Here is a 57,671-nt window from a genome sequence, read left to right on the forward strand (position 1 = left end):
CGGGCGGACTCCTTGTTGCCGCCGACCGCGAAGATCCAGTTGCCGTACTTGGTGCGCAGCAGCACCCAGGTGGCGATGGCCGCGAACACCAGCCACCACACGATGGTGATCTTCACTTCGACGCCGCCGATGTGGAAGGAGGACGCGAAGACGCTCTTGACCTGGTCGAAGCCGTCCATGTTGCTGATGTCGTCGGTGGCGACGTTGCCGGTGACCAGCTTGGTGACCGCGAGGTTGACGCCCTGGAGGATCAGGAAGGTGCCCAGGGTGACCAGGAAGCTGGGCAGCCCGGTCCTGACCACCATCCACCCGTTGAAGGCACCGATGGCGAGCGACACGATCAGGGCGACGATCACGCCCACCCACACGTTGAGCGTCAGCTGGTAGCTGAGCATGCTCGCGGTGAGCGCCGAACTGACCACCGCGACACCGGCCGAGAGGTCGAACTCGCCGCCGATCATCAGCAGCGCCACCGGCAGCGCCATGATCCCGATCGTGGACGACTGGTACAGGATGTTCGCCATCGAGCTGGCTTCGCGCACCGGCGGAGCCGCGATCAGGAAGAACACGTACACCGCGACGGCGCCGAGGAAGACGCCGACGTCCGGACGGGCCAGCACCCGGAGCGCCAGCGGGCGCTGTGCGGTGCGGCCGTCCCTCTCCTTGGGGCCGGGGGCCGGCGGTGTGGACACCGCCGGCTGTGCCTGCTGGCTCATACGATCACCGGGTGCCCTTCGCGGCGAAGGCGGCGACCTTGTCGACGTTGGACTTGTCGACGAAAGCCGGCCCGGTCAGCACCGGCTGCTCACCGCCGCCCATGTAGTTGCCGTTGTTCTTGTAGAGCCACAGCGAGTCGACCGCCAGGTAACCCTGCAGGTAGGGCTGCTGGTCCACGGCGAACTCGATGGTCCCCTTGCTGATGGCGCCGGTCAGGTCCTTGTTGAGGTCGAAGGTCGCGATCTGCGCCTTGCTGCCCGCGTCCGACACCGACTGCACGGCGATCAGCGCGATGGGGGCGCCGAGCGTGACCACGTGGTCGATGGCGCCGTCCGTCTTGAGCTTGGCGGTGATCGTGGACTTGACCGAGGTCGGGGACGTGCCGTCGACGTACAGGGTCTCCGTCGTCCCGGAGAACGTCTTCTTCACGCCGTCGCACCGCTGGGTGAGGCCGATGTTGCCCTGCTCCTGGATGACACAGACGACCTTCTTGGCGCCTTCCGTGTTCAGCCGGTTGCCGAGCGCCTCGCCCGCCACCGTCTCGTCCTGGCCGAAGAACTCCATCAGGCCGAGCTTCTTCCAGTCGCTCACACCGGAGTTGAGCCCGACGACGGGGATGTTCGCCGAGGTCGCCTTGCCGATGACGGTCTTGAGGGCGTCCGGCTTGGCGAGGGTGACGGCGATCCCGTCGACCTTCTGGTCGATCGCGTTCTGCACCAGGTTGGCCTGGTTACCGGCGTTCGGGTCGGCGGAGTAGATGAGCTTGACGTTGTCCTTGGCGGCGGCCGCCTGGGCACCCTTGCGGACGATGTCCCAGAAGGTGTCGCCGGGCGCCTGGTGGGTGACCAGCGCGACCGTCATGCGGGGGGTGCTCGCCTTGCCGGCGGAGGCGGCCGCGCCGCCCTCCTCCGACTTCTTTCCTCCGGAGCTGCTGGAGCAGCCGGCGAGGGTCAGGGTGGCCGCCACGGCCACGGCCACGAAGGGGGCCAGTCTCCGCGGACGGTTACGGGATGAGCGGTCCATCTTGCCTGCACCTCACTGTGCGACGGGAAAGAAAAGGGATCCGCGAGGATCCTGGACCCGGTCCGGAAAGCGCCGGTCCGGGTCGGTGCTGTGCGTTGGGACGGGATACAAGTCCCTGCGCGGCCCGCTGTCAATACTTTGTTAAGACATCATTTCACACTCAGGTCCGAATGTAAGTACAAACCATTGACAGCTCGACCTGCCCCGATCTACACCTGAGAGGCATCCCGCCCCACTCGGGGAGCCTCGCGATCCCTACCCGCTCCCGCCCGGCGTACCCCTGCACACCACACCGCCCGAATGAGGTCCCCATGAGCCAGCCGACCACCCGCCTGACCGTCGCCCAGGCACTGGTGCGGTTCCTGTCCGCCCAGTACACCGAGCGCGACGGCGTCCGGCACCGGCTGATCGCCGGCACCTGGGGCATCTTCGGCCACGGCAATGTGGCGGGTATCGGCCAGGCGCTCCTCGAGTACGGCGACGTCATGCCGTACCACCAGGGCCGCAACGAGCAGGCGATGGTGCACGCCGCCGTCGGCCACGCCCGCCAGCTGGACCGGCTCTCCGCGCAGGCGGTCACCACGTCCATCGGGCCGGGCGCCACCAACCTGGTGACCGGCGCCGCCCTCGCCACCGTCAACCGGCTGCCGGTGCTGCTGCTCCCCGGCGACTACTTCGCCAGCCACGCCCCCGACCCGCTGCTGCAACAGCTGGAGCACCCGGTCGAGTTCGACGTCTCCGTCAACGACACGCTGCGCCCGGTCTCCCGCTACTTCGACCGGATCACCCGCCCCGAGGCGCTGATCCCGTCCGCCCTGAACGCCATGCGGGTGCTCGCCGACCCGGCCGAGACCGGCGCGGTCACCCTCGCCCTCCCCCAGGACGTCCAGGCAGAGGCGTACGACTGGCCCGAGGAGTTCTTCGCCGAGCGCGTCTGGCGGGTCCGCCGGCCCGCTCCCGACCCGGTGGAGCTGGCGGACGCCGTGAGCGCCGTACGGGCCGCTCAGCGGCCGCTGATCGTGGCGGGCGGCGGAGTCCACCACAGCCGCGCCGAGGACGCCCTGAGGGCCCTTGTGGAGGCCACCGGCATCCCCGTGGCCTCGACCCAGGCGGGCAAGGGCTCGCTGCGCCACGATCACCCCGCCGACCTGGGCGGTATCGGCCACACCGGCACCGCCGTCGCCGACGACCTGGCCCGCACCGCCGACCTGGTGATCGGTGTCGGTACCCGGTACACGGACTTCACCACGGCCTCCGGCACGCTCTTCCGGAACCCGGATGTCCGCTTCGTCAACCTGAACATCACCGGCTTCGACGCCCACAAGCTGGCCGCCCGCACCCTCGTCTGCGACGCGCTGGCGGGGCTGAGCGCCCTCACGGAGGCCCTCGCCGGGCATCGGGTGGCCGCGGACTACGAGGCCGGGTACCGGGCCGGCAAGGAGCGTTGGGAGGCCGTCGTCGAGGCCGCCTACCGCGCGGACGACGAGGACGCCGTACCGACCCAGACGCAGGTGCTCGGCGCCCTGGACGCGGTGGTGGGCGATGACGACGTTGTCATCAACGCGGCCGGCTCGCTCCCGGGCGACCTCCACAAGCTCTGGCGGGCCCGCTCGCCGCGCCAGTACCACCTGGAGTACGGCTACTCGTGCATGGGCTATGAGATCCCGGCCGGCATCGGCGTCCAGCAGGCGGCCCCGGACACCGTGGTCTGGTCGCTGGTCGGCGACGGCACCTATCTGATGAATCCGACCGAGATCGTCACCGCCGTCCAGGAGGGCCTGCCCGTCAACCTGGTGCTGATCCAGAACCACGGCTACGCCTCCATCGGCGGCCTCTCCGAGTCGGTGGGCGGCGAGCGGTTCGGCACCGCCTACCGCTACCGCCTGGCCGACCGCACCTTCGGCGGCGCCCCGCTGCCGGTCGACCTCGCCGCCAACGCGGCCAGCCTCGGCATGGAGGTGCTGCGCGCCAAGACCGTGCGCGAGCTGCGCGAGGCCCTGGCGGCGGCCCGGGCGAGCGACCGGCCGACCTGCGTGTACATCGAGACGGACCCGGCGCCCACCGCTCCCCCGGCCGAGGCATGGTGGGACGTACCGGTCGCCGAGACCGCCGCCCGCGAGGCCGCCGTACGGGCCCGCGAGGACTACGACCGGCAGGTCGCCGCCCGCCGCCGGCACCTGTGAATCCCCCACCCCGTTCCGGAAGGAGGTGTCCCGGTGGCCCGAACCGCTGATTCCGCCCGTGCCGCGACCGTCTCGGCACTCGACTCCATGGACTTCGCCCTGGACCGCGGCAGCCCGGTGCCGCTCTACTACCAGCTCGCCCAGCAGCTGGAGGAGGGCATAGAGCACGGCGTACTCGCCCCGGGGAACCTCCTGGGCAACGAGATCGACCTGTCGGTGCGGCTCGGCCTGTCCCGGCCCACGGTCCGCCAGGCCATCCAGTCCCTCGTCGACAAGGGGCTGTTGGTGCGCCGCCGGGGCGTGGGCACCCAGGTGGTGCACAGCCAGGTCAAGCGGCCGCTGGAGCTGAGCAGCCTCTACGACGACCTGGAGTCGGCCGGGCAGGGCCCGACCACCCGGGTGCTGCGCAACGAGCGGATCCCGGCGACCGGCGAGGTGGCCGCCGCGCTCGGCATCGCGGAGGGCGCGGAGGTGGTCGTGCTGGAGCGGCTGCGCTGCACGCACGGCCAGCCGGTGGCGTTCCTCTGCAACTACCTGCCCGCCGACCTTCTCGAACTCGACAGGGAACGCTTGGAATCGACCGGCCTGTACCGGATGATGCGCGCGGCGGGCATCACCCTGCACAGCGCCCGGCAGACCGTGGGCGCCCGCAGCGCCACCGCCGAGGAGGCCGCCCGCCTCGACGAGAAGGAGGGCGCCGCCCTGCTCACCATGCGGCGCACGGCCTACGACGACACCGGACGGCCGGTGGAGTACGGCAGCCACGTCTACCGGGCGTCCCGGTACGCCTTCGACTTCCAGCTGCTCGTCCGGCCGTAGCACCTCCGGTGCTGGTCCGGCCGCGGGAAACGAACAGGCCCGCACACGAGCCCCCACGGAGTTTGTCCCGTGGGGGCTCTGTCGTACCGCTTTGTTCAACAAACCGCGAGGCGACCATGACGATTACGTTTCGGGCAAGAGACGGGCGAGAGAGCCGCAGGCTATTGACGCATGAGCGGACAAGCGGCTGTTATTGCGCCCACGATGTTCGGCCGAGTTGGTTTCTGATCGGTTTCGGGACCTTTCGGAGATCGACTCTTCCCCTTGCCGAACCCTGTTCCTCAGGAGCCGCCATGCGCATCTCCCCGTCCGGTCTTCACGTGCCGGGTCCGAGCCGCCGTAACGTTCTGCGTGGCGCCGGTTCGGCCGCCCTCCTCGCGGGTGCCGGCATACCCCTGCTGTCCGCCTGCGGCGGCAGTGGATCCTCCTCGGACCCGAAGACGGTCAGCCTCGGCTCCAACCAGTCCGACGCCGTGCCGAAGAAGGCCTACGGAGCCCTGTACACGGCCTTCACCAAGCAGTCCGGCATCACCGTCAAGGTGAACACCAAGGACCACAACACCTTCCAGGAGCAGATCAACTCGTATCTGCAGGGCACGCCGGACGACGTGTTCAACTGGTTCGCGGGCTACCGCATGCAGTTCTTCGCGCAGAAGGGCCTGGCCTCCCCGGTCGACGACGTGTGGGAGAAGATCGGGGCCAACTTCCCCGACGCGATGAAGAAGCTCAGCAAGGGCGCGGACGGCAAGTACTACTTCGTGCCGCTGAACACGTACCCGTGGGCGATCTTCTACCGCAAGAGCGTCTTCCAGCAGCACGGCTACTCGGTCCCCACCACCTGGGACGAACTGGTGGCCCTGTGCAAGCAGATGAAGAAGGACGGCCTCGTCCCGATCGCCTTCGGCGACAAGGACGCCTGGCCGGCGATGGGCACCTTCGACCAGATCAACTTCCGTCTCAACGGCTACGACTTCCACGTCGAGTTGATGGCGGGCAAGGCGGAGTGGACCGACGCCAAGGTCAAGGCCGTCTTCGACCACTGGGCCGAGCTGCTCCCCTACCACCAGGACGGCTTCATGGGCCGTACCTGGCAGGACGCCGCCCAGACCCTGGTGTCGAAGAAGGCCGGCATGTACCTCCTCGGCTCCTTCGTGGCCCAGCAGTTCACCAACAAGGCCGACCTGGACGACCTCGACTTCTTCGCCTTCCCGGAGATCAACTCCGCGTACGGCCAGGACACCGTGGAGGCGCCCACCGACGGCTTCATGGTCAGCAAGTCCCCGAAGAACCACGACGGTGTCGTGAAGCTGCTGGAGTACCTCGGCTCCCCGGCCGCCGAGGAGCTCTACCTCAAGGGCGACCCGAGCGTGGTGGCGGCCTCCAACAAGGCCAGCACGTCGTCGTACTCGGCACTGCAGAAGAAGGCGTACGAGATGATCGGCGCCGCCAAGAGCCTCACCCAGTTCATGGACCGCGACTCCCGGCCGGACTTCACCTCCACGGTGATGCAGCCCTCCCTGCAGAAGTTCCTGCAGAACCCCAAGGGGATCGACAGCCTGCTCTCGTCCATCGAGCGCCAGAAGAAGACCATCTTCGCGTCCGAGTGAGCCAGCTGAATGACGACTGACACCACCACGAAGTCCCAGGAGGCGGCCGCCGTGCCGCCTCCTGGGCGCGCGTCCGAGAAGAAGCGGGTCCAGCAGGGGCACAAGCGCCTGCTGACCCGCCGCGACCGGATCACGCTGGCCTTCATGGCCGGCGTGCCGACGGTTCTCCATGTCCTCCTCGTCTGGGTCACGGCACTCGCCTCGATCCTGCTGGCCTTCACCACCTGGGACGGCATCGGCTTCGACTCCATCAAGTGGGTCGGACTCGACAACTTCCAGCAGCTTTTCTCCGACAACCCGCAGTTCTGGCCCGCCGTCCAGCACAACGTCATCTGGTTCGTCGTACTGATCCTGATCCCGACCCCGTTCGGCCTGTTCCTGGCGGTGCAGCTGGACAAGAAGATCCGGTTCAGCCGGGTCTACCAGACGGCGTTCTTCCTGCCGGTCGTCATCTCCATGGCGTGCATCGGGTTCGTCTGGCAGCTGATCTACAACCCGGACACGGGCCTGATCAACAGCATCATCGGCGCCAACAAGCCGGGCCACTACATCGACTGGATCGGTGACCCGAAGCTCAACCTGTGGGCGGTCCTGATCGCCGCGTCCTGGCGGCACGCCGGCTACATGATGATCCTGTACCTGGCCGGCCTGAAGAGCGTCGACCCGTCGCTGCGCGAGGCCTCGGCGCTCGACGGCGCCAACGAGTGGCAGACGTTCAAGAACGTCATCTTCCCGACCCTGCGGCCGACCAACACGGTCGTCCTGGTCGTGACGATCATCGAGGCGCTACGCGCCTTCGACCTGGTCTTCGTCTTCAACAAGGGCGCCCAGGGAACCGAGTTGCTCTCCATCCTGGTGACCAACAACATCATCGGCGAGTCCAGCCGGATCGGTTACGGCTCGGCGATCGCGGTGGTGCTGCTGTTCATCTCGCTGATCGTGATCATCCCGTATCTGATCGCGACCTTCCGGAAGGAGCGGCGCGCATGAGCACCGTGAGCGCGCTGGCCAAGCAGCGCACCCCGATCCGCCCGGCGCGCGTGCTGCTGCACGTGTTCCTGGCCGGTACGGCCCTGGCATGGCTCGCCCCGCTGCTGTGGGCGATCTTCTCGGCGCTGCGCCCGTACAGCGAGACCAGCAACCGCGGTTACGTGTCCTGGCCGCACACGCTGAACTTCGACAACTTCAAGAACGCGTTCACGCAGTCGGACATGACGCACTACTTCATGAACACGGTGATCATCGCGGTTCCGGCCGTGCTGCTCACCCTGTTCCTGTCGTCGATGGTCGCGTTCTACGTCAGCCGCTTCGACTTCCGGCTCAACCTGGCGCTGCTGCTGGTGTTCACGGCGGGCAACCTGCTGCCGCAGCAGGTCATCATCACCCCGCTGTACCGGATGTACCTGCTGACGAACCTGCCGGGCATCACCGCGAGCGGCAAGCTGTACGACTCGGCGCTCGGCCTGGTGCTGATCCACGTGGCGTTCCAGTCCGGGTTCTGTGCCTTCGTGCTCAGCAACTACATGCGGTCGCTGCCGCACGAGCTGACCGAGGCCGCGCTGGTGGACGGGGCGTCGGTGTGGCGGCTGTACTGGCAGATCACGCTGCCGCTGTGCAAGCCGGCGATGGCGGCCCTGGCGACCCTGTTGTCGATCTGGATCTACAACGACTTCTTCTGGGCGCTGGTGCTGATCTCGACCGGTGACAACATGCCGATCACCTCGGCGCTGAACAACCTGTCCGGGCAGTTCTTCACCGACCCCAACCTGGTCGCCGCCGGTTCGCTGCTCACCGCGATCCCGACGCTGGTCGTGTACTTCGCGCTGCAGAAGCAGTTCGTCAGCGGTCTGACCCTGGGCTCCGCCAAGGGCTGATCCGCCCCCCTTTGAAAGAGAACCCCGTGCACAACCCGTTCACCCCGGTCGCCTCCCTGCCCGTGGACACGCGTACCGCCCGTGTCCACGAGGAGGGCTGGCAGTCCTGGTCGCCGAGCGGCTCCTACGCCCTCGGCACCGCCCCGCACCGCCCGACGAACGACAACTGGGCGACCGTGTGCTACCGCCCCGGCCACGGGGTGCCCGCCGGGGCCTTCCAGGGCGAGGGCCTGCTGGCGCTCGACCCGGGTGACGGCTCCCCGGTCCGCCTCTGGGCGGCGACGGACCCGCTGCACGAGGTGCCGTCGGTCCGGCTGACCGTCGCCGGCGGTGTCGCGGAGGTCGAGGCCGACGGCCCGGTCAAGGAGTGGACCGGCGCGGGCATCCAGTCCGTGCTGGCCGACTGGGCCGACTCCCTGGCGCTGCCGGCGCCCCGCCCGGCGCCCACCGTCTGGTGCTCCTGGTACGAGTACTTCACGGCCGTCACCGAGGACGACATCCACGAGAACCTGCGCGCGATGGACACCCTCGACCTGCCGATCGACGTGGTGCAGATCGACGACGGCTACCAGAGCGCCCTGGGCGACTGGCTGAACCTCTCCGGACGCTTCCGCTCGCGGCGGGGCATCGCGGACGCCATCCGCGCCCGCGGCCGCCGGGCGGGCATCTGGACGGCGCCCTTCCTGGTCGACCCGGCGAGCGCGCTCGCCGAGACGTACCCGGACTGGCTGGTCCGCGACCCCGACGGCAACCCGCTGCACGCGGGCCGCAACTGGGGCCACGACCTGTACGTCCTGGACACCACCCACCCGGCCGCCGCGGCGTACCTCACCGACGTCTTCGCCACGCTGCGTGCCGAGGGCTACGACTACTTCAAGGTCGACTTCCTCTACGCGGGCGCGCTGGACGGTGTACGGCACTCGGGCGCCGACCCGCTCACCGCGTACCGGCTCGGGATCGCCCTGATCCGGGAGGCCATCGGCGCCGACGCCTACCTCCTCGGCTGCGGTGCGCCGGTCCTGCCCTCCATCGGCCTGTTCGACGCGATGCGGGTCAGCCCGGACACGGCCCCGCACCGCCGCCCGCAGGCCGGTGACTACAGCCAACCGGGCCAGGATCCGGCCGAGTTCACCGGTGTCGGCCGCCAGTGGCAGCACGGCCGGCTCTGGGTCAACGACCCCGACTGCCTGATGGCCCGCCCCGCCGTGGAGACCCGCGCCCGCTGGGCGGCCCATGTCGAGGCGGTCGGCGGCCTGGTCGCCTCCAGCGACCGGCTGCTCTCCCTCGACCCGTGGGGCGTGGACACGACCCGCCGCCTTCTCACCGGAGCAACCGGAGTCACCCGATGAACGACCGCACCCTCTCCGTCCCGGGCATCGCCTACGGCGGCGACTACAACCCCGAGCAGTGGCCCGAGGAGGTGTGGGCCGAGGACGTCCGTCTGATGCGCGAGGCGGGCGTCAACATGGTGAGCGTCGGCATCTTCTCGTGGGCGCTGATGGAGCCGTCCGAGGGCGTCTACGACTTCTCGCGGATGGACAAGATCCTCGACCTCCTCCACGAGAACGGCATCGCCGCCGACCTCGCCACGCCGACGGCCGCCCCGCCGGCCTGGTTCTTCCGCGCCCACCCGGAGGCACTCCCGGTGGACCACGACGGCCGCACCCTGTCGTACGGCAGCCGCCAGACGTTCTGCCCGAGCAGCCCCGCCTACCGCGAGGCCGCGCTCAGGATCGCCGGCGCGATCGCCGACCGGTACGCGGGCCACCCGGCCGTGCGGATGTGGCACGTCCACAACGAGTACGGCTGCCACAACGCGGCCTGCTACTGCGACACCAGCGCGGCCTCCTTCCGCCGCTGGCTGCGGGCGAAGTACGCCGACGACCTGGCCGCCCTCAACCACGCCTGGGGCACGACCTTCTGGAGCCAGTGGTACTACGACTGGGACGAGATCCTGCCGCCCCGCGCGACCGGCGCCGTCCCCAACCCGACGCACCAGCTGGACTGGCGGCGGTTCTGCTCGGACGAGCTGCTGTCGCTGTACACCGCGGAGCGTGACGTGCTCCGGGAGGCCGCGCCCGCGATCCCGGCCACCACCAACTTCATGGTGATGCACAACTTCGACGCCCTCGACTACTGGCGCTGGGCACCGGAGCTGGACGTGGTGGCCAACGACCACTATCTGATGTCCGCCGACCCCGAGTCGGAGATCGACATCGCGCTCAGCGGCGATCTGATGCGGTCGCTGGCGGGCGGGCCGTGGCTGCTGATGGAGCACTCGACGGGTGCGGTCAACTGGCAGCCCGTCAACCGGGCCAAGAACCCCGGTGAGCTGCGCCGCAACGCGCTCGCCCATGTGGCGCACGGCGCGGACGGCATCTGCTACTTCCAGTGGCGGGCGGCGAAGGCCGGTGCCGAGCAGTGGCACTCGGCGATGCTGCCGCACGCCGGGACCGACAGCCAGATCTGGCGGGACGTGGTCCGACTGGGCACGGATCTGGGGGCGTTGGCCGAGGTGCGGGGCAGCACCGGCACAGCCGAGGTGGCCGTCGTCTGGGACTGGAACGCCCGCTGGGCCGTGGAGTTCCCCTCCCAGCCGAGTGGTGAGCTGCGCTACCTGGACCTGGTCCGCTCCTGGTACGAGCCGCTGTGGCGGGCGGGCGTGGCGGTGGACTTCGTCCGGCCGGACGCGGACCTGTCCGCGTACAAGGTGGTCCTGGCCCCGAACCTGTACCTGGTGGACGACGCGGGCGCGGCCAACCTGACGTCCTTCGCCGAGGCCGGCGGCACCCTCGCCGTCGGCTTCCACAGCGGCATGGTGGACGAGAACAGCCATGTGCGGCTGGGCGGTTACCCGGGTGCGTTCCGGGAGGTGCTGGGCGTCCGCACGGACGAGCTGTTCCCGCTGCTGCCGGGTGAGCGGGTGGCGCTGAGCGAGGGCGGCACGGGCTCGCTGTGGTCGGAGCGGGTGCGGCCGGAGGGCGCCGAGGTGGTCACGTCCTACGCCGTCGGCCCGCTGGCCGGTGTCCCGGCGGTGACGCGGCACGCGTACGGCACGGGCAGTGCCTGGTACCTGGCGACCCTGCCGGACGCGGAGACCCTGGCGGGGCTGCTCGCCCGGATCCGCACGGAGGCGGGTGTGGCCGCGGGCCGTACCGCGCCGGCGGGCGTGGAGGTCGTCGTGCGGCGCGGCACGGACGCGGACTACGTGTTCGTGATCGACCACGCCGGTAAGGGGGCCGAGGTCGCCGTGTCGGCCGGAGCTGTGGAACTGCTGTCCGGCAAGGCGGTCGACGGATCGGTTGTCGTGGCTCCGGGCGAGATCGCCGTCGTGCGGGAGCGGCGGGGCGCGTAGCGCAGGAGGCCGGAAGGGTCGTTCGGCGACCATGGGTTCGTCGTGGCTGGTCGCGCAGTTCCCCGCGCCCCTTCGGGGGCGCGGGGGGCCTCAGCGGGATGCGAACGGGCCCTCCAGTGCCGCCCATTGCAGCAGCATGATGGTCTTGGCGTCGGCGATCTCGCCCGTCCGGATCATCTCCAGGGCGCGCCGGAAGGGGAGTTCGAGGATCTCGATGTCCTCGCCCTCCTCGTCCAGGCCGCCGCCCTCGTGGGTGCGGGTGGCCGGGCCGTAGGCGGCCGCATAGAAGGAGATCCGTTCGGTGACCGAGCCGGGGCTCATGTAGACGTCGAAGACGTGCTGGACGGCGCCGACCGTGTGCCCGGTCTCCTCGACGACCTCCCGGCGGACCGCGTGTTCCGGGTGCTCGTCGGCGGCGTCCAGGAGGCCCGCCGGGGTCTCGATCAGCATGCCGTCGGGGTGGCCGTTGACGTACACCGGGAAGCGGAACTGGCGGGTGAGCAGAACGGTTTCGCGCTCGGCGTCGTAGAGGAGGAGCGTGGCGCCGTTGCCGCGGTCGTGGGTCTCGCGTTCCTCGGTGTGCCAGGTGCCGTCGGCGTGCCGGTAGTCGAAGGTGGTGGCCCGCTCGACGTACCAGTGGCTGGACAGCAGTTTCACCTCCCGGACCCGCACGCGCGGGTTGCCGGTCAGGTCCAGGCCGGTGCGGTCGAGTCCGGTGCGGCCCCGGCGGTCGGGGGCGTCCGCCCCGGCGGTCATCGCAGGCCTGCCGGGCGGGCGGGGGCGTTCAGGTCGGTCATGATCACCTGTCTACCACCCGCCGCCCGGGACCGGCCGGCGTCCCGCTAGTGCTGGGACCGGAAAGGTTTGCCGAGCCGGTGAACCTTTCCGGTCGCCGTACTAGTGCACTTCGGCCCGTGCCGGGTCCTCGTCGAGGAAGCCGCCCGACTGGTGCTGCCACAGCTTGGCGTAGGCGCCCTCGGCGGCGAGCAGTTCGTGGTGCGTGCCCTGCTCGACGATCCGGCCGCGGTCCAGGACCACGAGCCGGTCCATGGAGGCGACCGTGCTCAGCCGGTGCGCCACCACGAGCGCCGTACGTCCCTCCATGAGCCGCCACAGCGCCTCCTGGACGAGCATCTCGCTCTCGGAGTCCAGCGCGCTGGTCGCCTCGTCCAGGAGCAGGATCGGGGCGTCCCGCAGGATCGCCCGGGCGAGGGCGACCCGCTGGCGCTGGCCGCCGGAGAGCTTGACGCCCCGCTCGCCGACCATCGTGTCGAAGCCGTCCGGCAGCGCGTCGGCGAACTCCGTGACGTGGGCCGCCTGGGCGGCGAGCCGGATCTCGGCGTCGCTGGCGTCGGGCCGGGCGAAGGCGATGTTCTCCCGCAGGGTGCGGTGGAACATCGCCGGGTCCTGCGGTACGTAGGCGATCTGACTGCGCAGGTCGGTCTGGCGCAGCCGGCTGATGTCCTGGCCGCCGATGGTGATCCGTCCGGCGTCGATGTCGGTCATCCGCAGCAGCAGCCGGGTGAGTGTGGTCTTGCCGCCTCCCGACCGGCCGACGAACCCGAACTTCGAGCCGCTGGGCACGTCCAGCTCAAGTCCTTCGAACAGCGGTTTGGCACCCGCGTGGGTGAAGGAGACCTTGTCGAACCGGACGTCGGCGGCCCGCGGCGCGAGCGGCTCCGGGGTCACCGGGTCCAGCACGCTCGGCGGCTCCAGAAGCAGTTCGGTGAACTGGGCCGCCTCCGTCATGGAGCTCTCCATACGCCGGTAGATCTGGTTGAACTCGAACATGATCCGGGTCGCGTTGGTGTAGTAGGTGAAGGCGACCACGACCGCCTCCACACTCTGCCCGCCGCCGGCCAGGCCGACTGCGAGCAGCAGGCCCAGCGCGTTGGTCGCGACGGACATCGGCGCGACGAACGTGTCGATGCGGAGGTTGCCGTAGTCCCAGGAGCGCAGCGTGCGCCGCCTCGACTCGGCCACCCGGGACCGGTGTTCGGCGGCCTCCCGTTCCTCGGCGGCGAACGCCCGGACCGTGTCCATGTTCATCAGACTGTCGGCGACGTGGCCGGACACCCGCGCGATGGCCTCCTCCCGCTGGGCGACCAGCCGCTGCCGCCGTCGGATCAGCGGCACCACGCACACCGCGGTGACCGCGATCATCGTCAACAGCCCGATGACCAGGAACGGTTCATAGCGCCAGAGCACCACCGACCCGAACAACAGGGGCACGAAACTGCCCACGATGTTGAAGGTGAGCGTGTCGGCGAATTCCTCGAAGCGGGTGGCGAAGCTCAGCACCCGCTTGGTGAGCGACCCGGCGAAGTTGTCGTGGAAGAACGCGGAGTCCTTGGCGAACAGTTCGTCCATGCCGATGACGTACAACTGCTCGATGCCGAGCGCGTCCAGGCGGTTCAGGCAGTGCAGACCGATCCGCCAGAACGCCTCCGCCAGCAGCAGGACACCGCCGAAGCCGAGGACGTACGGCAGCGCGGCACCGAAGCCCAGGCCGTGCCCGTCGGCGATCCGGCCGACCAGCTTGGCCACGACCAGCGGGGCCCCGTAGTTGATTCCGATGTTGCCGAGCGCCGGCAGCAGCATTCCGGGCAGGGTGAACCGCTTGAGCCGCGCCAGTTCCCGTCCGTAGTAACGAAGCGCGAGCATGACGGCACCTTTTTGCGGTCCGCTCGCAGGTAAATCGACCGAGGATGTCATCTCAACCCTGTGTAGTCGTCGTACGGCATGCCGAGCCGGCCGGCGCGTGGTCTGCGGCGGCCTCGAATCGGCAGGTCAGGAAAGGGAAGTGTGCCGCGACGGCGGCCACGGAGTCCACGTGTTTTCCGGACGGCGGCTACTGTGCGAACACACGGACGACGCCGCTGCGGGGTTCAGCCCCGCAGCTCCCTCAGGGCACTTTCCAGGCGTGCTTCGACCACGTTCCGGTCGTCGTGCAGGAAGGGGGTCTCCTGTTGGTCGTTCAGTGGGCGGGGCCGGTCACCGGGGTGGGGCGCTCGCAGGTGCTGGTCACCGGGAGTGCGCGGCCCTGGTCGGCCGCCTCCACGAGGGTGAGCATGACGTCCAGGACATGGCCGGCGAGGTCGGCCGACGCGCGGTGCGGGCGCCCCTCGGCCAGGGCCTCGGCGAGATCGGCCAGGCCGACGCCGCGGCCCGCGCCCCGGTAGCCGGCGGACACCGGCAGGGTCTCCCAGCCGTCGCCGCGGTGCAGTTCCACGGCGCCGTCGAAGCCGTTCGGGTCGGGCACCGACAGCGAGGCCTCGGTGCCGTGCACCTCGATGCGGGGCAGCCGGGCGGCACGGACGTCGAAGCTCATGATCAGGGTGGACAGCGCGCCGCCCACGTGCTCCAGGACGCCGGTGATGTGCGTGTCCACCTCCACCGGGAACACGGTCCCCGCCCGCGGACCGCTGCCGATCGTCCGCTCGGCGCGCGGCCGCGAGGAGGCCCCCGTCACCTTCACCACCGGGCCCAGCAGATGGACCAGGGCGGAGAGGTAGTAGGGGCCCATGTCGAGCAGGGGGCCGCCGGCGGGCCGGTAGTAGAACTCCGGGTCCGGATGCCACTTCTCGTGTCCGGCGCCGGTCATGAAGGCGGTGGCCGCCACCGGCCGGCCGATCAGACCGTCGTCGACGGCCTTGCGGGCGGTCTGCGTTCCGGTGCCGAGGACGGTGTCGGGCGCGCAGCCGACCCGCAGTCCGGCCTCCCGGGCCGCCGCGAGCACGGCGTCGGCCTCCTTACGGTTCGCCGCGAGCGGCTTCTCGCCGTACACGTGCTTGCCGGCGCCGAGCGCCGCGAGGGCGACCTCCGCGTGCGCGGCCGGAATCGTCAGGTTGAGTACGGCGTCCACGTCGTCGCGGGCCACGAGCGCGGCGACGTCCGGCGCCGGCTCCGCGCCGGTCTGCTCGGCCACGCTCCGCGCACGGTCCCGGTCGAGGTCGGTGACGGCGGTCAGCCGTACGGACGTCAACCGGTCCAGCGTCGAGAGATAGGCGCCGCTGATCTTCCCGGCGCCGACGATCCCGACTCTCAAGGGCTTCAGCGGCTCGCCCACAGCAGTCCCCTCTCGGTCAGCGTGCGGACCTCGGGCACGTCGAAGTCGTCGGGCTTGTGCCCGATGGTCGAGACGAACACCCGCCCCGCGCCCCAGGTCCTGGTCCACACGGCGGGCATCACCGCGGGCCGGTCGCGGAGTTCGTCGGGCGGGAAGGTGGTGGTGGCGAGGACGTCGATGTGCGGGTCGGTGAGCAGCCAGTACTGCTCGGTGTGCACGGCGAAGTCGTCGAGCCCCGCGATGACCGGATGGTCGGCGCGCTCGGGCAGCGGGTGCACGGTGTGGTCGTGGAAGCCCGGCGGGTGCATGACGAACTTGCCGCCGGTCAGCAGGTGGTAGCCGTGGTCGTGGAAGCTGTCGACGATGCCGCCGTGCCAGCCGGCCAGGCCGGTGCCCGCGCGCACCGCGGCGGCGAGGTTGTCGCTCTGTTCCCGGGTGATGGTCCCCATGGTCCAGCACTGCACGACCAGGTCGGTGGCGGCCAGGCGCTCCGCGTCCTCGTACACCGCCAGGTCCTCGGAGGTCTCGACGGTGAATCCGTGTTCCTTGAGGAACGGGACGAATCCGTCGCTGATCGTCACGGGCTGATGCCCGTCCCAGCCGCCGCGGACGACGAGCGCCCGCCGGATGTCGGTGGTCAAGGTGATCGCACGCTCCCATCGGCGCCGCGCTGCCGGGCGCGGCGGTCGGCACTGCGATCAATTATTCCACCGCCTTGATTAACTACCTTCGGCAGAGCCGAGGGTCCCATCCGCAACAGGGCTCCCCCACGTCTACGATCCGACCGGCCGGCTCCACTCCGGGGGGCTGCGGGCGGTGGCGTTCAGCCCTGACGGCACCCTGTCGGCCACGGGCAGCGAAGACGGCACTGTGTGCGTGTGGCGGGCCGACACGGGACAGGCATGGGTCACCGACCGGCACAACCGGTCGGTGAACGCCCTGGCCTTCTATCCGGACGGCCGGTTCCTGGCCGGCGCGGGCGGGGACAAGGTCATACGCAGCGTACGGCTGCCCGGGACCGAAGTGTGACCGCTGCCGGGACGAGGTCCGTGCCCGCAGGCGCGGTCACCGTTCTGGAGTCGCGTCGTCCCCTCGCTGCCAGTCCGCGTCCGCGAGGCCGAGGAGCCGCTCGGTCTCCGCCGCGTCGGGCAACGGACCGTGATCCCCCGTCACCTTGAGCGCGGAGACCGCGGTGATGTGGCCGAGCCGCAGGGCACGGGGCGTCGTCTCGCCGCGCAGCAGCCCGGCCAGGAAGCCCGCCGCGAACGCGTCACCCGCGCCCACGGGTTCCACCACCGCCGTGCGCAGCGCGGGCACCGTGCACAAGCCGTCCGCGGTGACGGCCGTAGCGGCCCGGGCGCCGTCCTTGACGACGAGGATCCGCGGACCGGGCAACAGGTCCCGCACGCCGGTGACGGTTAGCTCGTCGCCCCACAGCCGCTGCGCCTCGTCCAGGCCCACGAACACGAGGTCGGCCCGGTCGGCGAGGGCCCGCAGGGTCTCCGGTGCCGTGCCGTGGGGCCACAGGGCGGCGCGGTGGTTGACGTCGAAGCTGACGGCGTACGGGCGTTCGGTGCCGGGTGCGGCGAGGGCGCGGGTCACCAGGTCGCGGCAGGACGGCGAGAGGGCGGGGGTGATGCCGGTGAGGTGCAGGAGGGCGGCGGAGCGCAGCGGTTCGCCGTCCAGCAGGTCCGGGCCCAGGGCCGAGGCCGCCGAGCCCGTGCGGTAGTAGTGGACGCGGGTTCCGGTGGGGCCGGGGTTCTTGACCAGGAGGCCCGTGGGCCGGTGCGGGTCGGTCCGTACATGGCTGACGTCGACCCCGGTGGCGGCGACCGCGGCGCGCACCCGGTGCCCCAGCGGATCGTCGCCCACGGCCGAGAGCCAGCAGGCCGGGATGCCGTGGTCCGCGAGGTACATGGCCACGTTGGACTCCGCGCCCGCGGTGGACAGCCGCAGTTGCTCGGCCTCGGCCAGCGTTCGGGGTGGGTCGGGGGCCAGGGCCGCCATGGTCTCGCCGACGCAGACCACCCGTCCAGGCGCCGGCCGCCAGGGAGCCGTCATGCCTGTCCGTCCTCCGCCACGACGGCGAGGAACGCCCGGGCGCGGTCGCGGAGTTCGGCGATTCCGCCGCCGTCGGCCGCGTCCCCGACCAGGGGTGAGCCGACGCCGACGGCGGTCGCCCCGGCGGCCAGATAGGCCCGCGCCGCGGGCACGTCGACGCCGCCCACCGGGACCAGCACGGCGTCGGGGAAGGGGCCGCGCAACGCCTTCAGATAGGCCGCTCCCCCGGCCTCGGCGGCGGGAAAGAGCTTCAGCGCGGCCGCGCCCCGGGCCTGCGCGGCGATGACGTCGGTGGGGGTCAGCACGCCCGCCAGGACCGGCATGCCGAGGCCCAGCGCGGTGTCGACGCCGGCGCCGAGGCCGGGGGTGACCGCGAAGGTGGCGCCCGCGTGGTGGGCGGCCCGCGCGTCGGCGGCGGTGAGCACGGTGCCGGCACCCAGCGGCCGGTCGGGGCCCAGCTCCTCGCGGGCCCGGGCGAGGACGGTGAGCGCGTCCGTGCCACTGAGGGACACCTCGATCAGTTCGATGCCCTCCTCGGCCAGGGTCAGCACGGTGCGCAGGGCGGCGTCCGGGTCGGTGCCGCGCACGATGGCCAGCAGTCGGCGGGAGGTGAGGGCGGCTCGCAGATCCACAGCCAGGACTCCTTCTACGGTTCGGGTTTCCGAGCAGGGCGTCGGGCGCCTCTACGGCTCGGGGCTCAGGGGGCACCGGTCGCCTCCTGAGGTTCGGGCTCTCAGCGGCGTCGGTCACCGTCCACGGTGCGGGTTTCTCCAGGGGCGTCGGGTGTCTGCTCAGGGGCAGCGGCAGGCGGCGCTCACGGTGAGCCGCCAGCGGACCTCGCCCGAGGCGCCGACGCGGGCCGCGTCGTCCGGGCCGGCGTCGGCGAGGTCGAAGACCCGGCCGAGCATGGGCTCGACGCCCGTACTGCGGTAGGGCCGGGCGGCCGGGAAGCCGCCGAGGTTGCGCCACAGGGCGACGGAGAGCGGCTGTCCCTCGGCCTCGACGGCGAAGGAGAGCCGGTCCCGGTCGTCGTGCACACAGCACCGGCCGTCCGCCACCACGGCTCCGGCCGCCGTCCCGTCGTCCGGCCCGAACCGGTCCAGGCGCAGCCCCAGCGGCGCGGGCCAGACGCCCTCCTGCCAGCGGGCGCCGGCCGGCCAGGGACGGTCCACCAGGGGCGCCGCCTCCGGGAACAGCCGGGTCGGCGCCCCGTCCCGGGCCTTCAGCACGGCCGCCTCGGAGAGGTCCAGCAGCGCGTGCGCGGCCCAGAGGAAGCGGAAGCCGGGCTCGGCCGCCAGGACGTAGTCGGCCCGCACACCGTCGGCCGTACCGCTCAGCGTGCGCGTCAGGGTGAAGTGTTCGCCGTGGACGCGCTCGCCGTCCCCCTCCCGGGTCCAGGCCCGGGACCAGGCGTCTCCGTGATCGGGGGTGCCGCGCACGGTGGGGACGCACTCCTCCACTCCCCCCGCGTCCACGAACGCGTCGCCCGGTGCCACACCGTCGCGTGCGGCGATCTCGCGCCGCCACAGCCATTCGCGCCCGCCGTGGCGCAGCGAGGTCCAGCGGCCGCCGTGGGCGAGGTCGGTGACGACGTCCATCACCACTCCGCGAAGGAGCCGTCGGGGTGCCGCCACACCGGGTTGCGCCAGTTGTGGCCCGTCCGGCCGGCCGCGCGTACGGCCGCCTCGTCGACGGTGATACCGAGGCCGGGGGCGTCACCGCGCCGCGCGTGCCCGTCGACGAACCGGAAGGGTTCGGGGTCGACCAGGTAGGAGAGGAGGTCGGCGTCCTTGTTGTAGTGGATGCCCCGGCTCTGCTCCTGGATCAGGAAGTTCGGTGTGGCGAAGGCGACTTGGAGGCTTGCCGCCAGTGCGATGGGCCCGAGCGGGCAGTGCGGGGCGAGTTGTGCGCCGTAGGTCTCCGCGAGCGAGGCGATGCGGTGCACCTCGGAGATGCCGCCCGCGTGGGACAGGTCTGGCTGGGCGACCGCGATGCCGGCGGCGAGGACGGGCAGGAACTCGGCCCGGGAGTACAGGCGTTCACCGGTGGCCAGCGGTACCGGGCTCGCGGTGACCAGGCCGGGCAGCAGGTGGCCCTGCTCGGGGACGACGGGTTCCTCCACGAACAGCGGGTGCAGGGGCGCGAGTTCGGTCAGGACGCGGCGGGCGCTGGCGGCGGTGAAGCGGCCGTGGAAGTCGACGGCGACATCGCGGTCGGGACCGAGGGCGTCCCGGGCGGCCGCCACCCGGGCGACCACCGCCGCGGTCTCCGCGGCCGTGGTGATCGGCGAGGTGGACCCGGCCGCGTTCATCTTCACGGCCGTGAAGCCGGCCTCCACCTGGGCCGCGATCTGTTCGGTGAGCTGGGCCGGTTCGTCACCGCCGACCCAGGCGTAGACCCGGACCCGGTCACGTACCGGACCGCCGAGCAGGGCGTGCACGGGCGCGCCGTACGTCTTGCCGGCGATGTCCCACAGGGCCTGGTCGAGGCCCGCGACGGCGCTGGACAGGACGGGACCGCCCCGGTAGAAGCCGCCCTTGGTGAGTACCTGCCAGTGATCCTGGACGCGCAGCGGGTCCTGCCCCACCAGGTACTCGGCGAGGACCTCGATCGCCGCGCGCACCACCTCGGCGCGGCCCTCGACCACGGGTTCGCCCCATCCCACCACGCCTTCGTCGGTCTCGACGCGGCAGAACAGCCAGCGTGGCGGGACGAGGAAGGTCTCTATTCGGTCGATCTTCACTGGCCGCCGCTGCCTTTCGGGTCGTCGTCGGTGCCGCCCAGCCGGGCCAGGTCGCGGCCCGCCTGGTCGAGCAGGGCACGCATGGCGCGCTCGGCCGCCTCCGGGTCGCCGTCGCGGACGGCGTCCAGGACGGCGCGGTGGGCGGGTACGGGGGGCTCGCTGTGCGGGGAGCTGTGCACGATGCGGTCGCGGTGGGCGAGCCCTGACTCGATCACCATCTCCATGCGTTCGAGCAGTTCGTTGTGGGTGGCGACGAGCAGGGCGCGGTGGAAGGCGAGGTCGGCGTCGACGGCGTGGCCCGGGTCGGCGGCGTCGTGCCGTCCCATGGCGTCCAGGGCGTCCTCCAGGGCCACGAGGTCGGCTTCGGTGCGGCGCTGGGCGGCGAGCCGGACCGCGGCGGGTTCGATGATCGCCCGGACCTCGGCGAGGTTGTGCAGCAGCGACCGGTCGGCGTCGGCGGTACCGGCGCCCTCGAACTGCCAGCGCAGCACGTCGGCGTCGAGCAGGTTCCAGTCCGCTCGGGCGCGCACGAAGGTGCCGCGTTTCTGGCGGGCGTCGACCATGCCCTTGGCGGCGAGCACCTTGAGGGACTCGCGCAGGGCGGTGAGGCTGACGCCGAGTTCGCTCTGCAGCGCCACCAGGTCGAGGGTGGCCCCTTCCGGGATCTCACCGCCCAGGATGCGGCGCGCCAGGGCCTCCACGGTCTGGCCGTGCACACCGCGGCGGGCGTAGGGCGTCATGTCGTACAGCCTTTCTGTTCACGACGTGGTTCGGCGGCGCTCACACGGAGTCCTTCACGACACTCCAGCCGCCGTCCACGACCAGCCTGGACCCGGTGATGTAGGAGGCCTCGTCGGCGCAGAGGAAAGCGATCGCCGCGGCCACCTCCTCGGGCGTGCCGAACCGGCGGGCGGCGGTCTGCGCGACGCTGCGCTCCCGCTCCGCGGGTGTCACCCCGTCCCAGGCGCCGGTCAGGATCGGCCCGGGCAGCACCGCGTTGACGCGTACCTCGGGCCCGTACTCGACGGCGAGCTGCCCGCACAGGGAGAGCAGGGCGCCCTTGGCCGCCGCGTAGGCGGGGTGTCCGGGGATGCCGGCGTGGGCGTGCACCGACGAGGTGAGCACCACGGCCCCCCGGCCGGCCCGCAGGTCGGGCAGGACCGCCTTGAAGCCGAGGAAGCTCGCGGTGAGGTTGACGGCGAGCTGCCGCTGCCAGGACTCGGCCGGCAGCTCGTGCGCCGCTGCGACGTCGACGGTGTAGGCGTTGCTGACGAGCACGTCGACCGGGCCGTAGGCGTGGGCCGCGGTGACGATCCGGGCCCAGTCGTCCTCGGCGGCGACGTCGGCGTGCACGTACCGGGCCCGGCCGCCGTCCTTGGTGATCCCGTCCACCACGGCCTGGCCGCGTTCGTCCGCGATGTCGACGAGGACGACGGCGGCCTCCTCCCGGGCGAGGCGTTCGGCGGTGGCGGCGCCGATGCCGGAGGCGGCTCCGGTCACCACGGCGGTACGGCGGGTGAAGCGGGCACCGTACCGTCGTACGGACTGGTCCATCGGGCTCCTTAGAGGGTGAGCTGCAGGAAACATATGCGTCCTACCGGCGGGTCAGCACCACCAGGTCCGCATCGTGATCGGCGCTCCAGGTGAACGGCAGGCCGTAGTGGAGCAGATGGGCTCCGCTGTACGTCGTTCCCGTCGCCGTGTCCTGGTAGCGGGCCGCCGGGTCCAGGCCCCGCAGCCGGAGCCGGTCGGGGCGGCCGGGCAGCAGCGGGGCGCCGTCGAGGCGGCCGGTGGAGAGCGCGGCGACGACGGTTCGGTCACCGTGGTCGTACTGCACTCCGCAGCTGGTGTCGTCCGGGGTGCCGAGCAGCCGGGCCTCGCCGTGGTGGACGACGTCCCGGACCTCCTTGTAGCGGGCGATCCACCGGGCGGCCTCGGCCCGCTGCCCCGGTGTCCAGGCGCGCAGGTCGGCGCCGATCCCCAGGACCCCGCACATCGCGTTGACGAAGCGGAAGGCGAGGCTGCGCGGGCGCGGGTCGAAGATGCCGGGGGCGTCGGTGACCCAGGAGCTCATCAGGTGCGGGGCGTGCGCGTGCAGGAAGCCGTGCTGGATGCGCAGCCGGTCCAGGGGCGCGGTGTTGTCGCTGGGCCAGACGACGTCGGTGCGGGCGAGGGTGGCGTGCTCGATCCGGCCACCGCCGCCGGCGCAGCCTTCGACGGTGACGTCCGGGTGGGCGGCGCGCAGGTGGTCGAGGACGCGCACATATCCGGCGACGTGCTCGGCGTCCAGGTCGACGGGGCCGGCACCGGGGCGGCCGCGCTCGGTGGGCGGGCGGTTCATGTCCCACTTGAGGTAGCCGATGTCGTAGTCGCCGAGCAGCCGGTCGAGGGTGCCGATGACGAACTCCTGGACATCGGTCCGGCCCAGGTCGAGGAGCAGCTGGTTGCGGACCAGGCGGGAGGGGCGGCCGTCGATGCGGTACACCCACTCGGGGTGTTCGGCGTACAGCCGGCTGCCGGGACTGACCGCCTCCGGCTCGACCCACAGCCCGAAGTCCAGGCCGAGGGCGCGGACCTCCCCCACGAACCGGTCGAAGCCCTGCGGGAACGCCTGCGGGTCCGGGTACCAGTCGCCCAGTCCCCCGGTGTCGTCGGCGCGGCCGGTGAACCAGCCGTCGTCCACGACGAACAGCTCGGCACCGATGTCGGCGGCCGCCTTCGCCAGCTCCAGCTGCCCGGCCGCGTCGACGTCGAAGCCGGTGGCCTCCCAGGAGTTGTAGAGCACCTTGCGGGGGCGGTGCAGCCGGTCGCCGGTGAGGTGGCGCTCGTAGCGGTGCCAGACGCGGGACAGGCCGTCGAGCCCGTCCGGGCTGAACGCGCAGGCGAGACGGGGGGTTGTGAGGGTCTCCCCCGGGGCCATGAGGACGGCGCCCTCGTGCGGGACCCGTCCGGCGCGGACGCGTACGGCGCCGCCGGGCTCGGCCTCCGCCGTGATGTGCCAGTTCCCGGGCCATTCGAGGGCGACACCGTACGTCGCGTCCTCGCTCTGCACGGCCAGCCAGGGCGCGTACGCGTGCCCCGGGGCGCCCTGCAGACTGCCGATGGTGAACGTGCCCCGGGGCAGGTCGAGTCGGGTGAGCTGGAACTCCTGCGACCACTGCCCGCAGAGGTACGTCAGCCGCGCCGGGCCGGCCACCGGGATGTTCACGGCGGCCGAGTCGAGCCGTTCCAGGCGGAGTTCCCCGGCGGCGGTGAACTCGGCCCACCGCAGGATCACATCGGTGCCCGGCACGGTCTCGTAGCACAGGACCGTCCGCAGCCCGGTCGTCCCGTCCGCGAAGGCGAGCCGCAGCGCGCCCTCCGACTCCTGCGCGCCGTCGAACTCCCACCACACGCCCCGCCCGGCGCCGGCGACCAGCTCGGAGCCGGTGAACGGCCGCAGCCCGTACGGCAGATACTCGGCCGGAGCCGCGTCGGCGGGCGTGATGAAGTGGGTGCGGTGGGACCAGTCGAGGGCGGAGGGTCCCTCCTCCACCCCGAGGGGGCCCCAGGCGTCCAGCTCGGCCCACGGGCCGTCCGGGGAGAGGCGGACCGTGTAGGAGGTGTGCTCCGTGCGCAAGGTCCAGCGCTTGTGGGTCACTTGACCGCTCCCAGGTTGAGTCCGGCCACGAAGTGCCGCTGGAAGCGCAGGAACACGGCGACCGTGGGCGCGGCGGCGATGACCGATCCGGCGGCGATCACGTTCCACATCGACACGAACTGGCCCTGGAGTCCGATGAGGGCGGCCGTGATCGGCATCTTGGAGTCGCTGCGCAGGACGGTGATCGCCCAGAGCAGGTCGTTGAAGATCCAGGTGAAGGACAGGGCGCTGAGGGCGGCCAGGGCCGGGCGGGTCAGCGGGAGGATGATCCGCCAGAAGATCTGCCACGGTCCGGCGCCGTCGACGACCGCCGCCTGCTGGATCTCGACCGGGATCGACCGCATGAACCCGTGCAGGACGAACACGTAGAAGCCGACGCCGAAGCCGATCTGCACGCCGATCAGCGCGGGCAGGGTGTCGTAGAAACCCATCACCTCGCTGAGCTTGGACACCGGGATGAGCAGGATCTGCGGCGGCAGCAGGTTGCCGCCGAGCATCAGGAGCAACAGGGTGCGCCGGAAGGGGAGTTCGTAGCGACTGAGGCCGAACGCGGCCATCGCGGCGAGGGCCAGGGTCACCAGGACACAGGGGATGGTGACGAGCAGGCTGTTGATCAGGGCCTGCTGCTGGCCGCCGTCGGTCCAGGCCTGGCCGAAGTTGGACAGGGTGAAGGAGCGCGGCCAACTGCCCAGGCCATGGGCGGCGATGTCGTCGAAGGTGCGCAGGCTGGTCACCAGGACCAGCACGATGGGCAGCAGCCACAGCACGGCCAGCGCGCCCGCGCCCAGGTGGAATCCGGCGGTGGCGGCCCGCTTGCGGCGCAGTGCCGTGGAGTTGACGGACATCAGTCGGCCTCCCGGAACGCACGGACGAGGTAGGAGGCGATGACCCCGAAGGCGAGGACGAAGATGACGACGGCCAGGGCGGAGCCGTAGCCGAGTCGCAGGGACTGGAAGGCGGTCGAGTACATGTAGGTGCTCAGCAGTTCGGACGAGTGATAGGGGCCGCCGCGGGTGAGCGACCAGACGACGTCGAAGGAGCGCAGCGAGTCGATGACGATGACCGACAGAACGACCGCGTTGACACTGCGCAGTTGGGGCAGCGTGACATGCCGGAAGCGCTGCACGGCGCTGGCGCCGTCGACCTTGGCGGCCTCGTAGAGCGCCGGGTCGATGCCCTTCAGACCGGCGAGGTACAGCACCATCACATAGCCGATCTGCCGCCACAGCGCGGGCACGATCACGGCGTACAGGGCGGTGTCCTGGTCGGCGAGCCAGGCATGCCGGAGGCTGCCGAGGCCCACGCTCTGCAACAACTGGTTGAGGACGCCGTCGGGCTGGTAGATCGCCTGCCAGACGAGGGCGGTGGCGACCAGCGAGAAGACCACCGGCAGGAACAGCGCGGCCCGGTAGAAGCCGACCCCGCGCCGCTCCTGCTGGAGCAGCAGCGCGGCGGCCAGGCCCAGCACGGCGGACAGGCCGCCGAACAGGACCAGCCACAGCACGGTGTGGCCGGCCGCGCTGCGGAAGACGTCGTCGTGAGCCATCTCCCGGAAGTTGCCGAGCCCGACGAACTGCGGCGGCGAGACACCGTCCCACCTGGTGAGGGCGAGGTAGAACCCCTGCAGTGCGGGCCAGAACACCCACAGGGCCTCGGCGAGGAGCGGGACCAGGACGAAGGCGAGGACCAGGGGTGGCGTGCGCCGGGGCCCCCGGGCCCGCTTGCCGCTCATGGGCAGGCGGGCCGGGGACTTCCGGTCGGGCGCGGTCAGGACGGCCATCTCAGGCGTTCCAGATCTTCTCGGCGTCGCGCTGCCAGTCGGTCAGGATGCTGCCGATCGACTTGGGCTTGGCCAGGAACTTGGTGAGCGCGGTGTCCGCGGTGGGCTGGAGGGCGTCGCTGGAGTCGCGGTTGAAGAACTGGGTGATCTCGGCGGCCGCGTCGACGTGCTTGCGGCCCTTCGTCACCAGCGCGGTACCGGCGTCCTTGGCGTCCGGGTTGCAGGGCAGGACGGTGCCGGAGGAGCCCTTGATGTAGATCTCCTGGGCCTCGGCGGTGGCGAGGTACTTCATCAGGTCGACGACCTGGTCGCGGCGGCCGGTGCGGGCGCTGGCGAAGTAGCCGTCGACAGGCGCCTCTTCGGCGAGCGGGACCTTGGAGTCGATGACGGGGAAGCGGAAGAAGTCGATGTCGTCCAGGGCGCTCTTGGGTGCCGCGTCGGCGAAGAAGGTGCCGATGAGCATCATGCCGGTTTTGCCGTTGAGCAGGGAGGTCGTCGCGTCCTGGAAGGCGACGGCGGTGCCGTTCGGGTCGAAGTACGGCAGCACCTCCTGCCAGCGGTCGAAGACCTTGCGCACCTCGGGGTCGTCGAACCGGTGCTTTCCGGCGAGGAGTTCACGGTGGTACTGGGCGCCGTTGATCCGGATGTCCAGGTAGTCGAACCAGGCGGACGCCACCCAGGGGGTGTTGCCGCCCGCGCCGAGCCCGATCGGGGCGACGCCCTTGCTCTTGAGCTTGTCGCACAGGTCGAGGAAGCCGTCCCAGCTGGTGGGCTCGCTCACGCCCCACTTGGCGAAGTGGGACTTCCGGTAGAACATGCCCCACCAGTAGTAGGTGTTGGGCACGAAGACCTTCTTGCCGGAGCTCGCGGTGCAGAGCGAGTTCAGCGCCTTGGAGTAGCGCTTGAGGTCGGGCGACGACGTCCACACCTCGTCGAGGTCGAGCAGCAGGTTCTTCTTCGCGTAGGCGTCCGCCACCGAGCCGGGGTACCAGGTGTACACGTCCGGCGGGTTGGCCGAGGTGAGGTAGGTCGGCAGCTGGGTGCGGAAGGTCTCGGCGGCGACCGTGTTGAGACCGGCCTTGCCGGAGCCCTTCTTCCCGTACGCCGCGACCAGGTCCTCCATCGCGGACTTGGCCTGCGGGGCGGACAGGTTGGACTGGAGGGTCACCGCGCCCTTCGAGGAGCCCTTGCCGGAGGAGGTGTCGGTGACACAGCCGCTGAGCAGTGCCGCTGTCCCGGCGGCGCCGAGCCCGGCGAGGAACCGGCGTCGGCTGGGCTGGTGGTTGGCCATGGTTGTTTCCTCAGTCACTTGAGTCGGGTGCGGTACACGTGGCCGTCGACGCCGCGGAACACCGCGTCGACGGCTCCGTCCGGGCCGGCGGCCGCGCCGAGGGCGCCGTCGAAGGCCGCGCTCGGGAACTCCTGCCGTTTGCTCCAGCCCTGCCAGGCGCCGTCGCTGTACCGCTGCTGCCAGAGGGTGTAGTCGGCGGCCCGCACGTACAGCAGCACCGCGTCCCCGGCGGCGACCAGGGTCGGGCTGCCGCTGACGGTCCCGCCGAGGGCGGCCCAGTCCGACCACTGCCCCGAGGTGTCCCGGGTCCGCGTCCACACGTCGTCGGCCGCGGTGCGTACGGCGACGTGGACGCTCCCCTGCGCGTCGACGACGGCGGACGGGCGGCCGTACACCTGCCGTTCGCCGGGCGCGCCGAGCGAGGACCAGCCGGACGCCGGCCCGCGCTGGACGACCGTGCCGTCGGTGCCGCGCGCGAACAGCGTCCAGTGCGCGGGGTCGGTGAAGGCGACGGAGGGGGCGTCGGTCAACTGTCCGCCCAGGGACTGCCAGTGCCCCCAGTGGCCGTCGGCGTACACCCTCCGGTAGGCCCGGGAGTCGGCGCCGCGTACGAAGACGTCGATCCGGCCGCCGGCGGAGGCGTACACGGCGGGCTGGCCGAGGATCTTCCCCTGTGCGGGACCGCCGAGGTCCCGCGTCCCCCCGTCCGCCTTCTCGACGAGCGAGCCGTGCGGCCCCCGGAAAAACGTGGCGCCGCCGCTCGCCACGGCCGGGCTCGCCGTGGCCGTCACGCCCAGGTCGGTGCCCGGCAGGGCGTCGGCGCCGGTGAGCTTCAGGAACGCGGTGCCGTGCGCGGGGACCTCGACGGTGTACGACCCGCTGTGCGTGCCCCGGTCGGCACGTGCCCGCAGGTCACGGACGCGTACCGGGCCGCCGAGGCCGGTGTCCGAGAACTGCACGGTGCGCTGGGCGGGTTGGTCGGACCGGTTGAGCAGGACGACCGCGCGCTGTCCGCGCCCCCGCAGCACCTTGCTGTAGACGTCACCGACCGAGTCGGTGGCCACCCGCACGCCCTGGACGGCAAGGGGGTCCTGGTCCACGGCGATGATCTCCGGGTTGCGCAGGGTCGCGAGCATGGTGTCGGACAGCGTGCGCGGGTCGGAGCCGAGCACCAGCGGCGAGCCCATCTCGGCCCACATCACGAACTGGCTGGTGGACTCCTCCTGGGTCAGCTCGTACGACCCGTCGGTCATCTTCCGCATGGGGATGAGGTAGTCCGGGTCGTTGTAGTGGCCGGGGCCCTGCGCCTCGGGGTGCCAGGCGTTGGCGTCCATGTTGCGCAGGATGTTGGGCCACTCGCCGGGGCTCGGGGTACCCCAGGCGATGTCGGTGCCGGTGCGCCAGGAGTCGGCGATCGCCGGTCCGTAGACGTAGGTGTTGTGGGCGTCCTGTTCGGGGGTGTGCGGCAGGCCCCAGTCGTCGGTGAGCGGATTGCAGAGGTTCAGCAGCATCGTGCGGCCGGACTTGGCGACCGCGTCGCTGAACTCCTTGAAGGCGGGCCCCGGATCGAGTTTGGCGCCGATCCCGCAGAGGAAGTCGACCTTGATCGCGTCTATCTTCCAGCCCGCGAACTGCCGTGCGTCCTGGTCGTAGTAGCCGCGGCTGCCGAGGCCGCAGCTCTTGCCGCCGTCGTAGGCGCCGGCGTCGGTGTAGATGCCGGCCCGCAGTCCCCGCTTGTGCAGGTAGGAGACGAGGGCCGGGATGCCGGACGGGAAGCGGTCCGGGTTGGCCGTCAACCGCCCCTGTGCGTCGCGGGGGTTGTCGGCCTGCCAGCCGCCGTCCAGCCACACGATGTCGTATCCGCTGTCGCGCAGACCGCTGCTCACCAGCCGGTCGGCGACGGAGCGCACCTCCTTCTCGGTGGGCGCGCCCAGTCCGTAGTAGGTGTTCCATCCCATGTAGGGAGTCGGCGCGAGGCCGCTGTCGTAGGAGGCGGGTGCGCCCTGGTCGACGGCCGTCCCGGCGACGGCGTCGGGGGTCACGGTGGCGGCCAGGACCGCCGCGATCGCGGCCGCGAGTGCGGGCCGGGTGAACCGGTGGTGCGTGGGTCTGTGTACGGGCGGGTGCAAAGTCACGTACCTCTCCCGGGGAGTGGGAAGCAGGAGAACGTGACGCCGGCCGCTCCGCGGCAGAGGCCTACGGCGTCACGGCGATGACTGTGGCCTGTGGCCGAAACAGTGTCAAGATTAATTACTAATTTAGTAGAAGCAGCTCGGATGATCGCCCCGACGACGGCAGCGGCGATCCCGTCGCCAACCGGGCTGCCCGAACCGCGTGTTCGCGATCCACCTGTCCGGCATCCTGCCCTTCGGCGTCCGCCACCGTCGGCGCCGAGCAGCAGTCCGAACGCTCGACGGGGCGGTCCCCGTACCCGCGAACCCCCCTACCCCCAGGAGCGGTCCACGGCGGCCGGTGCACGAGCCGCACCCGTAGTCACCCCGCAACGGGCTTGTGAACGTGATGTGTGGGCACACGGGAATCACCCCTTTGAAAGGAGCCTCCTCATGCTCGGCATAGTCGCGGCGGTGTTGTTCTTCATCGCCTTTCTGATCAACGCGGCGGACATCAGCACCAATGACACGTTCACCTCCACGAACCTGATGCTGCTCGGACTGACCGCCCTGGCTCTGCACGTGGCGGGAATCGGCAGCGGATGGTCGTACCGGAGGCGCCGCTGATCGGCACTCCACGGCCGTGGGCCCGGCGGCACCCCGGCGCCGAGCCGACGGAACGTGGCGCACGTCGGCCGGGCCCGGTGGGAAGGTCACGCCGGCCCAGTCGCGGACGGTGGAGTAGTCGCCGTGAAAGCCGCGGGCGGTGGAGTAGTCGCCGTGAAAGCCGCAGGCGGTGTTCTCGCGATATCCGATGAGAGCCGCCCGAACCCCAGCTGGAGCCCTTGCTGTAACTGTTACCGTTACAGCAAGGGGGGGTGAGGAACGTGAGCGCGCACAGCAGGATGACGGTCGCCGTCCACGTGCTGACCTGGATGACCCTGCTGGACTGGCTGCGCGCGGGCCGCATCACCCCCGCCATCGCCCGCGGGTTCCCGCTGGAGCAGGCTCCCGAAGCGCAGCGTCATCCTGATCGAGAACCGGCCCTTGGGGCGCGTACTGCTCACCATGGCCCGCCGAAGCCGGGCCGAAACAGCAAGAGGAGCCACGGCATGCAGCCTGCGGGGACCGCCGAGGAGTTCGCCTCTTATCGCCCTCGTATGTTCGGCCTGGCCTACCGGCTGCTCGGTTCCGCCGAGGAGGCGGAGGACACCGTCCAGGACGCGTATCTGCGCTGGGACAGGGCCGACCGTGCGGCAATCCAGCACCCCGGGGCCTGGCTCGCCAGGGTTGTCACCAACCTCTGCCTCAACCGGCTCGCCTCCGCCCGTGTGCAGCGCGAGGAGTACGTGGGACCGTGGCTGCCGGAGCCGGTGTTCACGCAGGACGGTGCGCTCGGCCCGATGGAGTCGGCGGAGCAGCGTGACGCCGTGTCGGCAGCGCTGCTCGTGCTACTGGAGCGACTCACGCCGACCGAGCGCGCGGTCTACGTCCTGCGCGAGGCGTTTGCCTACAGCTACCGGGATATCGCCGGGGTGCTCGACCTGAGTGAGGCCAACTGCCGTCAGTCGTACCGCAGGGCGGAGCAGCGCGTGGCGGCGGCGCGTACCCGCTTCGAGCCTGCGGGCGGGCGGCAGCGCGCGTTCGTCGAGTCCTTCGTGGCGGCGGCGCGCGAGGGAGACCTGGCCGGACTGGAGAAACTGCTTGCCGATGACGTCATCTGGTGGAGCGACGGCGGCGGCAAGGTCAGCGCGGCCCGGCGCCCCATCGTCGGCCGGGAGAAGGTCATGCGCTTCCTGGTGGGCGGCGTGCAACGGTTCGCGGGCGGCTGGGACCTCACCGTCGCCGAGGTCAACGGTGCGTCGGCGTTGGTGGCGCACGCGGCGCAGCAGCTCGTCGCCGTCACGTCCTTCGAACTGCGCGACGGCAGCATCGGCGGGGTGCGGGTCGTTATGAACCCGGACAAACTCACCTTCGCCGGCCGGCAGTTCGCCGCGATGTCTCCCGGGGCGTGACCTGAGGGTGAGCGCGATCACACGGAAAGCTGTCACATCCATGGATGGTGGTCGGTTCACAGCGGAGGGCGGGCACTCCACCGGGGAGCGCACGTCCCACCGGAAGGACGGCAACTGCGATGACAACGATCCTGGTGACTGGTGGCACCGGAACGCTCGGCCGGGTCCTCACCGAGCGGCTGCGCGCGGACGGGCACGAGGTGCGGGTGCTGAGCCGGCACTCCCAGCCGTACGCCGTGGACCTGCGTGAGGGCACGGGGCTGGACGCGGCTGTCTCGGGCGTGGACACGATCGTGCACTGTGCGACGTCGCCGCGCGGCGGTGACATGCGGGCAGCCCGCAATCTGATCGAAGCGGCCCGCCAGGCCGAGGTGCGGCATCTGGTGTACATCTCGATCGTCGGCGTCGACCGGGTGCCGCTCGGCTATTACCGAACCAAGCTCGCCGTGGAGAGACTGATCGAGGAGTCGGAGCTCGGCTGGACCGTGCTGCGTACGACGCAATTCCACGACCTGGTACTGCAGTTCCTGCAAGGTTCGGCGAAGCTGCCGGTCATGCTGCTCCCGGCGGGAGTCGCCGACCAGCCGATCGAGGTGGCCGAGGTCGCTGCCCGGCTGGCCGAACTCGCAACCGGGGCACCCGCAGGGCGAGCGCCGGACATGGGCGGCCCCGAGGTCCGCACGTTTCCGGAGCTGGCCCGGGCCTATCTGCGTGCGAGCGGCCGGCGCCGTGCCCTGCTGAACGTGCGCCTGGCCGGCGAGACCTATCGCAGGTTCCGGGCCGGTGGGCATCTGACGCCGAAGCAGGCCGTGGGCAAGGTGACGTTCGAGCACTTCCTGGCAGCCCGTTTTCAGGCGCGGGACTGAGGCCTGGACGGGGAATCGGAGAGTGGTCCAGCGGACAGCGGCAACGGCGCTTCTGCCCCGAGGTCGGTTGATCGGACTGCCGCTGCCCGGGACCTGTCCTGAGCTGCATCAGGCCCTCGCCCCACGGGAGGCCGACCGAACTCTTGGCCAGTCATCGAAGGAGTGATCATCATGGGGACGTCTGAGAACCGATTTTCTACAGCGCCGACTGTAGTGCGGCTCCCTCAGTACACGAAGAGGGACCAGGACGAGATCCTGGGCGACGGCGATGATCCCTTCGGGGTTGCCGCGGCCGGTTTGACCTGGCTGCCCAAAAGAGAGCACTTCGGTATCAGATACGCCGACCGGCTTGTGGCACATGCGGGCCTGCTCCAGCTGCCTGTTGCGATCGGCGATGTCGAGGCAGAGGTGGTGGGCGTCGGTGGAGTGGCCGTCGCACCCGACATGCAAGGCCAGGGGTTGGCCCGGCGGGTGGTCACAGCGGCCCTTGACCACGCTCGCACGATGGGCCCTCAGCACGCGCTCCTGTTCTGCCGACCTCCCCTCGTGCCGCTTTACCGGCGCCTCGGGTGGCACCCCCTTGACAAGGAAGTGCTTGTCGAACAGCCCGAAAACCGCCTGGTGACCATGCCGTTGCGGACCATGGTGACGCCCCTGCGCGACAACGCGTACTGGCCTTCAGAGCCAGTGCGCCTGTTCTCCTTCCCGATGTGACGGACCTCTACCGAGAGGACGGAATGCGAGTGAATAGGAGATTTTCCGTCACCTGAACGTGCGGTGGTGCGGCATCCGAAGTCCCGCTCGATCTGGCAGGCGGCTCAGGCGGCATCATCCCCGAAGGCACTCTGGGGTGGTTCCAGGCACTGGCCTACCGGGACGGCCGCCGTCGCCGCCGTGCCCGGTTCGGCCAGTCCGGACCGAAGCGAATGCAGGAGCCCACCGGGTGCGTTCCTGAGGAAAAGGCTGGGCAACCCACGGGCCATCGCGGCGCGGCTCAAGGTCCTCCGCGGGTAACGGCCGGGGCCGGTGAGCTGGTCGTCGGTGAGGGTGAGGTGTTACCGCCGGTCGTGCCGCCGAGCAGGCCGCCGCCGGTGCCGGTGGTGCCGGTGGTGCCGGTGGTGCCGGTGGTGGTGCCGGCGGTATCGGTCGGACTTGGGCTGACGCAGTGCCTCCCATGCCCGCGACACGGTGCGGGGGTGGGGGTCGGAGCGGCCGGCGCCGTCGGGGTGGCCGGGGGTGTGCTCTGGGCCGCGGTGGCGGAGGGGGTGGGCGAGGGTGCGCCGTATTCGTCCGTGCTCTGGCCCAATGGGGGTGCGGGAGGGAACTGCTGGACGGGTTGCCCCTGGAGGGCGGCGGTCATGTAGCCGGTCCACACCTCGGTGGGCATGTCGGCGCCGAAGACCTTGGCGTAGCCGCCGACGCCCTGCATGGACTGCAGGCCGGCGTTCTTCGGGTCCTCCTTGAACATGCTCACAGCCGTGGTCAGTTGCGGGGTGTAGCCGATGAACCAGGCGGACTTGTAGTCGTCGGTCGTACCTGTCTTGCCGGCCACCGGGCGGCCCAGGGCTTGGGCGTGGGTACCGGTGCCGTTCTTGACGACGTCTCGCAGGACGTCGGTCACGGTGTCGGCGGTCGAGGCGGGCATGGCCGTGGTGCCCTTGGGTTTGTCGAAGCCGGGCAGCTGCCGGCCGTCGGCGACGACCTTGGTGACCGAGTACGGCTCGTGCTGGATCCCGCCGTCGTCGAAGGTGGCGTACGCGTCTGCCATGCGGATCGCCGACGGTGTGGAGGTACCGATGTAGAAGCCCGGTGTGTCGTACTGCAGGCTCGTGCGCAGGAGTCCCGCTTTCAGGGCCTCGCCCTCCACGTTGCCGTAGCCGACGTACTCGCCGAGCTGGACGTAGGGGGTGTTGACCGACTGCTCCATCGCCTTGCGCAGGGTGATGTAACCCCACTTGGTGGACACGTCGTTGCGCTGGTGCAAGAGCCCCGTGGGGTCGTTCGAGTCCGACAGCTCCCGGCCCTGCTGGTCCTTGATGGTGATGCCGTCGTCGCCGTCGAACTTCGAGGCCGGGGTGATCGGTGAGGCCGGCTGCCCCGGGGAGAGGACGGCGCCGTGGTCGAGAGCGGCGGCCAGGTCGACGGGTTTGAAGGTGGAACCGACCGGCACACCGGTCGCGTCCGCGTTGTCCGTCCAGTGCCCCTTGTTCCAGCCGGCCCCACCGTACAGCGCCACGATCGCGCCGGTGGACGGACTGATCGACGCCGCGCCGACCTGGACGTCCTTGTCGGCCGAGCGGTGTTGCGGGTCGAGGTGCCGGTGCTCCATCGCCGCGACGGACGCCGACAGCGCGTTCACCTTCCTCTTGTCGAAGGTCGTGTAGATCTGGTAGCCACCGCGCCCCAGCTGCTGGTCCGTGAGGGAGGCGTGGGCTTCGACGTACTTCTCCGCGGCCTGCACCAGGTAACCGGTCTGCCCGGACATTCCCGCCGACGGCGAGTACGGCTTGGGCGTGGGGAACCCCGATGCCAGGTAGTGCTGTTCCTGGGCGCCGGTGATCTCGTGGATCTTGGCCATCCGGTCCAGCACGTACTTCCAGCGCGCCTTGGCCTGGGCCTTGGCCCGCGGGTCGGTGTCGGCGTGCATCAGCAGGCTCGGCTCGTTGACCGTGGCGGCGATGAAGGCCCCCTGGCTGACGTTCAGCTGGAAGGCGTGCACGTGGTAGTAGGTACGGGCCGCGGCTTCGATCCCGTAGGCGTCCCGGCCGTAGTAGCAGGTGTTGAGGTAGCCCTGCAGTATCTGCTGCTTGGACATCTGGCCGCCGATCTTCAGGGAGATCATGATCTCCCTGAGCTTTCGGGTGACCGACTGGTCCTGGCTGAGGTAGGTGTTCTTCACGAACTGCTGGGTGATGGTGGACCCCGACTGCACCTCACCGCCCGTGGCCATGTGGTAGACGGCGCGGAGCATGCCTTGGGTGTCGATGCCCGGATCGGAGTAGAAGGTGGCGTTCTCCGCGGCGAGGAAGTCCCATTGCACCAGCTTCGGCACCTGGGCGAGGTCGACGTTCTGCCGGTTGGTCGACCCCTGCGTGGTCATCACCGAGCCGTCCGACCAGTAGTAGGTGTTGCTCTGCGCCTGCGTACTGGGGTTCGCGCCGGGGATCGTCGTCGCGGCGTAGGCGTAGCCGAACAGGCCCAGCAGGCCGCCGACGAAGAGCAGGAAGGTGCCGGACACCAGCTTCCACGAAGGCAGCCACCGCCGCAGGCCGCGCCTGCCCGCCCGCGGGTAGTCGATCGGGCGGCGCCGACCGGAACGCGCGGCGTCCCTACGTCGCGTGGCCCCCGCGCGGCGGGCACGCCGGCCTCGGGCCTGGGCCTGGGCCTGGGCCCGAGGCCGGCGTGCCGCGGCCCGGCCACCGTCCGGCATACCGTCAGAGCCGGACGGTATGCCGGACGGCGCGGTCCTCCCCGACGATCGGCGCCGGTGTTCGCTCATTCTCGCCACTCCTCAGCCAAGGGCACGGCCCCGCCATCGCCGCGAGACCGCCCGCCGGGTGCCTGCTGGGTGCCTGACCTGGACACGCCGACCCCCCCCCAGAGACTCCTACAAGCTGTAAGAGTAAGTCGCACTCGCAAAACGCAGGCAACCGCCCGGCCAACAACGAGCCGTAGCCCGGCATCAGCCCCTGCGCGGCCTCCGGTGCCGGCGGCCGCGGCTGTCGGCGATCTGTGTGCCGAGTCCGGCTCAGCCTGCCGACTGCCCCGGCGCAGAGGATGCGTCGAGGCAGTCCGTCGTGGTGATTGGTCAGCCGAGTGAGGTCAGAAGGGTGTTGAGTGCCTTGACCTCGGTGGCCTTGTCGGGGCTCGGGGCGCGTAGCGCCGTCAGGACCTGGTCGATCTCGCTGTCGAGGAAGTGCCAGGACTGCTCGCTCTTGGGCTCAAGGGCGGACTGGTCCTTGTCCCACGAGGTCTCGAGGTCGCTCACTCGGCGGGTCGCGGCCGACTGGTTGTCCGAATCGAGCTTTGCCAGGGTGTCGGCAGCGATCGTGCGGAACTTCGCGATCTCGGCCGGAGGAAACGGCGACGTCGCCTGCTTCGGGGTGAGATGGGCGGTTACCGGTGCGGGGGCGTCTTCCTCACTGGCCACGGCCGCGTGGGGCTGGTGGTGTGCCCAGACGAGAAGCACCGCGGTTGCGACCGCTACGACGGCGTAGTAACCGAGCATGATCCGCTCCCGCGCCGGGTTCAGCGCTCGCGGGGCATGAGCGAGATCGTGGGTCTCGATGACATCGCTGCGGCTGACCGTGAGGTACACGACCGTGGCGAGGATCGCACCCAGGAAGACCACGCTGGTCACCGCGGTGCCGAGGCCCAGGCCGCCGTCGCCGCCGGGCGAGCCGAGCCAGTCGCCGAGGTTGGCACCGAGCGGACGGGTGAGGATGTAGGCAAGCCAGAAGGAGAGCACCGCGTTGGCGCCGAGGCGCCACCCGAGGACGATCGCGACGATCAACCCGAGAGGCAGGAACACGGAGACACCCGGCGTCCAGCCGGTCAGTTCCAGGGTCCAGTCGCCGGTCGCGGTGCCGAGGGCGAAAGTGACCAGGACCGCGAGCCAGTAGAAGAGTTCACGGGGACGCGTGGTGATGGTGTGGACCGACAGGGTCCGCTCGCGGGCGTACCAGATCCCGAAGACAACGGCCAGGAGGCCGGCGAACACGCTACTGCTCAACGCGAGGGGAACGCCCTGGCTGTCGGTGAGGATGTCGGTGTAGAGGGTGCCGGTCACACTGACGACCACGACGGTGAGCCAGTACACGAACGGGACGTAGCGTTTGGTGGTGAGTTGCCAGCCCATGACGCCTGCCAGCACCACGGTGAAGATCAATGCCGTGTTGATCAGGCCCACGCCGAGGTTCATGTTGATCCAGTCGGCGAAGCTTTCGCCGACCGTGGTGCAGAGGATCTTGATGACCCAGAACCAGATCGTGACCTCGGGAACCTTGTTCAGCATCTGCTTTACAGGCGCCCGAAGGCCGTCGGGCGTCGTCGCGGTCGTCATGTAATCCTCGCAAGGAACGAATGGCAGCGCGGAGGGGCGTCCCTCACGTCTGCGGAACGGTAATTGTCTGGAAATGCGTGGCCAGGCGCGGTCTCAGATCCGCAGGGCTGCGGTACGACTTCGATTGCTCGTCAAACACGTCCAGGCAGGGAGGCGCTACGAAGGCGTTGGTCCCGCTGCTGGGAGCCGCCGAGGTGGAGAGACATGCCGGTCGGCCGGATCCCCCCCGTTCCCTGGCCGGCCCAAGGAAATCAACGGGCCATCGCGAATCCCGGTCTTAAAATCCGCCGGAATTCCGGGATCCCCGTCCAACCAGTTCCGGAGAAGTGGTGTGAGCCCGTCTCAGCCGGTAGTTCGTCGGCTCGCCGCTGGTCTCCTCGCTGGTGGATTCCCGCCGCCGGAACCACCGGGCTGGCATACGTTTCATCGGTCATGGTGCCCGACTGTGCCAGCTGGAACCTGAACACATCCTGACTGCCAGCCCCTGCGTATCACTCGCCCCGCGGCTGGAGAAGATCCATTTGCATGCTCCGACTACTGTCTGCCGCTGGTGCACCGGCCGGACCCGTCGCCATTCGCCGCTGGTTCAGCCGGTGCCGCTTGCTCCTCCAGGCCGGCAGGGCGAGCGCGGAGGCCGCTGAGATCACACCGCCGAGGATCAGGGCGGCGCGGGGGCCGAGGGCGTCGGAGACAACGCCGACAAGAGGGGCGCCGACGGGCGTGCCGCCCAGGAGCACGAGGAAGTAGACGGACAGCACACGCCCACGCAGGTGCGGGTCGACGTGCAGCTGGGTCAGGGCGTTGGCGGTCGTGGTGACGATCACCGCGGCGAAGCCGACGGGGACCAGCAGGGCCATGAACGTGCCGTAGCCGGGCATCAGGCCCAGCGCGGCCTCCAGTACGCCGAAGGCGACCGTGGCCGTGATCAGACGTCGGGGGGTGGGCGGTTGCCTCCCGTTGGCCGCGAGGAGCGCGCCCACGAGGCTGCCCGCCGCATAGGCGGCGGAGAGGCAGCCGAAGGCCGCCGCGCCGGAGTGGAAGACGGTGATGGCCACGAGGGAGATGGTGACCTGGAAGTTGAGTCCGAAGGTGCCGACGAAGGCGACGAGCGTGATCGGCAGGAGCAGTTCCGGTGTGCTGGCGATGTGGCGGAAGGCGTCGGTCAGGCATTTGTCGCCGGGTCGGCGTCGGCCGGGGTGGCGGAGTTCACCGGACGGAATCGTGCTCAGCCCGTACAGGACCGCCAGGTAGGAGACCGCGTTGATCAGGAACACCGGGCCGGTCCCGACGACGGCCGCGGTCAGGCCTGATGCGGCGGGGCCGAGAATGCGGGCGACGTTGAACTGGGCGGAGTTCAGGCTGACCGCGGCGGCCATCTGCTCGCGGACGACCAGTTCCGATATGAGGGCGTTGCGGGCAGGACTGTCGACGGCGGTGGCGGTGCCGAGGGCCACGGCCAAGGCGTAGACCGAAGGCAGGCTCACCATGCCGGTGACGGTCAGGACGCCGAGCAGCAGGGACTGCGCCGCCATGGCGGTCTGGGTGATCAGCAGCAGCCGGCGTCTGGGGTAGCGGTCGGCGAGGGCTCCCCCGGTGAGGCCGAACAGGGTCTGGGGCAGGAACTGCAGTGCGGTCACGATGCCGACCGCCCGGCCGCTGCCGCCGGTCAGCTGCAGGACCAGCAGGTCCTGGGCGGCTCGCTGCATCCAGGTGCCGATGTTGGAGGCCAGTTGGCCGAGCAGGTAGCGGCGGAAGGCCCGGACGGTGAGGGTGGCGAGCACCGAACGGTGTTCTCTTCCGCGGGGCGCGCCGCACCGCAGGGTCATGTCGGTCCGCCTGCGTACGCGTCCGCGCCGGGCGCGTCGAGGTCGTCGATGTGGTGGAAGGTCGGGTGGGGGTGCATGAGGAACGCGTGGTGGGAGATGTTCCACGCGTACGCACCGGCCATGGCGAACGCGATCCGGTCGCCGATCCGCAGCCGGTCGACCATGACGCGGCGGGCCAGGACGTCCTTGGGTGTACAGAGCTGGCCGACCAGTGTCACCGGTTCGCCGCGGACCTCCGGGCGGTGCCAGGAGTGGTCCCAGGACTGGTCGGGGATGACCTCGAAGGGCTGGTCGTGCTGTTTCGCGGCCGGTGTGCGCAGGTGGTGGGTGCCGCCGCGCAGGACGGCGAACGCCTGGCCGCGGCTGCGTTTGACGTCCAGGACCTGAGTGACGTACCAGCCGCAGTAGGCCGTGAGCGAGCGACCCGGTTCGATCCGCAGCGTGACACGGGGGTGGCGCTCCAGCGTCCGGCACAGCCCGACACCGAACGCGGCCCAGTCGAAGACCTCGTCGGGACGCGTGTAGTCGACGCCCATCCCGCCGCCGATGTTGACCTCGGCGAGTGCGATCCCCTGGTGGTGCGCCCAACGGTCCGCCCAGGCCATGCCCTGTGCGACGAGGGCCAGGTGAGCGCGTGCGTCGAGGCCGCTGGCCACGTGGATGTGCAGCCCGCGCAGCCGGATACGGCCGTCGTCCGTGATGATCTGCAGACATCGGTCCAGGTGAGCGGGGTCCAGGCCGAAAGGGCTGGGACAGCCGCCCATGACCAGGGAGACCGAACGGAGCATCACGGGTACGTTGACGCGCAGCAGCACGTCGACCGTGCGGTCGCCCAGCGCGGTCGTCAGCGTGCGCAGCTCGTGTTCACTCTCGACGTGCAGGCGCTCCACGCCCGCGTCCAGTGCCTCGGCCAGTTCCCCCGGGGTCTTGCCTGGGCCCCCGAAGGCGATCCGGGCTTCGGGAAAGAGGCCGCGGACGTGGCGGATCTCGCCGCCGGACGCGACCTCGAACCCGTCGACGTGCCCCGCCAGGGTCCCCAGCAGGCGAGGGTCGGAGTTGGCCTTGGCCGCATACAGCAGTTCGACGCGGCGGGGCAGCGCGGCCCGGACGGCGCGGACGTGGTCGCGCAGGCCGGGCAGGTCGTAGAGGTAGGCGGGCAGGTCGTCGTCGGCCAACTGGCGGACGTGGTGGAGGAGTGCGGGCCTCACGGCGTCACCTCGCGGGGGAAGTCCGCGCCGAGCGGGCTGGGCAGGGGGACGTAGTGGGCGTGCCGGTCGGCCTGGCGGGACCAGCGCAGCAGGAGGTTGGCCTTGGCGGGCAGCGGGACGCCGGAGAGCAGGGCCCGCAGGCGGGGTGGTTCGCCGGCGGTGCGGGCGTATGCGTCGACGCGGTCACGGACCAGGCCCCACAGCGCGGGTTCCAGCGCCGGCCGGAGGTCGGCCAGGGCGCCGAGCACCTCGGCGACATGGTTGACCAGCAGGCAGTACACGACCCGGTTCCAGCCGCGTTCGGCGTCGTAGGTCAACGGCCCGCGGACGTCCTCCGGCAGAGTGGACAGAAACCGCTCATGATGACGGGGCAGGAGCTTGGTGCCCTCCAGGTCGCGGAACAGCATCTGCGCGGGCATGCCGTCCGCGCTCACGCCGACGACGACGTTCTGCAGGTGGGGTTCCAGGACGATGCCGTGTTCGAAGTAGGCGGCCAGCACGGGTGGCAGCAGCAACCCGAGATAGGCCTCCCACCATGTCAGGAGGTCTCCGTCGCCTCGGGCCAGCAGGTGGGAGACGTGGGCCTGGCTGGTGGGGTACTCGTCCGCGACCGCGGCGGCGAGCAGCGGCGTCACGCCCGGACGGAGGTGGGGACGCAGGCCGGAGCGCACGATGACGCCGAAACCCTCGACCAGGTCGGTGTCGCCGCCGGCGGCGACGGTGCGGTAGCCGGGCTCGGCGAGCAGCGCGCAGCCGGGGAAGCGCTCGGCGAGCCGGGTCATGACGGGCTGGACCAGCCGGTTCAGGGTAACGGCACCCGACAGTTCGTAACCGGCGTTCTTGCGCAGGCAGTTGGTGATACGGACGTTCAGGCTGAACTTCAGGAAGGTGTCCGCGTCCGGCTGGTAGAGCGTACGCACGGACGCGGTGGGCACCCATTCGGGCCCGCTGACGCCCGCGTCCACGACGGCGCCGTCCGCCATCGCCGCGCGCAACCCCTCGTGACCGCGCAACAACCGGAACTGCCAGGGGTGCACCGGGAGCGTCACGTAGTCCGGGTCCGTAGGCGGATACAGCCTGTCCAGCTCGCCCGACTCACCTTCTTCCCGCACCAGTTCGCGGCGTACGGCCAGGTGGTGCAGTCGGATGCGGGCTCCGGTCTCCGGTCCGTACGCCAGCCAGTCCGCCGGGTCCCCGGTGCGGGCCTTGGGCGTGGGGTGGAAGCGGTGTCCGAACACCAGCGCCTGCTCCGAAGCCAGATAGAGGTCCGGACAGAGGTTCGGTTGCGGTGCCGGACGGGCGCGGTGCTGGGGGGTGGCGGGGCGGTGCTGGGGGGTGGCGCGGTGTTGCAGGGTGGCGCGGATGGTCTCGTGGCTGTCGGCTACCTGGCCCAGGAACTCGTCGTTGGCCGTGCCGGTGCGCAGTTCCAGTTCCTCCTGGACGTAGCCGGCCAGTTCCCGCCAGTCGACAGTGGCCCAGGTGGCGTCCTGGAGTCTTTGGACGGGGCCCTGGAAGCGGTGGGCACCGATCATCGAGACCCGGCGCAGTCGGGCCCGCAGCAGAAGGTCCCTGCGCGGCAGGCGCAGCAGGAGGTGGTCGTGGTCGACGGTCACCTGGTGCTCGGGGGCGGACACCTCGCGGACGAGGCAGTTGAGCAGGGTGTGGGCGGTGACGGCGTCGGCGGTCTCGTTCGGCTGGTCGGTCTGTGCCGCGGTCGTGGTGCCGGGCGCGATGGCGGAGGTGGTCATGGGGTGGCTCCCGTGCGTCAGAAGTGGCGGTACCGGGTGAGGGGATTGGGGAGGGGAATCCACTGGGCCTTGCCGGGGTCGTCGGCCAGACGCATCGCGATGGTGGCCTTCAGCGGCAGGGTGTCCCCGAAGAAGACGGCCTCGTCCCCGTGGTCCGGCAGCTCGGCGTACGCCCGGCGGCCGGCCTCGGCCACCGTCTCCCACAGCGTCCCGGGGGCGAGGGCACGGGTGCGGGCGAGGACGTCGACCAGTTCGCTGAAGACCCCGCTGAGAAGCGCGCCGAACAGCTTGGTGCGCAGCGCGTCCATGTCGTCGCCCGCCCGGGTGCCGGCCAGCGGGGGCAGGGTGAATCCCCAGGCGGCCAGCCTGCGCGGGCTGACCCGGACCCCGTCCAGGTCCCGGTAGAGCACGCGTACCGGTTTCCCGTCCCGAAGGACGACCAGGGTGTTCTGGCCGTGGGCCTCCAGCGCGACTCCCATGGACAGCAGGGTCAACGCGGGCGGCAGTACCAGCGTGGCGAAGTCCCGCAGCCAGCACACCGGATCACCCGCCACGACGGCGCCGCCGGTCGCGTGCACCGCCGTCAGCGGGACGGCGATCTCACCGTCGCCGAGGTGGGAGTCGGTGGACTCCCTGAGCATCGCGGCCAAACTGCCGGACGCCCGCCCGCCCACCCGGACCGCGCCGCCGCCCAGCTCACGGAGCACCCGCAGGCTCTCACCGAACCCGGCTTTGTCTACGACGGCCGAGACCAGATCCGACAGGGCCGGTCCGTCGGCCACCTCCGCCGGCGAGATGGTCCTGCGGTAGTTGGTGACCTGCACGTCGAGGGCGGTCTTGATGTGACAGCCGGGCAGCTCGGCCATCGGTGCGAGCGTGCGCAGCGACAGCAGCGGCCGGGCCGGGATCGTCCGCCCCGTCACGGCGAGGTCGCGGTGGCGCGCCAGTACGTGGTCCCGCTGCCAGGGGTGGACCGGAACCAGGAACGTGTCGCCGTCCCGCAGCTCGGCGGGCCAGGTGCCCGCGCTCTGCCAGCGGTCGGCCGGGACGGGCAGCAGGGCCAGTTCGATCACCGGGTGGTGTTCGGGCCCGTAGGACAGGACCTCGGCGACGGACATGCCGGTACGGGTACGGCAGCACGGGTGCTGCGGGTGACCGTCGACCACCGCCTGTTCGGCGTCGGCCGAATCGCGCAGTCCGCCGGGCCTTTCGGGATTCGCGGCGCGGGCCAGCGCGAGGTTGACGACGCTGTTGTCCAACTCGGCGGCGAGCCGGCCTACGGCCGATCCGGAGAGTCCCAGCCGGGCGAGGAGTTGGGCCGGCCCGCGAACCGGCCCCGCGGGCCCCGACACGGTGAAGCCCTCGGGCGCCTGGGCGAATCGCTGGGCACACACGTCAGGCGCCGTGAGCCGGTCACCGTTGCACAGCGTCACGACGAGCGTGTCCGCCACGCGCTGCCGGACGGCGACGCCGGGCAGCGGCTCCCGCGCGAGGGCGCCCCACAGCCGCCCCAGGACGGTGGCGCGCGCTCCGGGGAAGGCCGCCGCGAACGGCTCCGCCAGCTCCGGGCGCACCCGCCGCAGTTCGGTGATCGTCCTCTCGGACGGTCCATCCCCCCTTCCCCGCGGGAACGGAGGGCTCATGGACGTCTCGGGGGTATCTGAGGGCATGGCGGATTCCCGGAAGTCGAGTGGTTTTTCCAGCACGCGGCGGACCTGAACCGGACCGCACATCGGACACTACGGGAAGGCGTGTAAGCGCCAATCAAGTGGACATACAAGTGGTTTCCGGAAAACCCCGCGACGGAAACCCTGAAACGCCAGGATTTCAGAGCCATGCGCGATTCCTGTCGCGACCTCGTGATGGCCGCACAATTAGGGTCCACAGCACGGAGCAGCTATGCCTGCCACACGGCAAGTCACAGGTCACGGGCTATTCTCAGCCGCCTGCGACACACGCTTCCGCAGAATCACCGCGAGCCTGGTGTTCTGTTTCCTAACCATCTCCTGACCAAGTGCTGGCAACGCGCTGGATGTCCCGGTACGGCCCTCGTCCGCGAGTGCGCCGTCCGGCTGAATTCCGTGCGCTCCCATCGATGACCTCGCGCGTGCAGCTGTCACATGAGAAACCCGAAGGGTCACTGATACGAGGGAATGGTGCGGCGGTTGTACAACGCGGCAGGGCTGCTGTTTGTGAGCCTGTCGGCATGCATCTGCTGCTGATCGAGGACGACGACCGGGTGGCCGGGCCCCTGCTGGAGGGACTGGGCCGTTTCGGGTTCACCGTGGAACACGCGCGAACCGGTGCCGACGGCCTGTCCGCCGCGGAGCCGGCGATGGTGCTCCTGGACCTGGGGCTCCCCGACATGGACGGCATCGACGTCTGCCGGGAGCTACGAGCCCGCTCCGCGGTCCCGATCATCATGATCACCGCGCGGGATTCCGAGGCCGACCGGGTGCTCGGTCTGGAACTGGGCGCGGACGACTACGTGTCGAAGCCGTTCGGGGTCCGGGAGTTGGTGGCGCGGATCCGGGCCGTGGCTCGACGGACGCGGGCCGTGCCCGGCGCTGCGGGTGATCCGGTGACAGGAGCCACCGGCAGCCGGGACCCGGCCGGTGCGGCCGGCGCCCAGCGGGTCGGTCCCCTCAGCGTCGACCGCCGGACCCGTCAGGTTCGCGTGGGCAGGGTGCCGATCGCCCTGGCTCCCAAGGAGTTCTCCCTGCTCGTCTGCCTCGCCGAAGATCCCGGAGCCGTCTTCTCCCGCCAGCAGATCCTCGACACGGTGTGGGAGCCGGACTATTTCGGCCCCACGAAGACCCTCGATGTACACATCGCCGCCCTGCGCCGCAAACTCGGTGACCCCTCCTGGATCGAGAACATCCGCGGCATCGGGTTCCGTCTCGTTCCGCCCACGGGCCCCGACCCGACCCCGGCCGTACCGGACCGACCCCGCAGAGGCGTCCGATGACGCGCCGTCTGCTGCTCAGCTACCTCAGCCTCATGGCGCTCGTCCTGCTGGCCCTGGAAGTTCCCTTCGGCTTCGTCTACGCCCGCAACGAGCTGAACCGCTTCTCCCATACGGCGGAGGTGAGCGCGGTCACGCTCGCCTCGGTGTGCGAGGAGAAACTCGAACACGGGCGGGCGTCGGACCTGCCGGAATTCGCCCGCGACTACGCCCGGCGCACCGGCAGCAGTGTGGTCATCACCGACCGAGGCGGCACGGTCCTCACCGACTCCGCCGAAGCCACCGACGTGGGCACGAATCTCTCCTCCCAGCCGGACATCGCCACCGCCCTCCACGACCGGCCCGCCACCGGGATCCGCGACGACCTCGTCCCGGGCGTCAAGGTCCTGTTCGCCACCGTGCCGGGCGGGGCCGGCGACACCGTCCCCTGCGTCGTCCGGACCCTCTACCCGCTGACCCCGATCGCGGAGAAGGTGCATGCCACCTGGTTCGCACTCGGCGTCGTCGGCCTGGGCGTGCTGGCGGTGGTCGCGCTGATCGGTTCCGCGCTCGCCCGCTGGATCACCCGCCCTCTGCGGGCTCTGGAACGCGCCACGACGCAACTCGCCGACGGCCGCCTGACCGACCCTCCGGCCACCGACCGCGGACCGCCCGAACTACGCCGCCTGACGGCCGCGTTCACCCGCACGGCCACCCGGCTCCAGCACCTGCTGCACGCCCAGCAAGCCTTCGCCTCCGAGGCATCGCACCAGCTCAAGACCCCCCTGACCTCCCTGCGCCTGCGACTGGAGAACTTCGAACCCCACCTCGCCACCTGCGCCCAGGACAGTCTCGGCGACGCCATCGACGAAGTCTCCCGCCTCAGCCGCATGGTCCAGGGACTGCTCGCCCTGGCCCGGCTGGAGAACTCGGCGATCACCCCGGAGATCGTGGACCTCGACGCCGTCGTAGCCGACCGCGCGGCCATCTGGACGGCGTTCGCCGGCGATCAGCGCGTCGGCATCGCGGTGTCGGGCACGCAAGTCGGCCAGGTGTGGGCGGTCGCGGGTGCACTCGAACAGATCCTCGACAACCTGCTGTCCAACGCGCTGAGCGTCTCCCCGCCCGGCACCACGATCACCCTGGCGACCGCCACCGCGACGGCGGACGACGGCTGCACGGTCGAATTGCATGTGATCGACCAGGGCCCAGGCATGACCGAAACCGACCGGCAACGGGCCTTCGACCGCTTCTGGCGTGCCGCTGACGCCGGCCATGACGGCACCGGCCTGGGCCTTTCCATGGTTCAGCGGCTCACCCAGGCCGGCGGTGGAGACGTCGCCCTGAACCCGGCCCTGGGCGGCGGGTTGGACGCCGTCGTCAAGCTACGTCCCGTGTCGGCAGTCCGCGCCCGGAACCACTCGGCGGCCCATCGCAAGATCCCGCCGCTGCGCAACAACAGCGCGACGGGCAACCGGCCGATCATCGAGACCGTCCCGAGCGCGGAGCCGTGATGGCCGGTGATGCGGCCGAGGGGAGGCTCCGGCAGGACACACCCCCGGCGACCCCGCCACACCACTGTGCCGGCGGAGTTGGGGTTGTTCGCGAAGAACTCGACGGCGGTGCCCAGGATGTCGCTGGTGGCCTCGTTGAGGGCGCCGGACTCGCCGGTCTCCAGGAGGCCGGCGGGACCGACCGACCCCCGACGGACGCCTTGACGCTGCGGCAACATTCGGCCACTTCGGAACTTTGGCGATTTCCCGCTGGTGTTTGTGTGCCGCACGGGCAGAAACGTGTGCGTTGCACATCGCCCCCCGGGACGGTCGCATTCCGCCGCGAACCGGGCAGGGACATGTGTAGACGAGTGTCTGCGGCTAGTTTGACCTCATTGACGGCAACAGCCCGAGGACCAACATGCAGGTGCACCTGAACCCCCCGCTCGAACCCGGTCGTGCGCCCGAGCTCGCCGCCGCCATCGTGGCGGCAGCGGCCGACATCAGTGATGCGGCGCTAGACTACAGTCCCGAGAGCATCGCTGTCGTGGAGGACATCGTCGACGGCTTCCGGGCCGAAGGTGTGAGCGGCGAGGAGATGGCCGAATCGCTCGTCGCCTTCGGCTGCTACCTCGGCGAGATCGTGACGCGCCACATCGGCGGCACCTGGCGGCCCGCCCCGGCCGCTCACCCCACGACCGCCCCTTTCGTCGTGGTGTTGCCCGACGCTCGGGAGTGCCATCCCATCGACTGGGTCTTCAGCCGTCTGGAGGCCGGGGCCGCCGTCAGCATCCGTGGCCTGTACGCGACGGCAGCGGCCGACGGCGCGGACAGCCAGTTCGCGGAAGACGCGGAAGAGGCGGAGGAAGCGGAAGAAGGGGCGCACGGGTGAGCGCGTGCCGCAGACTGTCCGGCCTGGAACGATAGAGGCGACCAGGCACGAGGGCAGGCAGGCCTGCGGACGGCCGGGGGGGAGCGGAGGAGACGTGATCAGCGCGCACGTCGGCACGGCGGAGGAAACCGGCTCGGACGCCGCCGGCCCGGACGCCGCCGGCCTGGTTGGTCGGGAGCGGGAGCGGAAGCTGGTGGCCTCGTTCCTGGCGGGCCTGCCCGGGGGCGGCGGCGTACTCCACCTGAGCGGCGCGCCCGGTGCGGGCAAGTCCGCCGTCCTGCGCCTTGCTGCGGCCGAAGCCGGGGGGCACGGCATACGTGTGCTGTCGACGGCGTGGGCGCCCGGCGAGGAAGAACTGGCGTACGCCGCCCTGCACGCCCTACTGCGTCCCGTTCTGGCACGTGTCGGCGACCTGCCGGACCGTGAACGTACCGTGCTGCGCGCCGCGTTCACCGGCGGCGGCACCGTGCCGGGTCCCGCGGAGCTGGCGACGGCGGGGCTGCGGCTGCTGGCCACGCTGTCGGAGCCGGTGCTGCTGTGCGTGGACGACCTCGACCGGCTCGACGCCGCGAGCCGCGATGCCCTGCTCGCCCTGGCGGGGCTGTGTGGCTCGCCACCGACTGGGTCGGGGTCGGGGTCGACGGTGGGGTCGGCCTCGGGGGCGAGGCCGGTGGGCATGATCGTCGCCGAGCGCGCCGGTGGCGGCTCACCGTCGTATCCGCATGGCCTCTCTGTGACACTCGGGCCGCTGCCCGACCCGCACGCCCGCGCACTCGTCGCCCGTGCCGGACGCGTCACCGGGTACGGCGAGGAGCAGCTTGTTCTCGCCGTGGCGCGTGGCAATCCGCTCGCCCTCAGTGAACTCTCCCTGGGCGGTGGTCCGCTCGGGGACACAGCCGGGTTCGGCATGCTGTCTGCGACGCCGCGCCTGGCGGAGGCGTTCGCGTACGACTGGGCGGCCTTGTCGGCGTCCGCCCGCGAGGTACTGCTCGTCGCCGCGCTGAGTGTCTCGCCGTGCAGGCGAGAGATTCTGTGCGTGAGCAGTTCACTGCTCGGCGACGACGACGGCGCGGCCCGCGCCGGACTCGCGGAGCTCGTCGCCCGGGGACTGGTCGTCGACGAGAGCGTCGAGGAGGTCGAGGAAGGTGTCGGAGGCGACGGCTCTCGGGTTCGCTTCCATGAGCCGCTGATGCGGCCGGCCGTGCTGCGGCTGGCGTCGGCCGCGCGGCGTATGGCCGTGCACGCCGCGCTCGGGCAGAGCCTCGGCAGTCCTGCCCACGCCGCCTGGCACGCGGCCCAGTGCGTGACGGGTCCCGACGAAGAGCTCGCGGAGCGGTTGGAGCGGCTGGCGGCCGGTTCGCGTTCGATCACCGGGGTGCTGGTGGCGCTCGCCGCACTGGAGGGTGCGGCGCGGCTCTCCTCGGATGCGGAATGCCGGGCGGTACGGCTGCTGCGGGCCGCCGAACTGGCCGGTGACCACGGTCTGGTGGACCAGGCCCTGCGGCTAGTGCGCCAGATCGATCCGACCGAGCTGGGGACGTTCGGGCGTGCCCTGCTGCTGCGGGTGCACGATCTGCTGCCGGGCAGCAGCACGGTCGGCCGGGAGCGGATCGCCGAGCTGTGCGAGGCGGCGCGCGCGGTTGCCGCGCAGGATCCCGTGCTCCCCCGGAAACTGCTGCTCGCGGCGGCCCGCCGATGCCGGTGGCAGCAGGTCGGAGAGCGGGAACGCGACTTGGTCCTGCGCACGGCGAAGGAGCTGGGGGCCGGGCCCCGGGACGGGTGGTATCTCGTCGTGCTGTCACTGATCGACCCCCTGCGCGTGCCCCGGCCGCCGGTCCCGCAGCCAGTTCCCCTGCCCTCCGAGGTCGAGGGGCGGAGCCTGTTCAGTCAGGTGACCACCCTCACCGTCGACTTCGAGCAGGCGGCGCCGCTCCTCGAGGAGGTGGAGGACGCCTTCCGCGCCGCCGGCCGGTACGGGCAACTGCCGCTGATGCTGGTACCGCGGACGATGTGCCAGATCTGGCTCGGCACCCAGTGGCACAAGGCCCTGGCGCTGGCCGAGGAGAGCCGGATGATCGCCGAGCGGACGGCACAGCAGGACTGGGCGGCGCGGGCCACGGGGATGCTGGCCATCGTCCTTGCCTTGCGCGGAGAGCACGACAGGGCGTCGGAATGCGCCGCCGAGGTCGAGGAGTCCTCGCTGCGTCTCGGCCAGAGCCGGCAGGTCAGCCTGGCCGTCCTGGCCCGCGCGCTCACCGCGTCCGGCATGGGCCGTTACGCCGAGGCCTATGTCCGGCTGCGCTCTCTGTTCGCGGACCCTACGACGCCGTACGCCTTCGAGCAGTTCTGGGGACTCGCCTTTCTGGCGGAGGCGGCGCTGCCCGCCGGGGAGCAGGACGATGCCAGGACCGTCGTCGACCATGTCGCGGCGCTGACGCGGGCGGGGTGTTCCCCTCTGCTGGAGCGGATCGTGGCCTACGCGGACGCGGTGCTCGCCCCGGACGGCGAGGCGGAGGAGCGCTACCGTCGCGTGCTGCGGCCCGGGATCGAGGTGTGGCCGCTGCTGCACGGGATGAGCCAGTTCGGGTACGGCGCCTGGCTCAGGCGTCGGCGGCGCGTCACGGAGTCCCGTACGCCGCTGTCCGCGGCCGAGGCGGTCTTCCGGACCCTGGGCGCCCCGTCGCGCGCCGAACAGGCCGCCTCGGAGCTGCGGGCGACGGGCTGGGCGGCGGACGAACAGCCTGCCGAGGACGACGTGGACGACATCTCCCGCCTGTTGTCGCCGCAGCAGCTCACCATCGCCCGCCTGGCCGCCCGCGGCCTGTCCAACCGGGCCATCGGGGAACAGCTGCGCCTGTCACCCCGTACGGTCGCCTCGCACCTGTACCAGATCTTCCCGAAGCTGGGCGTCTCCTCACGGGCGCAGTTGGCCGCGAGGTTGGGGGCGGCCGACTGACGCAGGAGGGGTCAGGGCGTGTGCGGGTCCCTCGGGTCCCTCGGGTCCCTCGGGTCCCTCACCAAGTCCTTCGAGTCCCTCAGTGTCTCGGTCAGTTGTGATCGGGACGTCACTCCCAGGCGGGGGAAGATGCGGTAGAGGTACGCGCCGATGGTTCGTGGTGCGAGGCCGAGTTGTTCGCCGATCTCCCGGTTGGACAGGCCGCGGGCGGCGAGTTCGGCGATCCGCAGTTCCCGGGCGGTGAGCAGGTCGCGCGCCGCGGCGGGCCTGGACGCGCCCGGGGCGGCGCCGTCCGCCCGCTCCCCGGAGGCTCGTAGCTCCTCGGCGATCCGCGGGGCGCGTGCCTCGGCTCCCAGCATGGTGAAGGCGGCCGCCGCCTGGCGCAGGGTGGCCTGGGAGTCGGCGAACTGCCGCCGCAGCCGCAGCCACCTGCCCTCGGCCAGCCGCAGTGGCGCCTCCAGGTAGGGCCAGCGGGTCAGGTCTTCACCGAAGGCCCGTTTGAACATTTCCTGGGCCTCGTGCTCGTCCGCGAGAACGGCCCGGGCCACCGTGAACCGGAGGGCGACCGCGGGGGGACACTGCGCGCCCAGCTCCGTCTCAAGGCGGTCGAGCATCGCGAGCGCGTCCGGGGAGGCCTGTTCGGCCTTGGCGGCCTCGGCGAAGGCCACCAGGGCGAACAGGGCGAACGAGCGTGTGTGCGGGGCGTTGAGGAGCGACGACAACGCGGGAAGGGCCGACGCGTAGTCGCCGCCCTCCACGAGGGCCCAGGCGGTGCAGACGGCGAGCACCGAGTCGATCGCCGGCATCGAGCGCCTGGCCGCCGCCAGATCACGGGCACTGCGCGGACCCGCCGGAGTGCCGGTGCGCAAAGCCCGTACGACATCCAGCAGAAGGCGGGCAGCCGCCGCATGGTGGCCCTGGTGGTACGCGCTGTCGGCCAGCTTCGCGCACCGCCGGACGGCGTGCTCGGCCTGGGCCCAGCTGCCCATGCCCATATGCGCCAGTCCCTGCCGCAGCAGCGCCCAGGGCAGCTGGTCCGGCAGGGCGTGGAAGCGGCGGCGCTCCGCCTGCCGGAACAGGTCCATGGCCCGGACGGGGTCACCGGCCAGCATCGCGGCCTGCCCGAGGCGTTCGATGTCACGCACGGGCAGGTCGGTCGTCAGGTGCCGGTCGGTGGGCAAGCCCGCGAGGACGGTGTCGGCCCGTTCCAGCGGGCGGACCATCGCCATGGCGTGCAGCCACCGGGAGTCGTCCGCACGCTCCGGCATCCCGTCGAGGAAGGCCAGCAGCGCCTCGGATCGTTCGTCGTCGCCCACGAGGAGGGGCACCGTGATCCGGGCCAGCTCCAGGGCGTTCTCCTGCTCGTCAGCACCGACGGGGGTGGGCCAGCAGGCCGGGTCGGTGGGATCCGGGGCGGCGGAGCCGGGACCGTCAGGGACGGGATCCGGGGCGGCGGAGCCGGGACCGTCAGGGACGGGATCGGGGACGGGCGAGCCGGGACCGTCAGGGACGGGATCGGTGGGGGCCGTCCGGTGAGTCGGGGTGACCGGCGCCCTGGACGCCGCCTTGGACGCTCCCGTGCGGACGTTCACCGACGTGGTCGGCGGTTGCCCGTCAGCGTGCTCGATGAAGGTCAGGGCGCGGGCACACAGGGTGCCCAAGGGGCCCAGCGGGTGGCGCAGGGCGCGGTGCGCCATCGTGCGGGTCATGCGCTCCAGCCCGAAGAGCTGGGCGAGCTGGGCGGCCCGCAGGGCGCAGCGGCCCCGGTCGGCGGGGCTGAGGCGGAGGTCGGCGGCGCGCCGCAGGAGCCGTACGGCCATCGCCGGCTCGCACTGCTCCAGCGCGTCGCCGCGCAGCGCCTCCAGGCGAGCGGCCAGCTCTGGGTCGTGCCCCTCCACCGCCTGGGACCGGTGCCACAGCATCCGTACCGAGCCAGATGGCAGGACGGCTGCCACCGCCGCGTGCGCGGCCCGGCAGCGGCGCGGGTCGGTGCCATGGACGACCGCCCCCGCCATCGCGGGGTGGCCGAAGCGCGCCCGCATGCCGTCGAACTCCACGAGGCCCGCGCGCTCCGCGGGCTCCAGTGCCGCGAAGTCTAGTTCCGCGCCGCCGAGGCGGGACGCGGCCGACAGGAGCAGCGGCAGGTCCGCCTCCGGGTGCAGCGCCGCGACCAGCAGCAGGTCCCGGGTCCCGGCGGGCAGGCCCGCGGCGCCCGGCGCCATGGCGGCGGCCAGCCGGTCGGAGGAGGCAGGCATGCTGGGCCGTGCGTCCTCGGACGGGACGGGCAGTTCCAGCAGTGCCAGGGGGTTGCCGGCCGCGGTCGCCAGAAGTTCACGCGCGGTCTCCGCGCCGAGATGAGGACGTCGCGAGGCCAGGAGCAGACCGGACTCGGCAGGAGACAGCGGACCGAGCGGCAGTGTGGGAAGACCGGTCGCGGGATTGGGCAGTGTGCTGTGCGGACGGGTGGTCATCAGCAGGCCCAGCTGATGCCCCTGGACCCGTCGGGCGACGAAGGTGAGCACGTGCCTGCTGGGTTCGTCCAGCGCGTCCCAGTCGTCCACGGCGACCAGGAGCGGCTGTCCGGCGCGGCTGACGGCTGCCAGCACCGCGAGAACGGTGAAGGCCAGCCAGGAGTGTCCGCCGCCCAGTGCGGGAGCACCGTCGACCAGCACGCTGAACAGCGCGTCGAGATCCGCCGCGTCGAGGTCCATGGCGTCGAGGTGCGTGGCGTCGCGCACGTCGTCGGCGGTCGGTGGCCCATGCGGGTCGGTGGGGTCGGTCGGGTCGATCGCGTCGGTCGGGCCCGCCGGGTCTGCCGGGTGCGCCGCGTCTGCCGGGTGCGCCGCGTCTGCCGGGTGCGCCAGCACCGGCCAGACGATCTGGAGCAGGCCTGAGAGGTCGGGCGGGTTGCTGCCGCGGATGCCTGCACACCGTAGGACACGCATGCCATCGGCCCGTGCCGCCTGCACTGCGGCTTCCAGCAGTGCCGACTTGCCCGCGCCGGCCTGCCCGGGCACCACCAGCGCCGCGCCCCGGTCCGTCGCCTCGACCAGGAAGTCCCGCAGCGCCCGTAGTTCAGCAGCCCGGCCGACGAAGCCGGGATCGCCAGGCCCTGTCCGGTGCAGGAAGGGGGTGCGCGCCGGTGCGAGCTGTCCGTTCTCGACCGCGGCGAGGGAGGAGAACCTGCCTTGCGCGTTCATCGGTTCCCCCTGCTTTGGTACGCACGGTCCCATCCGTCGCCAGGAGCGCTCTCGTGCATGCTGCCATCCCTCTGGAGAGGAAGGCCAATGACCAGGGCGGCTTGGGTCGGCGGCATGCGTCTTGCCCTCTTCGACCTGGACGGCACCCTGGTCGACCGTCGTGCCGCGTTCGCCGACGCCATAGCCGAGCTCGCCCACGACCATGCCTACGGTCCGGAGATCGAGGACTGGTTGCGTGCCGAGCTGGCCGACAGTGCGGATCGCCGCGACTTCGAGCGTTCGAGCGGTTGCGTGCCCGGTTCCAGGTCCAGGAGTCGGCTGAGCATCTGTGGCGGGTGTACGTCGATCGCATGGCGTCCGCCGTGCACTGCAAGCCCGTCGTGCTCGACAGTCTGGCGCGGTTGAAGGACGCGGGCTGGAGCATCGGGGTCGCGACCAACAGGGCCAGTGACATCCAGCGCGCCAAGGTCCGGGCCACCGGCCTTGCCGATCTGATCGACGGGATCGCCGCGTCCGGTGACATCGATGTACGCAAGCCCGATGCGCGGCTGTTCGAGCTCGCCGCCGCTCGGTGCGGCACGCAGTTGACCCCCGGTGACTGGATGACCGGTGACAACCCGAGCCGGACATCGCCGGTGGCGCGGCGGCGGGGCTGCGCACGATCTGGGTGCGGGGCCGTGACTGGCCGGATGGGCTCGCGGTTCCGCATCACACGGCTGACGATGTCGTCGATGCGGTCGACTATCTGCTGGCTCACTCCACGCTACAGTGCCGTGCTGTAGTGCGACCTTGTCACGGTACGCGCTTGCGCAGTCGGCGCAGGTCGCCTTCGTCATCATCGTGCCCCGTGCCCAGATGCCACTGCTGGGCGAGCGCCAGCAGTGACATCCTCAACTCGTCGGTGAGCTGTACCAACAGGTCGGACTTGCTGTGGAAGTGCGAGTAGAACGTGGCCCGGGAAACGCCCGCTTCCTCCAGGATCCGCTGGACGCTGATCGCGGAGAACGCCTCACCGGTATCGAGCAAGCGTTCCAGGGTGCGTATCACCCGCGCCCGGGTCGCGGCGGAACGCGCGGCATGGGCCACGAACGGCACGGCGGCCCTCGCCGCGACGGCCCGCCTGACGCCGGGTCACAGGCCTCGTCGGACGTCGCTGTGCGCGATCCCTGCGAGGATGTCGGCCAGCTCACCGGGCATGGAAAGCAGCGGAGTGTGGCCGCTGGGCAGGTGATACGTGGTGCCCGTTCGCTCGGCGAACGGCTTCTGGTAGTCGGGCGGCAGGCTCTGGTCGTTGTCGCAGAAGACGTAGCTCGAGGGGATGGTGCACCACGCGGGCCGGGTCACCGGCTCGGCGAAGGAGAGTGCGCTCTGCGGCAGAAGTCGCGCCACGGCCGCGTCCCGCTCCTCCTCGGACACATCGTTGTACAAGGTCGTTGCCGGGTTCTCCCGGACCGGGATGATCCCCTCCACCGAGGCAAGGTCCGGCGCCTCGGCGCCGAAGCACGTCATCAGGCTCTCGTCCACGTCCAGGGCGAAGCCGGAGATGTACACCAGGTGGGACACGTTGGCCGCGCCGTCGGCTGCCTGGGTGACCGGGGCTCCACCGTAGGAGTGCCCGACGACCACCAAGGGTGCGTCGATGGCGTCGATCTTCTCGCGGACGACCCGGGCGTCGTCGTACATGCCGGGGAGCCGTCCTTCGGACCCGGCGGGCACCACGCTGGGCAGGTCGACGGTGTGGCTGACGAAGCCTCGCTCCGTGAGAGCGGCCTGAAGCTTGCTCCAGCACCACGAGCCGTGCCACGCACCGGGGACGAGGAGGAAATGGGGGGTGGTTGTGCGGTCGTTCATCCCAATCCTCAGTTCACGAAGGGGGCTGCGTAGTCCCACAGCCGATCGGCGGCCGCGGGGTCGATCGACCACTTCGCGACGCCCGCCATCGGCTCAGGGCCGCCGTCAACGATCTCGGCCTGCTGGTTGTCCTCAAAGTACAGTCCGGTCACACCCTCGACCAACGGTGAAGCGGCCAGCAGCACGGTGGTGGCGGCACCCTGGGCCGGCGTCTTGTAGTAGTCGGGGGTGAGGAGGTTGCCGTCCGCGTCCATGGCCCCCAGGGCCTGCATGGTGGCCCGGTCGATGTGACGCGTCAGGTTGGTGTGGATCCATCCCGGGGCGCAGGCGTTGGCGGTGATGCCGTCCTCGGCCCAGCGACGGCTGATGCCGACGGCGAGCAGCACGTCGGCGGTCTTCGACTGTGCGTAGGCCAGGAACGGCTCGTAGGGGCGCTGCTCAAACTGGGGATCATCGAAGTCGAACCCGGCGCGCAGCTGGGCACCGGAGCTGACGACCACGACGCGAGGCTTCTCGGCGGCTTGGAGCGCCGAGTGCAGGCCGGAGACAAGCGCGAAGTGGCCGAGGTAGTTGGTGGCGAGCTGCATTTCCCAGCCCTCGGCATTGACTTCCCGCGTCGGGAGCATCATCACGCCCGCGTTGGCGACCAGCGCGTCGAGCGGTCCGCTCCAGTTGGCGCAGAAGGCGCGAACGGAGGCCAGGTCCGACAGGTCGAGTGCGGCTGCCTGCGTGCCGGGCAGTTCTTCGAGCAGCGGCTGGGCGATGGCGGGGTTGCGCGTGGCGATGGTCACCTGCGCGCCCGCACCGGCGAGCGCCCGCACCGTCTCGGCACCGAGGCCGGAGGCTCCCCCGGTGACGATCATCCGGCGCCCGTTCAGATCGAGTCCGTCGCTCACCTCGGCAGCGGTGGCGCGCATCCCGAACGGAGTGGTTGTCAGCTTCATACCTGTGCCATGCCTTCAGAAGGGAGGGATCTCGGCGAGCGACACGTCCTCGCTGGTCGCGTCCGCGAGAAACAACCATACAACGTGTTCATACATGAGAGTCGCTCGAAGCGGGGGCCGCGGGATAAGAAGGGCATGTGAACACGTGTGAATCCGACGCCCCCTCTACCAGCGGTTCGCCCCCACACTCGTTGTCCCCGGCTGCTCGGCCGTGGTGCTCGGTGTCGCGCAAAGCGCGATCGACGTGACGGTGGAATTGGCCAGGACCAAGCACACCTTCACCGGCGACACGCTCGCGAAGTCCGCTCACGTCCAGGGGGTGGTGGCACGGTCGGAGGCCGCTCTGCACGCGGCCCGGCTGCTGCTGCTGTCCGCCGCCGCGACGGTGGACGCCGCCGGAGAGAGCGGCGAGCCCGCCACCGTGGACGAGCGGGCCGCTCTGCACGCCGCGATGTGTCATGCCGCCGAGATCAGCCGGGAGGTCCTGGTGGCCATGTACGAGCTGGGCGCCTCGTCCTCGATCTACCGGAACAACCCCGTCGAGCGGCTCTTCCGCGACGGCATGGTGGCGCTTCAGCATGCCAACCACTCCGTGCCCTTCTTCGAGGCCGTAGGACGCGTCCGCTTCGGCTTCGACCCCGGCCTGCCCCTTTTCTGACCGGACGGAGAGCACAGATCAGTCCAATAACTTACATGTCCGTGTTCTGCGCCTGCTGCGGGTGCGCAAAGTGGCAGCAAATTGACGGAGGTCCGATGCCGGTCCGGTGAGGAGAGTGAGAGAGGACTCCTCGGCCTTCACGTCAGTGAGGCGAGAAACAGGAAGGCACTCTCATGGCTACGACATGGTTGATCACCGGCGCGTCCCGAGGTTTCGGGCGTGCCCTGGCGGAAGCGGTGCTGGCGGCCGGTGACGAGCTGGTCGCCACCGCCCGTCGTCCCGACCAGCTGGCGGAACTGGTCGCCCGGTACGGCGACCGGGTGCGGGCCGTGGCCCTGGACGTCACCGACCCTGCCGCCGCGCGGGCAGCAGTACAGGCGGGAGTCGATGCCTTCGGCCGGCTGGACGTGGTGGTGAACAACGCCGGCTACGCCAACAGCGCGCCCGTCGAGGAGATGGCGGAGGAGGATTTCCGCGGCCAGTTCGAGGCCAACTTCTTCGGGGTCGTCAATGTCACCAGGGCGGCCCTGCCGGTGCTGCGCCGCCAGCGCTCGGGCATGTTCGTGCAGTTCTCCTCGCTCGGCGGCCGCGTGGGCGGCACACCCGGCATGGGCGCGTACCAGAGCGCGAAGTTCGCCGTGGAGGGCTTCTCGGAGGTCCTGGCCAACGAGGTCGCGCCCTTCGGACTGAAGGTGGTCATCGTCGAGCCGGGTGCCTTCCGCACGGACTGGCAGG

General features: G+C 70.9%; 45 protein-coding genes and 2 pseudogenes (1 of these 47 running past the window's edge). 19 read left to right on the forward strand and 28 right to left on the reverse strand.

Annotated features, from left to right (window positions below; genetic code table 11):
- A partial coding sequence (locus AB0N16_RS39540; protein ID WP_365805539.1) for an ABC transporter permease occupies positions 1–716 on the reverse strand: 716 nt, incomplete at its 3' end.
- Between the two features lie 4 nt (positions 717–720).
- A complete protein-coding gene (locus tag AB0N16_RS39545; RefSeq protein ID WP_365805541.1) occupies positions 721–1,740 on the reverse strand; it encodes a sugar ABC transporter substrate-binding protein in 1,020 nt (339 codons plus the stop codon).
- A 311-nt stretch (positions 1,741–2,051) separates the two neighbouring features.
- On the opposite strand from AB0N16_RS39545, the gene iolD reads away from it, so the two are divergent.
- The 7 genes from iolD to AB0N16_RS39580 all read left to right on the forward strand — a co-directional run bounded on the left by iolD (position 2,052) and on the right by AB0N16_RS39580 (position 11,578).
- Complete coding sequence (gene iolD, locus AB0N16_RS39550; protein ID WP_365805543.1) at positions 2,052–3,923, forward strand: 3D-(3,5/4)-trihydroxycyclohexane-1,2-dione acylhydrolase (decyclizing); 1,872 nt, start codon at positions 2,052–2,054, stop codon at positions 3,921–3,923.
- Positions 3,924–3,956: 33 nt separating this feature from the next.
- Positions 3,957–4,742: a GntR family transcriptional regulator gene (locus AB0N16_RS39555; RefSeq protein ID WP_365805545.1), complete on the forward strand. Its 786-nt coding sequence runs from the start codon at positions 3,957–3,959 to the stop codon at positions 4,740–4,742.
- A 293-nt stretch (positions 4,743–5,035) separates the two neighbouring features.
- Positions 5,036–6,349, forward strand: a complete 1,314-nt coding sequence (locus AB0N16_RS39560) for an extracellular solute-binding protein (protein ID WP_365805547.1) — start codon at positions 5,036–5,038, stop codon at positions 6,347–6,349.
- 9 nt (positions 6,350–6,358) lie between these two features.
- Positions 6,359–7,339: a sugar ABC transporter permease gene (locus AB0N16_RS39565; protein ID WP_365805549.1), complete on the forward strand. Its 981-nt coding sequence runs from the start codon at positions 6,359–6,361 to the stop codon at positions 7,337–7,339.
- Entirely contained in the window at positions 7,336–8,223 is an 888-nt protein-coding gene (locus AB0N16_RS39570) for a carbohydrate ABC transporter permease (protein WP_365805551.1), read from the forward strand. The genes AB0N16_RS39565 and AB0N16_RS39570 overlap by 4 nt, the downstream gene beginning before the upstream one ends.
- A gap of 26 nt (positions 8,224–8,249) precedes the next feature.
- On the forward strand, positions 8,250–9,572 hold the full coding sequence (locus tag AB0N16_RS39575) for a glycoside hydrolase family 36 protein (protein WP_365805553.1): 1,323 nt from the start codon (positions 8,250–8,252) through the stop codon (positions 9,570–9,572).
- Entirely contained in the window at positions 9,569–11,578 is a 2,010-nt protein-coding gene (locus AB0N16_RS39580) for a beta-galactosidase (RefSeq protein WP_365805555.1), read from the forward strand. Before AB0N16_RS39575 ends, AB0N16_RS39580 begins: the two co-directional genes overlap by 4 nt.
- A gap of 90 nt (positions 11,579–11,668) precedes the next feature.
- Here the strand turns inward: AB0N16_RS39580 and AB0N16_RS39585 are convergent, their stop codons facing one another.
- The 4 genes from AB0N16_RS39585 to AB0N16_RS39600 all read right to left on the reverse strand — a co-directional run bounded on the left by AB0N16_RS39585 (position 11,669) and on the right by AB0N16_RS39600 (position 16,288).
- The gene (locus AB0N16_RS39585; protein WP_365805557.1) at positions 11,669–12,334 is read right to left on the reverse strand and encodes an NUDIX domain-containing protein; all 666 of its coding nucleotides are present in this window, start codon (positions 12,332–12,334) and stop codon (positions 11,669–11,671) included.
- A 141-nt stretch (positions 12,335–12,475) separates the two neighbouring features.
- Positions 12,476–14,242, reverse strand: coding sequence for an ABC transporter ATP-binding protein (locus tag AB0N16_RS39590; protein ID WP_365805559.1), 1,767 nt, complete (start codon positions 14,240–14,242; stop codon positions 12,476–12,478).
- A 313-nt stretch (positions 14,243–14,555) separates the two neighbouring features.
- Positions 14,556–15,647, reverse strand: a complete 1,092-nt coding sequence (locus tag AB0N16_RS39595; protein WP_365805561.1) for a Gfo/Idh/MocA family oxidoreductase — start codon at positions 15,645–15,647, stop codon at positions 14,556–14,558.
- Positions 15,632–16,288, reverse strand: coding sequence for a ThuA domain-containing protein (locus AB0N16_RS39600; protein ID WP_365805563.1), 657 nt, complete (start codon positions 16,286–16,288; stop codon positions 15,632–15,634). Before AB0N16_RS39600 ends, AB0N16_RS39595 begins: the two co-directional genes overlap by 16 nt.
- A gap of 166 nt (positions 16,289–16,454) precedes the next feature.
- Here AB0N16_RS39600 and AB0N16_RS39605 point away from each other — a divergent pair, with 166 nt between their 5' ends.
- A complete protein-coding gene (locus tag AB0N16_RS39605) occupies positions 16,455–16,676 on the forward strand; it encodes a hypothetical protein (RefSeq protein ID WP_365805637.1) in 222 nt (73 codons plus the stop codon).
- A gap of 36 nt (positions 16,677–16,712) precedes the next feature.
- On the opposite strand, the gene AB0N16_RS39610 is transcribed toward AB0N16_RS39605, so the two are convergent.
- The 11 genes from AB0N16_RS39610 to AB0N16_RS39660 form a co-directional block, all read right to left on the reverse strand.
- Positions 16,713–17,708, reverse strand: coding sequence for a sugar kinase (locus tag AB0N16_RS39610; protein ID WP_365805565.1), 996 nt, complete (start codon positions 17,706–17,708; stop codon positions 16,713–16,715).
- Entirely contained in the window at positions 17,705–18,340 is a 636-nt protein-coding gene (locus AB0N16_RS39615; protein WP_365805567.1) for a bifunctional 4-hydroxy-2-oxoglutarate aldolase/2-dehydro-3-deoxy-phosphogluconate aldolase, read from the reverse strand. The genes AB0N16_RS39610 and AB0N16_RS39615 overlap by 4 nt, the downstream gene beginning before the upstream one ends.
- A 159-nt stretch (positions 18,341–18,499) precedes the next feature.
- Entirely contained in the window at positions 18,500–19,306 is an 807-nt protein-coding gene (locus AB0N16_RS39620) for a hypothetical protein (protein WP_365805569.1), read from the reverse strand.
- Entirely contained in the window at positions 19,306–20,451 is a 1,146-nt protein-coding gene (gene dgoD, locus AB0N16_RS39625) for a galactonate dehydratase (RefSeq protein WP_365805571.1), read from the reverse strand. The genes AB0N16_RS39620 and dgoD overlap by 1 nt, the downstream gene beginning before the upstream one ends.
- Positions 20,448–21,191 carry a FadR/GntR family transcriptional regulator gene (locus tag AB0N16_RS39630; RefSeq protein WP_365805573.1) on the reverse strand — a complete coding sequence of 248 codons (744 nt, stop codon included), beginning with the start codon at positions 21,189–21,191 and terminating at the stop codon, positions 20,448–20,450. The genes dgoD and AB0N16_RS39630 overlap by 4 nt, the downstream gene beginning before the upstream one ends.
- Positions 21,192–21,231: 40 nt before the next feature.
- Positions 21,232–22,005, reverse strand: a complete 774-nt coding sequence (locus tag AB0N16_RS39635; protein WP_365805575.1) for an SDR family oxidoreductase — start codon at positions 22,003–22,005, stop codon at positions 21,232–21,234.
- Positions 22,006–22,045: 40 nt separating this feature from the next.
- Entirely contained in the window at positions 22,046–24,091 is a 2,046-nt protein-coding gene (locus tag AB0N16_RS39640) for an alpha-galactosidase (protein WP_365805577.1), read from the reverse strand.
- Positions 24,088–24,936, reverse strand: coding sequence for a carbohydrate ABC transporter permease (locus AB0N16_RS39645; RefSeq protein ID WP_365805579.1), 849 nt, complete (start codon positions 24,934–24,936; stop codon positions 24,088–24,090). Before AB0N16_RS39645 ends, AB0N16_RS39640 begins: the two co-directional genes overlap by 4 nt.
- Positions 24,936–25,871, reverse strand: a complete 936-nt coding sequence (locus tag AB0N16_RS39650; RefSeq protein ID WP_365805581.1) for a sugar ABC transporter permease — start codon at positions 25,869–25,871, stop codon at positions 24,936–24,938. Before AB0N16_RS39650 ends, AB0N16_RS39645 begins: the two co-directional genes overlap by 1 nt.
- A gap of 1 nt (position 25,872) precedes the next feature.
- Complete coding sequence (locus AB0N16_RS39655) at positions 25,873–27,162, reverse strand: extracellular solute-binding protein (RefSeq protein ID WP_365805583.1); 1,290 nt, start codon at positions 27,160–27,162, stop codon at positions 25,873–25,875.
- A gap of 14 nt (positions 27,163–27,176) precedes the next feature.
- Positions 27,177–29,291: a glycoside hydrolase family 27 protein gene (locus AB0N16_RS39660; RefSeq protein ID WP_365805639.1), complete on the reverse strand. Its 2,115-nt coding sequence runs from the start codon at positions 29,289–29,291 to the stop codon at positions 27,177–27,179.
- A 435-nt stretch (positions 29,292–29,726) separates the two neighbouring features.
- Between AB0N16_RS39660 and AB0N16_RS39665 the strand changes: the two genes are divergently transcribed.
- The 4 genes from AB0N16_RS39665 to AB0N16_RS39680 all read left to right on the forward strand — a co-directional run bounded on the left by AB0N16_RS39665 (position 29,727) and on the right by AB0N16_RS39680 (position 32,868).
- Positions 29,727–29,900 carry a hypothetical protein gene (locus tag AB0N16_RS39665; protein WP_365805585.1) on the forward strand — a complete coding sequence of 58 codons (174 nt, stop codon included), beginning with the start codon at positions 29,727–29,729 and terminating at the stop codon, positions 29,898–29,900.
- A 260-nt stretch (positions 29,901–30,160) separates the two neighbouring features.
- On the forward strand, positions 30,161–31,288 hold the full coding sequence (locus tag AB0N16_RS39670; RefSeq protein WP_365805587.1) for an RNA polymerase sigma-70 factor: 1,128 nt from the start codon (positions 30,161–30,163) through the stop codon (positions 31,286–31,288).
- Between the two features lie 119 nt (positions 31,289–31,407).
- On the forward strand, positions 31,408–32,154 hold the full coding sequence (locus tag AB0N16_RS39675) for an NAD(P)H-binding protein (protein WP_365805589.1): 747 nt from the start codon (positions 31,408–31,410) through the stop codon (positions 32,152–32,154).
- A gap of 171 nt (positions 32,155–32,325) precedes the next feature.
- Complete coding sequence (locus AB0N16_RS39680; RefSeq protein ID WP_365805591.1) at positions 32,326–32,868, forward strand: GNAT family N-acetyltransferase; 543 nt, start codon at positions 32,326–32,328, stop codon at positions 32,866–32,868.
- A 280-nt stretch (positions 32,869–33,148) separates the two neighbouring features.
- On the opposite strand, the gene AB0N16_RS39685 is transcribed toward AB0N16_RS39680, so the two are convergent.
- The 6 genes from AB0N16_RS39685 to AB0N16_RS39710 all read right to left on the reverse strand — a co-directional run bounded on the left by AB0N16_RS39685 (position 33,149) and on the right by AB0N16_RS39710 (position 43,572).
- Entirely contained in the window at positions 33,149–35,392 is a 2,244-nt protein-coding gene (locus AB0N16_RS39685; RefSeq protein WP_365805593.1) for a transglycosylase domain-containing protein, read from the reverse strand.
- A gap of 570 nt (positions 35,393–35,962) precedes the next feature.
- Positions 35,963–37,216, reverse strand: a complete 1,254-nt coding sequence (locus AB0N16_RS39690; RefSeq protein ID WP_365805595.1) for a hypothetical protein — start codon at positions 37,214–37,216, stop codon at positions 35,963–35,965.
- Between the two features lie 491 nt (positions 37,217–37,707).
- A complete protein-coding gene (locus AB0N16_RS39695) occupies positions 37,708–38,997 on the reverse strand; it encodes an MFS transporter (RefSeq protein WP_365805597.1) in 1,290 nt (429 codons plus the stop codon).
- 41 nt (positions 38,998–39,038) lie between these two features.
- Positions 39,039–40,250 (reverse strand): type III PLP-dependent enzyme, encoded by a 1,212-nt coding sequence (locus AB0N16_RS39700; protein WP_365805599.1) that lies wholly within the window; start codon positions 40,248–40,250, stop codon positions 39,039–39,041.
- Complete coding sequence (locus AB0N16_RS39705; RefSeq protein WP_365805601.1) at positions 40,247–41,998, reverse strand: IucA/IucC family protein; 1,752 nt, start codon at positions 41,996–41,998, stop codon at positions 40,247–40,249. Before AB0N16_RS39705 ends, AB0N16_RS39700 begins: the two co-directional genes overlap by 4 nt.
- Before the next feature lie 17 nt (positions 41,999–42,015).
- Positions 42,016–43,572, reverse strand: a complete 1,557-nt coding sequence (locus AB0N16_RS39710) for an IucA/IucC family protein (RefSeq protein ID WP_365805603.1) — start codon at positions 43,570–43,572, stop codon at positions 42,016–42,018.
- Positions 43,573–44,204: 632 nt separating this feature from the next.
- Between AB0N16_RS39710 and AB0N16_RS39715 the strand changes: the two genes are divergently transcribed.
- Both AB0N16_RS39715 and AB0N16_RS39720 read left to right on the forward strand, forming a co-directional pair.
- Positions 44,205–44,966: a response regulator transcription factor gene (locus AB0N16_RS39715; RefSeq protein WP_365805605.1), complete on the forward strand. Its 762-nt coding sequence runs from the start codon at positions 44,205–44,207 to the stop codon at positions 44,964–44,966.
- Positions 44,963–46,456 carry a HAMP domain-containing sensor histidine kinase gene (locus AB0N16_RS39720; protein ID WP_365805607.1) on the forward strand — a complete coding sequence of 498 codons (1,494 nt, stop codon included), beginning with the start codon at positions 44,963–44,965 and terminating at the stop codon, positions 46,454–46,456. The genes AB0N16_RS39715 and AB0N16_RS39720 overlap by 4 nt, the downstream gene beginning before the upstream one ends.
- A gap of 77 nt (positions 46,457–46,533) precedes the next feature.
- Here AB0N16_RS39720 and AB0N16_RS39725 read toward each other — a convergent pair.
- A pseudogene (locus AB0N16_RS39725) lies at positions 46,534–46,629 on the reverse strand (M4 family metallopeptidase); the annotation flags it as partial.
- 227 nt (positions 46,630–46,856) lie between these two features.
- Here AB0N16_RS39725 and AB0N16_RS39730 point away from each other — a divergent pair.
- Positions 46,857–47,327 carry a hypothetical protein gene (locus tag AB0N16_RS39730; RefSeq protein WP_365805609.1) on the forward strand — a complete coding sequence of 157 codons (471 nt, stop codon included), beginning with the start codon at positions 46,857–46,859 and terminating at the stop codon, positions 47,325–47,327.
- A gap of 94 nt (positions 47,328–47,421) precedes the next feature.
- Positions 47,422–50,283, forward strand: coding sequence for an AAA family ATPase (locus tag AB0N16_RS39735; protein WP_365805611.1), 2,862 nt, complete (start codon positions 47,422–47,424; stop codon positions 50,281–50,283).
- Between the two features lie 11 nt (positions 50,284–50,294).
- Here AB0N16_RS39735 and AB0N16_RS39740 read toward each other — a convergent pair whose 3' ends face one another.
- Positions 50,295–53,483, reverse strand: a complete 3,189-nt coding sequence (locus AB0N16_RS39740) for a LuxR C-terminal-related transcriptional regulator (protein WP_365805613.1) — start codon at positions 53,481–53,483, stop codon at positions 50,295–50,297.
- A 114-nt stretch (positions 53,484–53,597) separates the two neighbouring features.
- On the opposite strand from AB0N16_RS39740, the pseudogene AB0N16_RS39745 reads away from it, so the two are divergent.
- A pseudogene (locus tag AB0N16_RS39745) lies at positions 53,598–54,234 on the forward strand (HAD family hydrolase); the annotation flags it as partial.
- A 41-nt stretch (positions 54,235–54,275) separates the two neighbouring features.
- Here AB0N16_RS39745 and AB0N16_RS39750 read toward each other — a convergent pair.
- From AB0N16_RS39750 to AB0N16_RS39760, 3 genes are all read right to left on the reverse strand, one after another.
- Positions 54,276–54,509 (reverse strand): helix-turn-helix domain-containing protein, encoded by a 234-nt coding sequence (locus tag AB0N16_RS39750; protein WP_365805641.1) that lies wholly within the window; start codon positions 54,507–54,509, stop codon positions 54,276–54,278.
- A gap of 105 nt (positions 54,510–54,614) precedes the next feature.
- Complete coding sequence (locus AB0N16_RS39755; RefSeq protein ID WP_365805615.1) at positions 54,615–55,334, reverse strand: alpha/beta hydrolase; 720 nt, start codon at positions 55,332–55,334, stop codon at positions 54,615–54,617.
- An 8-nt stretch (positions 55,335–55,342) separates the two neighbouring features.
- Positions 55,343–56,278 carry an SDR family NAD(P)-dependent oxidoreductase gene (locus tag AB0N16_RS39760; protein WP_365805617.1) on the reverse strand — a complete coding sequence of 312 codons (936 nt, stop codon included), beginning with the start codon at positions 56,276–56,278 and terminating at the stop codon, positions 55,343–55,345.
- A gap of 214 nt (positions 56,279–56,492) precedes the next feature.
- Here AB0N16_RS39760 and AB0N16_RS39765 point away from each other — a divergent pair, with 214 nt between their 5' ends.
- Positions 56,493–56,936, forward strand: coding sequence for an acyl-CoA dehydrogenase family protein (locus AB0N16_RS39765; RefSeq protein WP_365805643.1), 444 nt, complete (start codon positions 56,493–56,495; stop codon positions 56,934–56,936).
- 173 nt (positions 56,937–57,109) lie between these two features.
- Positions 57,110–57,671 carry the 5' portion of an oxidoreductase gene (locus AB0N16_RS39770; protein ID WP_365805619.1) on the forward strand. Its footprint extends 278 nt past the window's final position, so the window shows 562 of its 840 coding nt (coding positions 1–562); it begins with the start codon at positions 57,110–57,112; the stop codon falls past the right edge of the window.

Origin of the sequence: Streptomyces sp. NPDC051105 (assembly GCF_040682795.1) — a bacterium.
Taxonomy (GTDB): Bacteria; Actinomycetota; Actinomycetes; order Streptomycetales; family Streptomycetaceae; genus Streptomyces.

Bases quoted from the DNA above. Each gene is read 5' to 3' on its own strand.
- AB0N16_RS39545 (WP_365805541.1), bottom strand. From the start codon at position 1,740: ATGGACCGCTCATCCCGTAACCGTCCGCGGAGACTGGCCCCCTTCGTG.
- iolD (WP_365805543.1), top strand. From the start codon at position 2,052: ATGAGCCAGCCGACCACCCGCCTGACCGTCGCCCAGGCACTGGTGCGG.
- AB0N16_RS39560 (WP_365805547.1), top strand. From the start codon at position 5,036: ATGCGCATCTCCCCGTCCGGTCTTCACGTGCCGGGTCCGAGCCGCCGT.
- AB0N16_RS39565 (WP_365805549.1), top strand. From the start codon at position 6,359: ATGACGACTGACACCACCACGAAGTCCCAGGAGGCGGCCGCCGTGCCG.
- AB0N16_RS39570 (WP_365805551.1), top strand. From the start codon at position 7,336: ATGAGCACCGTGAGCGCGCTGGCCAAGCAGCGCACCCCGATCCGCCCG.
- AB0N16_RS39580 (WP_365805555.1), top strand. From the start codon at position 9,569: ATGAACGACCGCACCCTCTCCGTCCCGGGCATCGCCTACGGCGGCGAC.
- AB0N16_RS39585 (WP_365805557.1), bottom strand. From the start codon at position 12,334: ATGACCGCCGGGGCGGACGCCCCCGACCGCCGGGGCCGCACCGGACTC.
- AB0N16_RS39590 (WP_365805559.1), bottom strand. From the start codon at position 14,242: ATGCTCGCGCTTCGTTACTACGGACGGGAACTGGCGCGGCTCAAGCGG.
- AB0N16_RS39610 (WP_365805565.1), bottom strand. From the start codon at position 17,708: ATGACGGCTCCCTGGCGGCCGGCGCCTGGACGGGTGGTCTGCGTCGGC.
- AB0N16_RS39620 (WP_365805569.1), bottom strand. From the start codon at position 19,306: ATGGACGTCGTCACCGACCTCGCCCACGGCGGCCGCTGGACCTCGCTG.
- AB0N16_RS39630 (WP_365805573.1), bottom strand. From the start codon at position 21,191: ATGACGCCCTACGCCCGCCGCGGTGTGCACGGCCAGACCGTGGAGGCC.
- AB0N16_RS39635 (WP_365805575.1), bottom strand. From the start codon at position 22,005: ATGGACCAGTCCGTACGACGGTACGGTGCCCGCTTCACCCGCCGTACC.
- AB0N16_RS39645 (WP_365805579.1), bottom strand. From the start codon at position 24,936: ATGTCCGTCAACTCCACGGCACTGCGCCGCAAGCGGGCCGCCACCGCC.
- AB0N16_RS39650 (WP_365805581.1), bottom strand. From the start codon at position 25,871: ATGGCCGTCCTGACCGCGCCCGACCGGAAGTCCCCGGCCCGCCTGCCC.
- AB0N16_RS39655 (WP_365805583.1), bottom strand. From the start codon at position 27,162: ATGGCCAACCACCAGCCCAGCCGACGCCGGTTCCTCGCCGGGCTCGGC.
- AB0N16_RS39665 (WP_365805585.1), top strand. From the start codon at position 29,727: ATGCTCGGCATAGTCGCGGCGGTGTTGTTCTTCATCGCCTTTCTGATC.
- AB0N16_RS39675 (WP_365805589.1), top strand. From the start codon at position 31,408: ATGACAACGATCCTGGTGACTGGTGGCACCGGAACGCTCGGCCGGGTC.
- AB0N16_RS39680 (WP_365805591.1), top strand. From the start codon at position 32,326: ATGGGGACGTCTGAGAACCGATTTTCTACAGCGCCGACTGTAGTGCGG.
- AB0N16_RS39690 (WP_365805595.1), bottom strand. From the start codon at position 37,216: ATGACGACCGCGACGACGCCCGACGGCCTTCGGGCGCCTGTAAAGCAG.
- AB0N16_RS39705 (WP_365805601.1), bottom strand. From the start codon at position 41,998: ATGACCACCTCCGCCATCGCGCCCGGCACCACGACCGCGGCACAGACC.
- AB0N16_RS39715 (WP_365805605.1), top strand. From the start codon at position 44,205: ATGCATCTGCTGCTGATCGAGGACGACGACCGGGTGGCCGGGCCCCTG.
- AB0N16_RS39720 (WP_365805607.1), top strand. From the start codon at position 44,963: ATGACGCGCCGTCTGCTGCTCAGCTACCTCAGCCTCATGGCGCTCGTC.
- AB0N16_RS39730 (WP_365805609.1), top strand. From the start codon at position 46,857: ATGCAGGTGCACCTGAACCCCCCGCTCGAACCCGGTCGTGCGCCCGAG.
- AB0N16_RS39740 (WP_365805613.1), bottom strand. From the start codon at position 53,483: ATGAACGCGCAAGGCAGGTTCTCCTCCCTCGCCGCGGTCGAGAACGGA.
- AB0N16_RS39755 (WP_365805615.1), bottom strand. From the start codon at position 55,334: ATGAACGACCGCACAACCACCCCCCATTTCCTCCTCGTCCCCGGTGCG.
- AB0N16_RS39760 (WP_365805617.1), bottom strand. From the start codon at position 56,278: ATGAAGCTGACAACCACTCCGTTCGGGATGCGCGCCACCGCTGCCGAG.